The 57671-nt window shown below is 32.7% G+C and carries 65 protein-coding genes (2 of these 65 running past the window's edge); 51 read left to right on the forward strand and 14 right to left on the reverse strand.

All coding sequences use genetic code 11. The annotated features are described in order from the left end of the window. From IF125_RS01635 to IF125_RS01645, 3 genes are all read left to right on the forward strand, one after another. On the forward strand, window positions 1-1545 hold the 3' portion of the coding sequence (locus tag IF125_RS01635) for a CTP synthase (protein ID WP_171623129.1). 108 nt of this gene lie to the left of the window's left edge; the window shows 1545 of its 1653 coding nt (coding positions 109-1653); its start codon lies beyond the left edge, outside the window; the stop codon is at window positions 1543-1545. After that, entirely contained in the window at window positions 1523-3367 is a 1845-nt protein-coding gene (yidC, locus tag IF125_RS01640; protein WP_225539830.1) for a membrane protein insertase YidC, read from the forward strand. The genes IF125_RS01635 and yidC overlap by 23 nt, the downstream gene beginning before the upstream one ends. Before the next feature lie 215 nt (window positions 3368-3582). Further along, window positions 3583-4149 carry an acetate uptake transporter gene (locus IF125_RS01645; protein ID WP_225541304.1) on the forward strand — a complete coding sequence of 189 codons (567 nt, stop codon included), beginning with the start codon at window positions 3583-3585 and terminating at the stop codon, window positions 4147-4149. Window positions 4150-4213: 64 nt separating this feature from the next. Here IF125_RS01645 and IF125_RS01650 read toward each other — a convergent pair whose 3' ends face one another. Beyond that, window positions 4214-4426 carry a GlsB/YeaQ/YmgE family stress response membrane protein gene (locus tag IF125_RS01650; RefSeq protein WP_225541305.1) on the reverse strand — a complete coding sequence of 71 codons (213 nt, stop codon included), beginning with the start codon at window positions 4424-4426 and terminating at the stop codon, window positions 4214-4216. Window positions 4427-4647: 221 nt separating this feature from the next. Here IF125_RS01650 and glmM point away from each other — a divergent pair, with 221 nt between their 5' ends. Together glmM and IF125_RS01660 are read left to right on the forward strand one after the other, a co-directional pair. Next, entirely contained in the window at window positions 4648-6030 is a 1383-nt protein-coding gene (glmM, locus tag IF125_RS01655) for a phosphoglucosamine mutase (RefSeq protein ID WP_225541306.1), read from the forward strand. A 92-nt stretch (window positions 6031-6122) separates the two neighbouring features. Continuing rightward, window positions 6123-7502 (forward strand): tetratricopeptide repeat protein, encoded by a 1380-nt coding sequence (locus tag IF125_RS01660; RefSeq protein WP_225541307.1) that lies wholly within the window; start codon window positions 6123-6125, stop codon window positions 7500-7502. Between the two features lie 61 nt (window positions 7503-7563). On the opposite strand, the gene IF125_RS01665 is transcribed toward IF125_RS01660, so the two are convergent. From IF125_RS01665 to IF125_RS01680, 4 genes are all read right to left on the reverse strand, one after another. Continuing rightward, window positions 7564-8661, reverse strand: coding sequence for an inorganic phosphate transporter (locus tag IF125_RS01665; RefSeq protein WP_171623135.1), 1098 nt, complete (start codon window positions 8659-8661; stop codon window positions 7564-7566). 102 nt (window positions 8662-8763) lie between these two features. Beyond that, window positions 8764-9870, reverse strand: a complete 1107-nt coding sequence (locus tag IF125_RS01670) for an inorganic phosphate transporter (RefSeq protein WP_225539827.1) — start codon at window positions 9868-9870, stop codon at window positions 8764-8766. A gap of 23 nt (window positions 9871-9893) precedes the next feature. Beyond that, the gene (locus tag IF125_RS01675) at window positions 9894-10538 is read right to left on the reverse strand and encodes a DUF47 domain-containing protein (RefSeq protein ID WP_188319621.1); all 645 of its coding nucleotides are present in this window, start codon (window positions 10536-10538) and stop codon (window positions 9894-9896) included. An 83-nt stretch (window positions 10539-10621) separates the two neighbouring features. Continuing rightward, window positions 10622-12880 carry an inorganic phosphate transporter gene (locus IF125_RS01680; protein ID WP_225541308.1) on the reverse strand — a complete coding sequence of 753 codons (2259 nt, stop codon included), beginning with the start codon at window positions 12878-12880 and terminating at the stop codon, window positions 10622-10624. Window positions 12881-13098: 218 nt separating this feature from the next. On the opposite strand from IF125_RS01680, the gene rpsL reads away from it, so the two are divergent. The 37 genes from rpsL (at window position 13099) to IF125_RS01865 (ending at window position 36715) form a co-directional block, all read left to right on the forward strand. After that, window positions 13099-13482, forward strand: a complete 384-nt coding sequence (gene rpsL, locus IF125_RS01685) for a 30S ribosomal protein S12 (protein ID WP_019974211.1) — start codon at window positions 13099-13101, stop codon at window positions 13480-13482. A 12-nt stretch (window positions 13483-13494) separates the two neighbouring features. After that, entirely contained in the window at window positions 13495-13971 is a 477-nt protein-coding gene (gene rpsG, locus IF125_RS01690) for a 30S ribosomal protein S7 (RefSeq protein WP_019974210.1), read from the forward strand. Window positions 13972-13977: 6 nt separating this feature from the next. Beyond that, window positions 13978-16101: an elongation factor G gene (gene fusA, locus IF125_RS01695; protein WP_225541309.1), complete on the forward strand. Its 2124-nt coding sequence runs from the start codon at window positions 13978-13980 to the stop codon at window positions 16099-16101. A gap of 10 nt (window positions 16102-16111) precedes the next feature. Further along, window positions 16112-16417 (forward strand): 30S ribosomal protein S10, encoded by a 306-nt coding sequence (gene rpsJ, locus IF125_RS01700; RefSeq protein ID WP_019974208.1) that lies wholly within the window; start codon window positions 16112-16114, stop codon window positions 16415-16417. A 250-nt stretch (window positions 16418-16667) separates the two neighbouring features. Continuing rightward, window positions 16668-17297, forward strand: coding sequence for a 50S ribosomal protein L3 (gene rplC / locus IF125_RS01705; RefSeq protein ID WP_026357390.1), 630 nt, complete (start codon window positions 16668-16670; stop codon window positions 17295-17297). Further along, on the forward strand, window positions 17288-17917 hold the full coding sequence (rplD, locus tag IF125_RS01710; RefSeq protein ID WP_171623139.1) for a 50S ribosomal protein L4: 630 nt from the start codon (window positions 17288-17290) through the stop codon (window positions 17915-17917). The genes rplC and rplD overlap by 10 nt, the downstream gene beginning before the upstream one ends. Window positions 17918-17927: 10 nt before the next feature. After that, window positions 17928-18212, forward strand: a complete 285-nt coding sequence (gene rplW / locus IF125_RS01715; RefSeq protein WP_038335466.1) for a 50S ribosomal protein L23 — start codon at window positions 17928-17930, stop codon at window positions 18210-18212. Between the two features lie 15 nt (window positions 18213-18227). Continuing rightward, window positions 18228-19052, forward strand: coding sequence for a 50S ribosomal protein L2 (gene rplB / locus IF125_RS01720; RefSeq protein WP_225541310.1), 825 nt, complete (start codon window positions 18228-18230; stop codon window positions 19050-19052). Between the two features lie 3 nt (window positions 19053-19055). Beyond that, window positions 19056-19334, forward strand: a complete 279-nt coding sequence (gene rpsS, locus IF125_RS01725; RefSeq protein ID WP_171623142.1) for a 30S ribosomal protein S19 — start codon at window positions 19056-19058, stop codon at window positions 19332-19334. Window positions 19335-19343: 9 nt separating this feature from the next. Further along, the gene (gene rplV / locus IF125_RS01730) at window positions 19344-19760 is read left to right on the forward strand and encodes a 50S ribosomal protein L22 (protein ID WP_171623143.1); all 417 of its coding nucleotides are present in this window, start codon (window positions 19344-19346) and stop codon (window positions 19758-19760) included. Window positions 19761-19765: 5 nt separating this feature from the next. Further along, window positions 19766-20488, forward strand: a complete 723-nt coding sequence (rpsC, locus tag IF125_RS01735) for a 30S ribosomal protein S3 (protein WP_019974200.1) — start codon at window positions 19766-19768, stop codon at window positions 20486-20488. Window positions 20489-20524: 36 nt separating this feature from the next. Beyond that, complete coding sequence (rplP, locus tag IF125_RS01740; protein WP_171623144.1) at window positions 20525-20944, forward strand: 50S ribosomal protein L16; 420 nt, start codon at window positions 20525-20527, stop codon at window positions 20942-20944. Between the two features lie 22 nt (window positions 20945-20966). Continuing rightward, window positions 20967-21155: a 50S ribosomal protein L29 gene (gene rpmC / locus IF125_RS01745; RefSeq protein WP_038335494.1), complete on the forward strand. Its 189-nt coding sequence runs from the start codon at window positions 20967-20969 to the stop codon at window positions 21153-21155. 16 nt (window positions 21156-21171) lie between these two features. Next, entirely contained in the window at window positions 21172-21426 is a 255-nt protein-coding gene (rpsQ, locus tag IF125_RS01750) for a 30S ribosomal protein S17 (protein WP_171623145.1), read from the forward strand. An 8-nt stretch (window positions 21427-21434) separates the two neighbouring features. Then, window positions 21435-21803 carry a 50S ribosomal protein L14 gene (rplN, locus tag IF125_RS01755; protein ID WP_171623146.1) on the forward strand — a complete coding sequence of 123 codons (369 nt, stop codon included), beginning with the start codon at window positions 21435-21437 and terminating at the stop codon, window positions 21801-21803. 9 nt (window positions 21804-21812) lie between these two features. After that, window positions 21813-22127 (forward strand): 50S ribosomal protein L24, encoded by a 315-nt coding sequence (gene rplX / locus IF125_RS01760; RefSeq protein WP_171623147.1) that lies wholly within the window; start codon window positions 21813-21815, stop codon window positions 22125-22127. Between the two features lie 2 nt (window positions 22128-22129). After that, window positions 22130-22693 (forward strand): 50S ribosomal protein L5, encoded by a 564-nt coding sequence (rplE, locus tag IF125_RS01765; protein ID WP_188319624.1) that lies wholly within the window; start codon window positions 22130-22132, stop codon window positions 22691-22693. Window positions 22694-22699: 6 nt separating this feature from the next. Next, entirely contained in the window at window positions 22700-22969 is a 270-nt protein-coding gene (rpsN, locus tag IF125_RS01770; RefSeq protein ID WP_135835265.1) for a 30S ribosomal protein S14, read from the forward strand. Between the two features lie 264 nt (window positions 22970-23233). After that, a complete protein-coding gene (rpsH, locus tag IF125_RS01775) occupies window positions 23234-23635 on the forward strand; it encodes a 30S ribosomal protein S8 (RefSeq protein ID WP_135835489.1) in 402 nt (133 codons plus the stop codon). Between the two features lie 22 nt (window positions 23636-23657). Continuing rightward, window positions 23658-24203 (forward strand): 50S ribosomal protein L6, encoded by a 546-nt coding sequence (gene rplF / locus IF125_RS01780; protein ID WP_171623149.1) that lies wholly within the window; start codon window positions 23658-23660, stop codon window positions 24201-24203. Window positions 24204-24216: 13 nt separating this feature from the next. Continuing rightward, entirely contained in the window at window positions 24217-24570 is a 354-nt protein-coding gene (gene rplR, locus IF125_RS01785; RefSeq protein ID WP_114999013.1) for a 50S ribosomal protein L18, read from the forward strand. A gap of 16 nt (window positions 24571-24586) precedes the next feature. After that, a complete protein-coding gene (gene rpsE / locus IF125_RS01790) occupies window positions 24587-25108 on the forward strand; it encodes a 30S ribosomal protein S5 (RefSeq protein WP_171623150.1) in 522 nt (173 codons plus the stop codon). A gap of 11 nt (window positions 25109-25119) precedes the next feature. Further along, window positions 25120-25299 carry a 50S ribosomal protein L30 gene (rpmD, locus tag IF125_RS01795; RefSeq protein ID WP_135835261.1) on the forward strand — a complete coding sequence of 60 codons (180 nt, stop codon included), beginning with the start codon at window positions 25120-25122 and terminating at the stop codon, window positions 25297-25299. 29 nt (window positions 25300-25328) lie between these two features. Next, window positions 25329-25784, forward strand: coding sequence for a 50S ribosomal protein L15 (gene rplO / locus IF125_RS01800; RefSeq protein ID WP_171623151.1), 456 nt, complete (start codon window positions 25329-25331; stop codon window positions 25782-25784). Window positions 25785-25799: 15 nt separating this feature from the next. Then, window positions 25800-27170, forward strand: a complete 1371-nt coding sequence (gene secY / locus IF125_RS01805) for a preprotein translocase subunit SecY (RefSeq protein WP_171623152.1) — start codon at window positions 25800-25802, stop codon at window positions 27168-27170. Between the two features lie 22 nt (window positions 27171-27192). Continuing rightward, window positions 27193-27408 carry a translation initiation factor IF-1 gene (gene infA, locus IF125_RS01810; protein ID WP_171623153.1) on the forward strand — a complete coding sequence of 72 codons (216 nt, stop codon included), beginning with the start codon at window positions 27193-27195 and terminating at the stop codon, window positions 27406-27408. Between the two features lie 75 nt (window positions 27409-27483). Continuing rightward, window positions 27484-27600 (forward strand): type B 50S ribosomal protein L36, encoded by a 117-nt coding sequence (gene ykgO / locus IF125_RS01815; protein WP_013598490.1) that lies wholly within the window; start codon window positions 27484-27486, stop codon window positions 27598-27600. 12 nt (window positions 27601-27612) lie between these two features. Beyond that, window positions 27613-27990, forward strand: coding sequence for a 30S ribosomal protein S13 (rpsM, locus tag IF125_RS01820; RefSeq protein WP_038335547.1), 378 nt, complete (start codon window positions 27613-27615; stop codon window positions 27988-27990). An 11-nt stretch (window positions 27991-28001) separates the two neighbouring features. Beyond that, window positions 28002-28391, forward strand: coding sequence for a 30S ribosomal protein S11 (gene rpsK / locus IF125_RS01825; protein ID WP_019974178.1), 390 nt, complete (start codon window positions 28002-28004; stop codon window positions 28389-28391). A 47-nt stretch (window positions 28392-28438) separates the two neighbouring features. Then, entirely contained in the window at window positions 28439-29041 is a 603-nt protein-coding gene (rpsD, locus tag IF125_RS01830; RefSeq protein ID WP_171623154.1) for a 30S ribosomal protein S4, read from the forward strand. A 22-nt stretch (window positions 29042-29063) separates the two neighbouring features. Continuing rightward, window positions 29064-30056 carry a DNA-directed RNA polymerase subunit alpha gene (locus IF125_RS01835; protein ID WP_171623155.1) on the forward strand — a complete coding sequence of 331 codons (993 nt, stop codon included), beginning with the start codon at window positions 29064-29066 and terminating at the stop codon, window positions 30054-30056. A 12-nt stretch (window positions 30057-30068) separates the two neighbouring features. Beyond that, the gene (rplQ, locus tag IF125_RS01840; protein WP_171623156.1) at window positions 30069-30542 is read left to right on the forward strand and encodes a 50S ribosomal protein L17; all 474 of its coding nucleotides are present in this window, start codon (window positions 30069-30071) and stop codon (window positions 30540-30542) included. A 99-nt stretch (window positions 30543-30641) separates the two neighbouring features. Then, the gene (locus tag IF125_RS01845) at window positions 30642-31289 is read left to right on the forward strand and encodes a porin family protein (RefSeq protein WP_225541311.1); all 648 of its coding nucleotides are present in this window, start codon (window positions 30642-30644) and stop codon (window positions 31287-31289) included. Between the two features lie 164 nt (window positions 31290-31453). Further along, a complete protein-coding gene (locus tag IF125_RS01850; protein ID WP_225541312.1) occupies window positions 31454-32521 on the forward strand; it encodes a DUF6263 family protein in 1068 nt (355 codons plus the stop codon). Between the two features lies 1 nt (window position 32522). Beyond that, window positions 32523-32780, forward strand: a complete 258-nt coding sequence (locus IF125_RS01855; protein ID WP_171623158.1) for a hypothetical protein — start codon at window positions 32523-32525, stop codon at window positions 32778-32780. Next, a complete protein-coding gene (locus IF125_RS01860; RefSeq protein WP_225541313.1) occupies window positions 32770-35415 on the forward strand; it encodes a YfhO family protein in 2646 nt (881 codons plus the stop codon). Before IF125_RS01855 ends, IF125_RS01860 begins: the two co-directional genes overlap by 11 nt. Window positions 35416-35422: 7 nt before the next feature. Beyond that, a complete protein-coding gene (locus IF125_RS01865) occupies window positions 35423-36715 on the forward strand; it encodes a glycosyltransferase (RefSeq protein WP_225541314.1) in 1293 nt (430 codons plus the stop codon). Window positions 36716-36784: 69 nt separating this feature from the next. On the opposite strand, the gene IF125_RS01870 is transcribed toward IF125_RS01865, so the two are convergent. Next, a complete protein-coding gene (locus IF125_RS01870) occupies window positions 36785-37201 on the reverse strand; it encodes a hypothetical protein (protein WP_225541315.1) in 417 nt (138 codons plus the stop codon). 234 nt (window positions 37202-37435) lie between these two features. Here IF125_RS01870 and IF125_RS01875 point away from each other — a divergent pair, with 234 nt between their 5' ends. The 5 genes from IF125_RS01875 (at window position 37436) to IF125_RS01895 (ending at window position 44680) form a co-directional block, all read left to right on the forward strand. Further along, a complete protein-coding gene (locus IF125_RS01875) occupies window positions 37436-37675 on the forward strand; it encodes a hypothetical protein (RefSeq protein WP_188319628.1) in 240 nt (79 codons plus the stop codon). Window positions 37676-37745: 70 nt separating this feature from the next. Beyond that, on the forward strand, window positions 37746-38579 hold the full coding sequence (locus tag IF125_RS01880) for a GLPGLI family protein (protein ID WP_225541316.1): 834 nt from the start codon (window positions 37746-37748) through the stop codon (window positions 38577-38579). Window positions 38580-38582: 3 nt separating this feature from the next. Then, window positions 38583-41210: a carboxypeptidase regulatory-like domain-containing protein gene (locus IF125_RS01885; RefSeq protein WP_225541317.1), complete on the forward strand. Its 2628-nt coding sequence runs from the start codon at window positions 38583-38585 to the stop codon at window positions 41208-41210. Window positions 41211-41363: 153 nt separating this feature from the next. Further along, complete coding sequence (locus IF125_RS01890) at window positions 41364-43625, forward strand: NADP-dependent malic enzyme (protein WP_225541318.1); 2262 nt, start codon at window positions 41364-41366, stop codon at window positions 43623-43625. 131 nt (window positions 43626-43756) lie between these two features. After that, window positions 43757-44680 carry a T9SS type A sorting domain-containing protein gene (locus IF125_RS01895; protein WP_225539797.1) on the forward strand — a complete coding sequence of 308 codons (924 nt, stop codon included), beginning with the start codon at window positions 43757-43759 and terminating at the stop codon, window positions 44678-44680. Between the two features lie 72 nt (window positions 44681-44752). Here IF125_RS01895 and IF125_RS01900 read toward each other — a convergent pair whose 3' ends face one another. The 6 genes from IF125_RS01900 to IF125_RS01925 form a co-directional block, all read right to left on the reverse strand. Beyond that, on the reverse strand, window positions 44753-45646 hold the full coding sequence (locus IF125_RS01900) for a DMT family transporter (RefSeq protein ID WP_225541319.1): 894 nt from the start codon (window positions 45644-45646) through the stop codon (window positions 44753-44755). A 132-nt stretch (window positions 45647-45778) separates the two neighbouring features. Then, window positions 45779-47320 carry a serine hydrolase gene (locus IF125_RS01905; RefSeq protein WP_225541320.1) on the reverse strand — a complete coding sequence of 514 codons (1542 nt, stop codon included), beginning with the start codon at window positions 47318-47320 and terminating at the stop codon, window positions 45779-45781. Window positions 47321-47499: 179 nt separating this feature from the next. Next, window positions 47500-47799, reverse strand: coding sequence for a monooxygenase (locus IF125_RS01910; RefSeq protein WP_225541321.1), 300 nt, complete (start codon window positions 47797-47799; stop codon window positions 47500-47502). 67 nt (window positions 47800-47866) lie between these two features. Further along, a complete protein-coding gene (locus IF125_RS01915; RefSeq protein WP_225541322.1) occupies window positions 47867-48211 on the reverse strand; it encodes a DUF4260 domain-containing protein in 345 nt (114 codons plus the stop codon). A 94-nt stretch (window positions 48212-48305) separates the two neighbouring features. Continuing rightward, complete coding sequence (lepA, locus tag IF125_RS01920) at window positions 48306-50102, reverse strand: translation elongation factor 4 (protein ID WP_171623521.1); 1797 nt, start codon at window positions 50100-50102, stop codon at window positions 48306-48308. Between the two features lie 191 nt (window positions 50103-50293). Further along, window positions 50294-51502 carry an acyltransferase family protein gene (locus tag IF125_RS01925; protein ID WP_225541323.1) on the reverse strand — a complete coding sequence of 403 codons (1209 nt, stop codon included), beginning with the start codon at window positions 51500-51502 and terminating at the stop codon, window positions 50294-50296. A gap of 129 nt (window positions 51503-51631) precedes the next feature. Here IF125_RS01925 and aspA point away from each other — a divergent pair, with 129 nt between their 5' ends. The 3 genes from aspA to IF125_RS01940 all read left to right on the forward strand — a co-directional run bounded on the left by aspA (window position 51632) and on the right by IF125_RS01940 (window position 53662). Beyond that, window positions 51632-53020, forward strand: a complete 1389-nt coding sequence (aspA, locus tag IF125_RS01930) for an aspartate ammonia-lyase (protein WP_225541324.1) — start codon at window positions 51632-51634, stop codon at window positions 53018-53020. A 49-nt stretch (window positions 53021-53069) separates the two neighbouring features. Next, the gene (locus IF125_RS01935; RefSeq protein ID WP_225541325.1) at window positions 53070-53375 is read left to right on the forward strand and encodes a hypothetical protein; all 306 of its coding nucleotides are present in this window, start codon (window positions 53070-53072) and stop codon (window positions 53373-53375) included. Between the two features lie 122 nt (window positions 53376-53497). Further along, window positions 53498-53662: a hypothetical protein gene (locus IF125_RS01940; protein ID WP_225541326.1), complete on the forward strand. Its 165-nt coding sequence runs from the start codon at window positions 53498-53500 to the stop codon at window positions 53660-53662. Between the two features lie 66 nt (window positions 53663-53728). On the opposite strand, the gene IF125_RS01945 is transcribed toward IF125_RS01940, so the two are convergent. Continuing rightward, window positions 53729-54871: a DEAD/DEAH box helicase gene (locus tag IF125_RS01945; protein WP_225541327.1), complete on the reverse strand. Its 1143-nt coding sequence runs from the start codon at window positions 54869-54871 to the stop codon at window positions 53729-53731. Window positions 54872-55115: 244 nt separating this feature from the next. Between IF125_RS01945 and IF125_RS01950 the strand changes: the two genes are divergently transcribed. Continuing rightward, a complete protein-coding gene (locus tag IF125_RS01950) occupies window positions 55116-56288 on the forward strand; it encodes a trans-sulfuration enzyme family protein (RefSeq protein ID WP_171623525.1) in 1173 nt (390 codons plus the stop codon). 67 nt (window positions 56289-56355) lie between these two features. On the opposite strand, the gene dnaK is transcribed toward IF125_RS01950, so the two are convergent. Beyond that, on the reverse strand, window positions 56356-57671 hold the 3' portion of the coding sequence (gene dnaK, locus IF125_RS01955) for a molecular chaperone DnaK (protein WP_225541328.1). It continues 586 nt past the right edge of the window; only the last 1316 of its 1902 coding nucleotides appear in the window; the start codon falls outside the window, past its right edge; the stop codon is at window positions 56356-56358.

Raw genomic sequence — 57671 nt, forward strand, 5'->3', positions numbered from 1 at the left:
GGATATAGAGTGACAATTCAAAAATTAGATCCTTATATCAATATAGACCCAGGAACACTTAATCCTTACGAGCATGGAGAATGTTACGTGACGGAAGATGGTGCAGAGACCGATTTAGATTTAGGACATTATGAGCGTTTCTTGAACCGCGCTACATCTCGTGCTAATTCAGTTACTACAGGTCGTATTTATCAAACAGTTATAGAAAAAGAACGTCGTGGAGATTATTTAGGAAAAACAGTTCAAGTTGTTCCTCATATCACAAACGAAATCAAACGTCGTATCAAATTATTAGGTAATACAGGTGATTACGATATCATCATTACTGAAATTGGAGGTACAGTGGGTGATATAGAATCTTTACCATATATCGAAACAATTCGACAATTAATTTGGGAATTAGGTGAACATAACTCTTCAGTAATTCACTTAACATTAGTACCATATTTAGCTGCTGCAGGGGAATTGAAAACAAAACCAACACAACATTCTGTTCGAACTTTAATGGAAAATGGTATTCATGCCAATATTTTAGTGACAAGAACTGAACATCATTTACCAAAAGATGTCAAAGCTAAACTGGCATTATTTTGTAATGTTCGCAAAGAAAACGTAATCGAAAGTATGGATGCAGACACAATTTATGAGGTTCCATTTTTATTACATGAACAAAATTTTGACGAAGTTGTTTTAAAAGGCTTAGATTTGCCAACTGATCAAGAACCAGATTTTACAGTTTGGAACAAATTCTTATCAAACCATAAAAATCCTAAAAACGAAATTGAAATTGCTTTAGTAGGTAAATATGTTTCGTTACATGATTCTTATAAATCAATTACAGAAGCGTTTGTACATGCTGCAGCAACTTGTGAAACAAGTGTAAAAGTTCGTTGGGTGTATTCTGGAGAAATTACAGAAGACAACGTTGGCGAGCAACTGAAAGGTGTTGCAGGAATTTTGATTGCACCAGGTTTTGGAGATCGTGGAATTTTAGGTAAAATAATTGCTGCAAATTATGCACGAAGAAATAATATTCCAACATTAGGAATTTGTTTGGGAATGCAAATTATGGCAATCGAATTTGCACGTAATGTATTAGGTTACGAAAAAGCAGATTCAGCAGAAATGGATTTAACAACGCCTTATCCAGTCATTAGTTTGATGGAAGATCAAAAAGATGTATCGGATAAAGGAGGAACAATGCGTTTAGGAAATTGGAAATGTGAATTAGCTGAGCATTCAAAAATCAAAGCAATTTATAATTCTGAAGAAATCTTAGAGCGTCATCGTCATCGTTATGAATTTAACAACGAATTTTATGATGAATTTGTTGAACATAATTTTATCCCAGTTGGTAAAAACCCAGAAACAGAATTAGTAGAAATTTTAGAACATAATCAACACCCATTTTATATTGGTGTACAATTCCATCCGGAATATAAAAGTACAGTTGCTTCGCCACATCCTTTATTTATAAGTTTTATCGAAGCTTCTTTATTGAATAAACAAAATGATTTATTAAATGCAACAAGAGAAAAAATTTGATTTTAACCAAACGATTGGTTTTATTTTAATTGCTATTCTTTTTGGCGTATTCTATTATCTTAACAGACCTTCGGAAGAACAAGTCGAAGCTCAAAAGAAAGAATTAGTCCAAAAGCAAGAGCAAGCAAAAAAACAGGAACAATTAAACAAAACAGCTACAACACAAGCTTTTCAAACTGTAGATCCTACATTAGCAAAAGATGTTGAAGTGAGTAATGATAAACTTAAAGTTAAGTTTTCGCCAAAAGGAGCTCAGATTGCTGATGTTCAAATTATCGGTTATGATGCTTTTGATGCGAAAAAAGATGGAAACAAAGATCCTTTACATTTAGTAAAAAATGGATCAAGTAAATTCAACTTATCATTCAAAACGAAACAAGGAGCTGTTCTTAATGTTTCGGATTTGGTATTTGTACCACAGGTGCAAAAAAATGCGAACAATACAATTGTGACGTTTACAGCCAATGCGGAAAATAGTCAAATTCAATACATCTATACATTAGGCGATTCTTATGGGATTGATTTTGAAGTAAAAACTCAAGGTTTATCTAATATTACTTCAGAAAATAAAGTCGATTTAGCATGGACGATGGACGGTTTCAGTACAGAGAAAGGGAAAGATCAAGAGAAATATTGGTCACATACTTATTTTCAGTTCAAAGGAAACAAAGACATCGAATACGAATTATTTGGAGCTGATGAATGGCAAGAAGAGGAAGCAATTTCTTGGGTAGCAAATAAACAACAATTCTTTGCGACAGTTTTATCTAATGACGAAGGGTTCAAGAATACAAAAGGTGGATCTATCAATTCGGCTGAAGAAGACTTAACGTATAGTAAACATTACAATTTAAGTTCTCAAATCGATTTAAAAAATAGTGAAATCAATTCAAAATTCACATGGGATTTTATTCCATTGGATTATAAAATGTTGAAAGATTACAACGACAAAGGATTCCAAAACTTAATCGATTTTGGTTGGGGATTATTTGGTTGGTTGAATAAATATTTCTTCTTGAATATTTTCAAATGGTTAGCTTCTGTAGGAATCACTTACGGATGGGTAATCTTCTTGATGACAATCGTTGTGAAATTGGTTTTATCTCCAATTATGTACAAACAATACCGTCAATCAGCATTGATGAAAGTTGTTCGTCCTGAATTGAATGAAATCAACGAAAAATACAAAGATCCGAAAGATGCAATGAAGAAACAACAAGAAACGATGGCTATTTATCGTAATGCAGGAATTAATCCATTAGCAGGATGCTTACCAGCTTTACTACAAATTCCTATTTTCTATGCGTTGTTCCGTTTCTTCCCAAACTTAATCGACTTAAGAGGTGCTCCTTTCTGGTTCGTAGAAGATTTAACAGCTTATGATGATATCATCAGTTTGCCAGAATGGGTTCCGTTCTTAAATGGTCACTTAAGTGTATTTGCTTTATTATATATCGTTGCAATGATGGTTTATTTTAAAGTATCAGGATCTATGGACAACTTCCAAATGCCACAACAAGAAGGAATGCCAAATATGCAATTCATGAAATATATGATGTATGTAATGCCAGTTTTCTTCTTTGTATTCCTTAATAATTACGCCTCTGGACTATCATGGTATTATTTAGTTTCTAATACGATTAACATCTTTATCGTCTTATACATTAAGAGGTTTATGATTCATGAAGCAAAAATTCATCAAATTATTGAAACGAATAAAACCAAACCTAAAAAACAAGGTAAATTTGCTACTCGTATGCAAGAAATGATGAAGCAAGCTCAAGAGATGCAAGAGCAACAACAAAAAAATAAAAAGAAATAATAATTTCTAAAAGATCATTCTAAAAATCCGTTAATAATAATTAACGGATTTTTTATTCATTAAAGACAGTAAGGTTTTTGTATAGTTAATCTATTGTTAATAAAATGGTTAGTGTCTTTTTGAAATGTTTGTAGTGTATAAAATACACTTTTTTTGAATAAAATGTTTTTTATTTATTATTTTCAGATTATTATTGTCTTTAAATAATAAATAAGATGAATAATATTTACTCAATTAAAGACCAAACAGCAAATCCTGGACCGCTTGGTTTGTATGGATTTGCCATGACTACAATTTTACTAAATATTCATAACGCAGGTTTTTTTCCCGTCAATAGTATGATCATGGGAATGGGAGTTTTCTTTGGAGGCGGAGCGCAGTTTGTAGCTGGAGTGATGGAATGGAAAAAAGGAAATAACTTTGGTAGCATTGCTTTTATGTCTTATGGAGCATTTTGGTTATCACTTGTTTTTACTTGGTTAGCACCAATGTTTGGAGTGGAAAAAGCCGACGGAAATTCGATGGGTTGCTATTTAGGAATGTGGGGGTTTTTTACATTAATTAATTTTTTACAAACGTTAAAAGGTAGTTTGGTTGGTAAATTACTATTTGGATCATTAACCTTATTATTCTTTTTATTGGCTGCTGCAAACTTTACGGGTGACGAAGCTATTCTAAATTTTGCTGGTTGGACTGGAATTATTTGTGGATTTATAGCTTTTTACGAAGCATCGGCTATTATGATTAATCAGAAGTACGAAAAAACAATTCTTCCATTGTAAAATAAACATAAAAAAAATCCTTTCGCAAAACTGCGAAAGGATTTTTTTTATAAAGAATAACGAATTATTTATTAAACATTGGTGCTAAAAATTTTTTCCAAATAAATAGTAAAATCAACTCTCCTAAAATAGAGAACATCCAATCAAATGGATTAAAGAAACTTATTTCTCCATCATGAGAAATTCCTAATATAGTTCGCATATAAGCTCCTAAATAAGTACCAACAATACCAATTAAAGCTGTTACCCAAAAACCTCCTGGATCTTTTCCTGGCATGATGGCTTTTGCAATTCCTGCATAAATAAGCCCGAAAACAAGGTAAACTAAGAAGCTCTAAACTCCTGTAATAGTCAACATAATAAATGAAGTTGTCATCATAATTAATTAATAATATTTTTAAAGGTTGTAAAATAATGTTAAGTAAAACTTAACTAAAATCGTTCCAAAAAGATAAGAAAACTTTTTTGTATTTTTGTATTACTTATAAAATAAATTATATGTCTTTAATAAAATCAATTTCGGGTTTTCGTGGAACAATCGGAGGAAAGCCAGGAGATAACTTAACGCCCATTGATGCAGTAAAATTTGCTGCTGCTTACGGAACATGGTTAAAAAATCAATCAACTCAATCAGAGTACAAAGTGATTGTTGGCCGTGATGCTCGTATTTCAGGTCAAATGGTTTCTCAATTAGTTTGTTCTACTTTACAGGGATTGGGTATAAATGTCGTTGATTTAGGATTGTCTACTACCCCGACAGTCGAAGTAATGGTAACACATTTACACGCAGATGGAGGAATAATCTTAACAGCTTCTCATAATCCAAAAGAATGGAATGCTTTGAAATTGTTAAATGCCAAAGGTGAATTTGTTTCTGCTGAAGATGGTGCACAAATTTTAGCTTTTGCTGATAAAGACGATTATACATTTGCAGAAGTCGATAATTTAGGATTTTACGAAACATTTGATGATGCAATTGACTTACATATCGAGAAAATTTTATCTTTACCTTTAGTTGACGCAGAAGCTATCCGTAACAAAAATTTTAAAGTTGCAATTGATGCAGTAAATTCGACTGGAGGAATAGCAATTCCCAAGTTGTTACAACGCTTAGGAGTGATTCATTACGATATGTATTGTGAACCAAACGGACATTTTCCACACAATCCAGAACCGTTAAAAGAACATTTAGGCGATATCTGTCAAAAGGTGGTTGATGAACAAGCAGATTTTGGAATTGTGGTTGATCCAGATGTAGATCGTTTGGCGATTATAGATGAAAAGGGTGAAATGTTTGGTGAAGAATATACATTGGTTGCAGTGGCAGATTATGTATTGTCCAAAACACCTTCAGCAACGGTTTCTAATTTATCTTCTTCTCGTGCTTTACGCGATGTGACGGAGAAATATGGTCAAAAATATTCACCTTCAGCAGTTGGAGAAGTGAATGTTGTGGTAGAGATGAAAAATGTTGAAGCTAAAATTGGCGGAGAAGGTAACGGAGGAATTATTTATCCAGAATTACACTACGGACGCGACTCTTTAGTTGGTATCGCTTTATTCTTGACACATTTAGCTGAACGAAATATTCCAGTTTCTGAATTGAGAGCATCTTATCCTGCTTATTTTATGGCAAAAAAGAAAATCGAATTAACTCCAGAAATTAACGTAGACGAATTGTTAATGAAGATTCAAGAAGTTTACAAAAATGAAGAAATCAACACTGTTGATGGTGTTAAAATAGATTTTCCAACCGAATGGGTTCACTTAAGAAAATCGAACACAGAGCCAATTATTCGTATTTACACAGAAAGTACTTCAGAAGAAAATGCGAATAAATTAGCAGATAAAATGATCGAAAGTATCAAAAATATTATTTAAAACAATCTGTTTTAATTGTTTAATAAATGTGCAAAACTCTAACAATTCGTTGTGAATTTTGCACATTTTATTTTGTAAATTAGTTTGATATTATGGACGAAGATTTTTTTAATAACGAACTGATTGAACGTTTTGAACAAATGCTTGAGAATCGTGAGTATAAATATTACGATTCGGAAGATTTGGTTGAAATAATTGAATTCTACATTGAAGTAAATGATAGCGAATATGCCAAACGTGCATTGGATTTCGCAGAAAAAATGCATCCCGAAAATGTAGAAATCAAGATCAAGAAGATAGAATATCTACTTTTGATTAATGAGTTGAAACGTTCGGCGAAATTAATTCAAGATCTGGAAGAAGTTGCTGCTAATGAATTGGATTATTTATTGGTACAGGCACGTTTTTGGGGAATGAAAAATATGCCTCGAAAAGCCATTGGCTTTTACGAAGATGCATTGTTGATAGATGACGAAGAAACAGATTTTATTTGCAATTGTATCGGGAATGAATACTTGAATTTAGATGAGGTTTATTCAGCTTTAATCGCATTTAGAAAGGCATTAAAATTTAATCCAGAAAATGATTATTCTTTTTATTCGATCATACAATGTTTCGAAGATATTCATAATCCAGATGAATGCATTGATTTCTTGCAGGATTTTATCGATGATAACCCTTATTCAGAAGTTGCTTGGTTGCAACTTGGTATGTTGTATAATCACAAAAAAATGTATAAAGAAGCCATAAATGCTTTAGATTATGTGATTGCAATAAATCCAAGTTCTATAGCTGGTCATGCGAATAAAGCGCTTTCTTATGAGGAATTGAAAAATTTCAATAAAGCTATTGAGATATTAGAAGAAACTTTAGAATTTGATGATTTTCCAGCTGTGACGTATTTTAAAATTGGTGAATTATACGAGAAATTAGAAAAACCTCAAAAAGCCCTAAAAGCCTATCATATTGCGATAAAAGAAGATCCACAATTGGATAAAGCTTGGGCAAAATCTGCCGCTTTGTATGATAAGATGGGAAATTTGGATGGAGCAGAATATTACATTCAACGCGCCATTGAATTAAGTGACGATAATTCTGAATATTACACCAATTCAGTTTATTATTTCTTGAAACAAATGAAGTTTGAGGAAGCAGTAAGATGTTTAGCAAAATTAGTTGAACTAAAACCTCTTGTTTTTAATACATGGTTTGCGTATGTAGAAACTTTAATTGCAATTGGCGAATATGAACAAGCAATTGAGATTTTATTAATAGGTGCTTTGAAGAATTTTAACCGTGCCGAATTTTTCTATCAATTAAGTAATGTTTATTATTTGATTGATGAGGAGCAATTAGGAAATGAAGCATTACGAAATGCTTTGAATATGGATAGTACAATCAAAGAAATAATGTTTGAAAATTATCCTATTCTTCAAGATAAAATAAAAAATATCTCTGAAGATGATGATTAATTAAATCAAAATAGGCTGCCCAAATTGGCAGCCTATTTTATTATGTTTTAAATTATTGTTTTTAGAAAAATAATGAGAATAAGTAGTAAAAACCACTTGCTATAAGTGCAGAAACAGGAATTGTCAAAATCCAAGCCCAAAGTAAACTTATTGTTACACCCCAACGAACAGCAGAAACTCTTTTCACCATTCCAACACCAATGATAGAGCCTGTGATAACGTGTGTTGTTGATACAGGCATTTTGATGTGTTCTGTAAAGAATAATGTAATTGCTGAAGCTGTTTGTGCAGTAAAACCTTCGATAGGGGTTATTTTTGTAATTTTGTTACCCATTGTTTTAAGAATTTTCATTCCTCCTCCTAATGTTCCTAAAGCGATTGCGGAGAAACATAAAATTGGCACCCAATCATGAATATCAGTACTACTTGAAGTGATGAACCAATCTTTCCAATGAAAGATATCATTCAAAACCCAGTCATTCATATCAGTATTTGCAATGGCAGTTTGGTTTGCAAGTAAAGCGAACGTGATTACTCCCATTACTTTTTGCGAATCATTTAATCCATGACCAATACTTAGCATAGCAGAAGAAAGCAATTGCAATTTTTTGAACCATGCATCAGCTTTATGTGGTTTAGCATTTCTACAAAGATTAAGTGTGATAATGTAAATTACGTTTCCGGCAATTAAACCAATAATCGGTGCAACAAAGATGAAAGCAATTATGGTTAAAATAATTGTACTGTTAACAGCTGAAAAATCGAAACCAGTTGCAGCTAAAGCACCTCCAGCTAATCCTCCAATTAACGTATGCGAGGAAGAGGAAGGAATACCTAATTTCCATGTTAAAATATTCCAAGTAATTGCAGCAGATAGTGCGGCCATAACGACAACAGATGGATTAGATCCAAATGCTACAACGACATCTTCTTTAATAATTTTAGCGATTGTATCTGCGACTCCAAATTCTCCGATGATATATTTTGCTATGAAAAAGGCAACAAAGTTGAAAAATGCAGCCCAAATAACTGCTTGAATTGGAGTGAGTACTTTAGTTGTAACGACTGTTGCAATAGAGTTTGCGGCATCATGAAAACCATTCAAGAAATCAAATAAAATGGCTAAGCCGATAATGATAAATAATACAGTTAGTTGCATTGCGCAAATTTAACAATTTCTTAATTTTAAAATGTCGATTTTGTAAAAATATTTTAAATAAAAAAGGAGCTTAATTTTAAGCTCCTTTAGAAATATAATGTGTTATATAAATAATGTGACAACGTAGTAAATTAATGCAGCTAATAGCGCTGAAACTGGAATGGTTAGTACCCATGCCCAAAGTAAACTAATTGTTACTCCCCAACGTACTGCAGAAACACGTTTTGTTAAACCAACACCAATGATAGATCCTGTGATGGTATGTGTTGTAGAAACTGGGATTCCGAAATGTTCAGAAATGTAAAGTGTCATTGCACCAGAAGTTTCAGCAACTACACCTTCTAATGGTGTAACTTTTGTAATCTTAGATCCCATTGTTTTGATGATTTTCCATCCTCCACCCATCGTACCTAAAGCGATTACGATAAAAGATGTAATAGGAACCCATCCCCAATGCGCAACAAAATACTGAAATTTATCTTCAGCTTGCATGTATTCTGGATCAAAATCCACATTCATATGGTAAAAAATCACTGCAGCTCCAATGATACCCATTACTTTTTGCGCATCATTCATACCGTGTCCTAAAGAGAATAGGGCAGAAGAGACTAATTGTAATTTCTTGAACCACCATTCAGCTCTTGCGGGTTTTGCTTTTTTACAAATATGAAGTGTAAGAATGGTTAAAATCGATGCGATAATCATACCGATTAAAGGTGCTAAAACGATAAAGCAAATAATTGGAATTACTTTTTTGTAAACAATCACATCTTCTCCGCCTGCTGAAAAACCTCCTGCGTGCGCAAGTGCAGCACCAATAAATCCTCCAATCAATGTATGAGAAGAAGAAGATGGTATACCGAATTTCCAAGTCAAAAGATTCCATGAAATGGCAGCGATAATTCCAGCAAGAATAACTTCTAAAGTAATAAAGTTCTCATTTACTGATTTAGCAATCGTATTACCGATTTTAAATTCTCCAATCCAATAAACTGAAATAAAGTAGGCAGCAAAGTTAAATACAGCAGCCCATAAAACAGCTTGGAAAGGGGTTAAAACCTTAGTTGCAACAATTGTCGCAATAGAATTTGCAGCGTCATGAAAACCATTAATATAATCAAAAACAAATGCTAAGAAGATAATAGTAATCAATAAGATTCCTGGCGTAGACGTGAGCATGCTCGAAAACGCTGTGAAAAATTCAGTCATATCTTAATGTTTAAGATTTAATTTTACGAATGTTTAACTGCTACTGCTTCTAATACATTTGCAACACTCTTACATTTATCTGTAGCAGATTCTAAAGAAGATAAAACCTCTTTGTATTTGATGATGTTTTTAACATCTGTTTCGTTTTCGAAAATTTCTTGTACTGCTTTATCAAAAATACGATCAGATTTGTTTTCTAACTTATTGATACGTTCACAAATTTCGTAAATACGATTCACGTTTCTCAAATCTTTCAACTGCTCGATTCCTTCACCGATTAATTGACAAGCTTCTAAATTAACAGCCGTAATTTTACGAATAGACTTCGTGATTTTATCAACTTGATAAATATTGATGCGATTTGCTGCGCCATTCAAATTGTCAGCAACATAATCAATCGATTTTACCAATTGGTAAATATCTTCTCTGTCAAAAGGAGTAATAAAATTTTTGCTTAACTCTATATTTGTTTTTTGAGTTAAATATTCAATTTTACTTTCGATTTTAGATATTTGAGCAATGTAATCTTCGCGTTCCTCAATTGGAGCATTTACACATTCATGTAACAACTCAGCTAATTTGATTAAACTTTTTGAAGCCTCCTCAAACAAAGGATAAAATACCTTATCCTTTGGAGTAAATAATTTGAAAAATGAGTTTACCGACATTTAAATAATGTTTTGAGGTGCAAAATTAAAGTAATTAATGTTAAGTTAATGTAAAATTAATATGGTTTAAATCATTTAACTTATTAGTCATTAATTTGTTTGTCAATATCGATATATAAACGAACTATTTTTTCGATTCTGTCAACCGTATATTCTACTTCTGTAAGGATAGTGAAATATAATGTCGAACTTTTTTGACTGACGTTTTCTTGTTGTATGCGTTCAATTTGATTATTCAATGCAATCGAAATTTTATTGTCAATCGATTGGCGCAAATTATCAAATGATTCCAATTCATTCAAATTGTTATTCGCAAAACTCTTAGAAGTATGATTTAATAATTTTTTGTACTCAATATTAATTGATTTTAAATCAATTAATTGTTCTTCGTTTAACTTACGATGATTGTTATAGATATAGGTATGAATGGATGTGTTGATAAAATTGATACTCGTCGTGATATTTTGTAAATAGCCAAAAGATTGCACGAATACTTTACACGAGTTAATATTTTCTCTATCCATATCACGCAAAATACGATAGAAATTAGATTTTAATTCTTCGATAGAACTGATTAATTTCTTGATTTTCTTTTTATTTTCTGCTGCGTGCGTTAGGTTTTCAAATTCGATTCCGCGAATACTTAATTCAAAACTATATGCTGATTTTGATAAAGCTTTGCTGATCTGTTTTTTGTTTTTCGTAAAGATTTTTTGAATAGAATCAATATCTTCTTCTGTAAAACTGATCATAATTTCCTCTTTTTCCTTCTTCTTTTTCTTGTAGCTTTGATTTGATTTGAATAAGATAAATCCTAATAACAAAATCATTCCGATAATACCGTACGCTTGTCCAAAGAACATAATTACGGCAACAATAGCAGCCATTGTGAATGCAGAAATACCAGTTAAAAACCATCCTCCAATAACGTTGAATACTCCTGCTACACGGAAAACAGCACTATCTCTATCCCATGCACGGTCTGCAAATGATGAACCCATTGCAACCATAAAAGTAACGTAAGTTGTAGATAAAGGTAACTTCATCGATGTTCCGATCGAAATTAAGATTGAAGCGACAATTAAATTGATTGAAGCACGAATCATATCAAAAGCTTCTTCATCAGTTGTTTGATCTTTGATAGAAAGATTTTTTTTCGGATTTTCGAAACGTTTGTCTACTTTTAATTGCAATGATTTAGGTAAAATTTTATCAATCAAACCTCCTAATATAATTACAGCTCGAACAATTCCACGTGATAAGAAGTTAGGTCTAAATTTTTCTTCTCCGTCGTTTTGTTTACTTAAATTAAGTTCTGTTTCAATTACATTTCGTGCTTTCTTCGATGTCCAAAGTGTTACAATCATGATAAGACCTGCAATTACTAAATAGTAGGGCGGAGCAACAATATCATTATTTGCTAAATCTCCCATCATAAATCCTGTTGGATCTGTAACGCCAGAGGCTGTGAAAATATCGTAAGACTGAATAGCGGCAATTGGTACACCAATAAAGTTAACCAAATCATTTCCAGCAAAAGCTAAAGCTAATGCGAATGTCCCGATAAGGATAATGATTCGTAAAATATTGACTTTAAAGTAGATTAAAATTTGTGAAACAATTGTCCATAAAACAAAATTAATTCCGATCAATAAAATTTGATTAGCTGAAATCCAACTTTTAATATCTCCACTTAAGAAGGTTAAGTTTTTAGCTCCTTTGATTAATAAGAAAAATGAAATTGCTGTAATTGCAATTCCTCCAAAAATTCCTCCATATTTTTTGATGCGAGCTTCTGAGTTGAATGTAAAGATTAAACGTGTGATGTATTGTATAATCGAACCTAATAAGAAAGATAAAAAGACAGAAAGTATAATGCTAAAAACAATTTCAGATGCTTTTTCTGTATTGATATAATTAAGTATTGTAATGAATGAGTCGTCATTTGTAATAACTTTTATTAAAGCTAAGCAGGTTGCAGCGCCTAATAATTCGAAGATAATAGAAACGGTTGTTGAAGTAGGAAAACCAATGTAGTTAAATAAATCTAAAAGAATAACATCGGCAATCATCACTGCTAAGAAAATAATCATTACATCATAAAATGTAAACATGGAGGGAGTGAAAATCCCACTTCGGGCAATTTCCATCATTCCACTTGAAAAAACTGCACCAATCAGTAAACCGAATGATGCGATTATCATAATTGTTCTAAAACTTGCAGCTTTAGATCCTATCGCTGAATTTAAAAAATTAACAGCATCATTACTAACTCCTACCATAATGTCTAAAATGGCTAATAGAACGACTGTGACAAGGATAATGATAAATATGAGTTCCATGAAAATGTTTTAAAAATACATAAAGTGCAAAATTCTATGTTTTATTTATATTTAATGTTAATTAATTGTTACTAATGTAAATTTAACTCTAAATGTTTTTTTAAAAGTATCAAAATCAATAGAAAAAAACGAAATATATTTTGTTTTTGAAAAATTAATTGTAGATTTGCATGCCCAAAAAATGGGTTTAATCCAAATTTAAAAGGAAATTTATTAGTATGCCAACAATTCAACAATTAGTTAGAAAAGGTAGAAAAAAACTAACCAAGAAGAGTAAATCGGCTGCATTGGAATCATGTCCACAACGCCGCGGTGTTTGTACACGTGTTTACACTACAACTCCTAAGAAACCTAACTCAGCAATGCGTAAAGTTGCTCGTGTTAGATTAACAAACGGGAAAGAAGTTAACGCGTACATCGGTGGTGAAGGTCATAATCTTCAAGAGCACTCGATAGTATTGGTTAGAGGAGGTAGAGTTAAAGATTTACCAGGTGTGCGTTACCACATTGTACGTGGAGCGTTAGATACTGCGGGAGTAAACGGACGTACTCAACGTAGAAGTAAGTATGGAGCGAAACGTCCTAAAGATGCTAAAAAATAAATTTAAGGTAAGATGAGAAAGACAAGAGCTAAAAAAAGACCTTTACTTCCGGATCCTAAATTTAATGATCAGTTAGTAACTCGTTTCGTAAACAACTTAATGTACGACGGAAAAAAATCTGTAGCATTCAAAATCTTTTATGATGCGTTAGAAATCGTAGATTCTCGCAAAGAAGATGCTGAAAAAACTTCATTAGACATTTGGAAAGAAGCATTATCTAATGTAATGCCTCACGTAGAAGTACGTTCTCGCCGTGTTGGTGGAGCTACATTCCAAATTCCAATGGAAATTCGCCCAGATCGTAAAATTTCAACAGCAATGAAATGGTTAATCAAATATTCTCGTAATAGAAACGAGAAATCGATGGCTCAAAAATTAGCTGGAGAAATTATTGCAGCTGCTAAAGAAGAAGGATCTGCCGTTAAAAAACGTCAAGATACTCACAAAATGGCAGAAGCTAACAAAGCATTCTCTCACTTTAGATTCTAATACACGATGGCAAGAGATTTAAAATACACAAGAAATATTGGTATTGCTGCGCACATCGATGCAGGAAAAACTACAACAACAGAACGTATCTTATTCTATTCAGGTAAGAATCACAAATTAGGAGAAACTCACGAAGGATCTGCTACAACTGACTGGATGGAACAAGAGGCAGAAAGAGGTATTACAATTACTTCTGCAGCTGTTACAGTTGATTGGACATTCCCAACAGAACAAGGTAAACCATTACCAGACGCTAAAGGGTACCACTTTAATATTATCGACACTCCTGGTCACGTTGACTTTACAGTAGAGGTAAACCGTTCTTTGCGCGTTTTAGACGGTTTAGTTTTCTTATTTTCAGCAGTAGATGGAGTTGAACCTCAGTCTGAAACAAACTGGCGTTTAGCAGATAACTACAAAGTTCCTCGTTTAGGTTTCGTTAACAAAATGGACCGTCAAGGAGCTGACTTCTTAAATGTTTGTCGTCAAGTACGTGAAATGTTAGGGTCAAATGCTGTTCCTATCGTTTTACCAATCGGTGACGAAGCAGATTTTAAAGGAGTTGTAGATTTAATTAAAAACCGTGCAATTGTATGGCATGATGAGAATCATGGTTCTACATTTGATGTTGTTGAAATCCCAGCTGATATGGTTGACGATGTAAGACAATTCCGTGGTCAATTAATCGAAGAAATTGCTGCATACGATGAGAACTTATTAGAAAAGTATATGGAGGACGAAAACTCTATTACTGAAGAAGAAGTTCACACTGCATTACGTGCTGCAACATTAGATATGTCTATCATCCCAATGACTTGTGGATCTTCGTTCAAAAACAAAGGTGTACAGTTCATGTTAGATGCTGTTTGTCGTTACTTACCATCTCCGATGGACAAAGAAGCGATTCCAGGGACAGATCCAAAAACAGATGAGGAAATCTCTAGAAAACCATCTGTAGATGAGCCGTTCTCAGCATTAGCATTTAAAATTGCTACTGACCCATTCGTAGGTCGTTTAGCTTTCTTCCGTGCTTATTCTGGACACTTAGATGCGGGTTCATACGTGTTAAATACTCGTTCTGGTAATAAAGAACGTATTTCTCGTATCTTCCAAATGCACGCTCAAAAACAAGAGCCAATCGAATACATCGAAGCTGGTGACATTGGAGCTGCAGTAGGATTCAAAGATATCAAAACAGGAGATACTTTATGTGATGAAAAAGCACCTATCGTATTAGAGTCTATGGACTTCCCAGATCCAGTAATTGGTATCGCAGTTGAGCCTAAAACAAAAGCAGACGTTGATAAATTAGGTATGGCTTTAGCTAAATTAGCTGAAGAAGACCCAACATTCCAAGTAAAAACTGATGAGGCTTCAGGTCAAACAGTTATTTCTGGTATGGGTGAGTTACACTTAGACATCATCGTTGACCGTTTAAAACGTGAATTCAAAGTAGAGGTTAACCAAGGTGAGCCTCAAGTAGAGTACAAAGAATCATTCTCAAGACCAGCAGATCACCGTGAAGTTTACAAAAAACAATCTGGTGGACGTGGTAAATTTGCTGATATCGTTTTCACAATGGGACCAGCAGATGAAGGTAAAACAGGTTTAGAATTCGTTTCTGAGATTAAAGGTGGTAACGTTCCAAAAGAATTTATCCCTTCTATTGAAAAAGGTTTCAAAGCTGCAATGAAGAATGGGCCTTTAGCAGGATTCGAAATGGATTCGTTAAAAGTTACTTTAAAAGATGGATCTTTCCACCCTGTGGATTCTGACCAATTATCTTTCGAGTTAGCTGCTCAAATGGGTTACAAAGCTGCTGCTAAAGCTGCAGGTGCTCAAATTTTAGAGCCTATCATGAAGTTAGAGGTTTTAACTCCAGAAGAAAACATGGGTGACATCGTTGGTGACTTGAACAGAAGACGTGGACAAGTTTCTGGTATGGATGATAGAAATAACGCAAAAGTTATTAAAGCTATGGTTCCATTAGCAGAAATGTTCGGATACGTAACATCATTACGTACATTATCTTCTGGTCGTGCTACATCGACTATGGAATTCGATCACTATGCTCCAGCGCCAACAAACGTGGCTGAAGCTGTAATCGCTAAAGCAAAAGGTAACGCTTAATTCAAGAAAAATGAGTCAAAAAATTAGAATAAAATTAAAATCTTACGATTATTCTTTAGTTGATAAATCAGCTGAAAAAATCGTAAAAACTGTTAAAGCGACAGGAGCTGTTGTGAATGGTCCTATTCCATTACCAACTCACAAAAGAATCTTTACAGTTTTAAGATCTCCACACGTAAACAAAAAATCTCGTGAGCAATTTCAATTATCAGCTCACAAAAGATTATTAGACATCTATTCATCTTCATCTAAAACAGTTGATGCTTTGATGAAATTAGAATTACCTAGTGGTGTTGAAGTAGAAATTAAAGTGTAGTTAAACAACGCTTTAAATAAATATAAGCCTCGAGACGTGCACATCTCGAGGCTTTTTTGTAAGATATATTTGGAATCAGTTTTTAACATTGTTTTTCTCGGTTTGTAATCTTTTGAAAAATAATTAATTGAAAGTTTGTGGTTTACAAAATAATTCTTACATTTGCATGCTAATTTTAGAGAAGATCTCTAGTGTTCGAAAGTGCACATTCTCTAAAATAATAAACAAATTATTAACATATTTTAATCAAATGTCAGGTATCATTGGTAAAAAAATCGCGATGACTAGCTTATTTGATGAGAACGGGAAAAATATTCCTGTGACTATCGTAGAAGCTGGGCCATGTGTGGTTACTCAAGTCAGAACCGTAGAGAAAGATGGGTACGTTGCTGCTCAACTTGGTTTCGATGACGCAAAAGAAAAAAACACGACTAATGCTTTAAAAGGTCACTTTAAAAAAGCAGGAACTACTCCAAAACGTAAGTTAGTTGAGTTTTACGGTGAAGAATTCGTAAACTCTTTAACATTAGGAGGAGAAGTTAACGTTGAGTTATTCAACGAAGGAGAATTTGTAAGTGTTACAGGTACTTCAAAAGGAAAAGGTTTCCAAGGTGTAGTTAAACGTCATGGTTTCGGTGGAGTAGGTCAAGCTACACACGGTCAACATAACCGTTTAAGAGCTCCAGGTTCTATCGGTGCTGGTTCAGATCCATCTCGTGTATTCAAAGGAATGCGTATGGCTGGAAGAATGGGTGGTAAACAAGTTACTGTTCAGAACTTAAAAGTACTTAAAGTGGATACTGAGAAAAATCTTTTAATTGTTAAAGGTGCTATCCCAGGTCCTAAAAATTCATACGTAATCGTTAGAAGATGGAAGTAGTAGTATTAAACATCAAAGGTCAAGAAACTGGAAGAACAGTATCTTTAGACGAGGCAGTTTTCGGAATTGAGCCTTCTACACACACAGTGTACTTAGAAGTTAAGCAATATTTAGCAGCTCAACGCCAAGGAACTCACAAAGCAAAAGAAAGAGCTGAGATTGCGGGATCTACTCGTAAAATCAAAAAACAAAAAGGAACTGGTACAGCTCGTGCAGGTTCTATTAAATCTCCAGTGTTTAGAGGAGGAGGAAGAATTTTTGGGCCACGTCCAAGAAACTATTCTTTCAAATTAAATAAAGCACAAAAGAGATTAGCTAAAAAATCTGTGTTATCACAAAAATTAGCTGAGAACGAAATCAAAGTTGTTGAGAACTTCTCATTTGAAGCTCCAAAAACGAAAGAGTTCAAAACAGTTTTAGCTGATTTAGGATTAGAGAACACAAAATCTTTATTCGTATTAGGAGAGTCTAATAACAATGTATATTTATCTTCTCGTAACTTGCAAAAAGTTAAAGTTGTTACAACTGAGGAATTAAATGTATTTGATTTAATCAATGCTTCTCAAATCGTATTTTTAGAAGGTTCTTTAGCAACAGTTCAAGAAAATTTAACAAAATAAGACGAAGAAAATGGGAATCATAATTAAACCAGTAATTTCAGAAAAAGCTACAAATAACAGTGAGTTATTAGGGCAATATTCGTTTTATGTAGACACAAAAGCTAACAAAATTCAAATCAAAGAAGCTGTAGAAAAAACGTACGGTGTATCTGTGGTTTCTGTTAGTACTTTAGTTTCTGCTCCAAAAGTGAAAACTCGTTACACAAAAACAGGTTTTCAAACTGGAAAAACAAATAAGTTGAAAAAAGCGATCGTTAGCTTAGCTGAAGGTCAAGAAATAGAGTTGTTCGGATAATTTAAGAATTAAAAAATGTCAGTAAGAAAATTAAAACCTATCACCCCGGGACAACGTTTTAGAGTGGTTAATGAATTTGCGGCAGTAGACAAAGGTGCTAAGCCAGAAAAGACATTAGTTGAAGGAAAATCTAAATCGGGTGGACGTAACAACACTGGTAAAATGACAATGCGTTATATCGGTGGTGGACACAAACAAAAATATCGTATCATCGACTTCAAACGTGATAAAGAAGGTGCTGCAACTGTAGAATCTGTACAGTACGATCCAAACAGAACTGCATTCATCGCTTTATTATCTTATGAAGATGGTGAAAAACGTTACATTATTGCTCAAAATGGTTTGAAAGCTGGACAAGTAATTGTTTCAGGAGATAACGTAGAACCAGAAGTAGGTAATGCTATGAAGCTTAAAAACATCCCATTAGGTACAGTAATCTCTTGTATTGAGTTACGTCCAGGGCAAGGAGCGGTTATGGCAAGAAGTGCAGGTACTTATGCTCAATTAGTTGCGCGTGATGGTAAATATGCTATCGTTAAGTTACCAAGTGGTGAATCAAGAATGATTTTAGTGGAGTGTAAAGCAACAGTAGGTGTTGTTTCTAACACAGATCATCAGTTAGAAGTTTCTGGTAAAGCAGGACGTTCAAGATGGCAAGGTCGTCGTCCAAGAACTCGTGCAATGGTTATGAACCCAGTTGATCACCCAATGGGTGGTGGTGAAGGTCGTGCGACAGGAGGTATTCCTCGTTCTCGTAACGGTATTCCAGCTAAAGGTTACAAAACTCGTGACAAAAAGAAAGCGTCTAACAAATATATTGTTGAAAGAAGAAAAAAATAATTTATGGCACGTTCATTAAAAAAAGGACCATTCATCCACTATAAATTAGAAAAGAAAGTTTTAGCTAACGTAGAAGCGGGTAGCAAAAACGTGATCAAAACATGGTCAAGAGCATCTATGATTTCTCCTGATTTTGTTGGTCAAACTATCGCAGTACACAACGGGAAACAATTTATCCCAGTTTATGTAACTGAGAATATGGTAGGTCATAAATTAGGTGAGTTCGCTCCTACACGTACTTTTAGAGGTCATGCCGGAGCTAAAAACAAAGGAAAAAAATAGTAGAAGGCCATGGGATCTAGAAAAAGATTAAGTAACGAAAAAATCAAAGAAGCTAACAAGCAGTTGGCTTTTGCGAAATTAAATAATGTTCCTACTTCTCCTCGTAAGATGAGATTAGTAGTAGATATTATCCGTGGAGTTGAAATTCAAAAAGCTTTAGGTATTTTAAAATATACTAAAAACCACGCTTCAATCCGTTTAGAAAAATTGTTATTAAGCGCTATCGCTAACTGGCAAATCAAAAACGAAGGAGCTGATGTAGAAGAAGCTGGATTATATGTAAAAGAAATCTCTGTTGACAGTGCACGTCAATTAAAAAGAATTCGTACTGCTCCTCAAGGTAGAGCACATAGAATCAGAAAACGTTCAAACCATGTGACTTTGGTTTTAGGAACTAAAGAAGATAAACAAAAAGTACAAGATTAATAGATATGGGACAAAAAACTAATCCAATCGGAAATCGTTTAGGAATCATCAGAGGATGGGATTCTAACTGGTACGGTGGAAATGATTACGGTGATAAAATTGCAGAAGATGCAAAAATTCGTACTTATTTAAGAGCGCGTTTATCTAAAGCCGGTGTTTCTCGTATTTATATTGATCGTACTTTAAAATTAGTTACAGTTACAGTAACTACTGCTCGTCCAGGTATCATCATTGGTAAAGGTGGACAAGAAGTTGACAAATTAAAAGAAGAGTTAAAGAAAATCACTGGTAAAGAGGTTCAAATTAACATCTTCGAAATTAAGAGACCAGAATTAGATGCAATCTTAGTAGGTGATAGTATCGCTCGTCAAATTGAAAATCGTATTTCTTACCGTCGTGCAATCAAAATGGCTATTCAATCTGCAATGAGAATGAACGCTGAAGGAATTAAAGTTCAAATCTCTGGTCGTTTAAACGGTGCAGAGATGGCACGTTCTGAAACTTATAAAGACGGACGTATTCCTTTGTCTACATTCCGTGCAGACATTGATTACCACATTTCAGAAGCTCATACAACTTACGGTCGATTAGGGATCAAAGTATGGATCATGAAAGGTGAGGTATATGGTAAGAGAGAATTATCTCCATTAGTTGGTTTACAGAAAAAACAAAAAAAATCTGATAACAACAGAAAAGGAGGTGAGAGATCTAATAATAGAAAGCGATAATTTAGTTTAACAACTAACATAAAGAATTAAGTAGATATGTTATCACCGAGAAGAGTAAAGTTTAGAAAAACCCAAAAAGGTAAGATGAAAGGTGTTTCTCACAGAGGAACTCAATTAGCTTACGGAACTTTCGGGATCAAATCTTTAGACGAAGCGTTTATTACAGCACGTCAAATCGAGGCAGCTCGTATTGCTGCAACTCGTTTCATGAAGAGAGAGGGTCAATTATGGATTAAAATATTTCCAGATAAACCAATTACTAAGAAACCAGCAGAGGTACGTATGGGGAAAGGTAAAGGTGCACCAGAATATTGGGTAGCTCCTGTACAACCAGGTCGTATCTTATTCGAAGTAGGAGGTGTGCCAGTAGAGGTTGCATCTGAAGCATTGCGTTTAGCAGCTCAGAAGTTACCTGTTAAGACTAAGTTTATCGTTGCACGTGATTTCCAAAATTAATAATTTCAAAAATTAAGAAAAAATGAAAGCAGCAGATATTAGAAATCTAAGTGTAGAGGAGTTACAAGCTAAAATAGCTGAAGAACAAGCGAACTACGATCAATTGAAATTGACGAACGCTGTTTCTCCTGTAGCAAATCCAATCGGTATTAGAGACTTACGCAGAACAATTGCTCGTTTGAATACCGTGTTAAACGAAAAACAATCATAACAGTAATCTGTAACTGATGGAAAGAAAATTAAGAAAAGAAAGAGTAGGTTTAGTTACATCTAACAAAATGGAAAAAACCATTGTTGTAGCTGAAACGAAGAAACAAAAGCACCCATTTTATGGGAAATTCGTTTTAAAAACGAAGAAATATACAGCGCACGACGAATCTAACGAATGTAACGAAGGTGACACAGTGCGTATCATGGAAACTCGTCCTTTGTCTAAAAACAAGAGATGGAGATTAGTAGAAATCATTGAAAGAGCTAAATAATATAAGTTATGTTACAACAAGAATCTAGATTAAAAGTTGCAGATAACACAGGAGCTCGTGAAGCATTAGTAATCCGCGTTTTAGGTGGTACTAAAAAAAGATACGCATCAGTAGGTGACAAAATCGTAGTTGCAATCAAGGAAGCTACACCTGCAGGAAACGTTAAAAAAGGTGCTGTATCAAAAGCTGTTGTAGTTAGAACTAAAAAAGAAGTTCGTAGAAAAGACGGTTCATATATCCGTTTCGACGATAATGCATGTGTATTATTGAACACTCAAGGAGAAATGCGTGGAACTCGTGTATTCGGTCCAGTTGCTCGTGAGTTACGTGATAAAGAATATATGAAAATTGTATCATTAGCCCCAGAGGTATTATAATAGAACAACATGGCAAAGTTAAAAATTAAAAAAGGAGACAAAGTAGTCGTATTATCAGGTTCTTCAAAAGGACAAACTGGTACTGTGTTACGCGTATTCCCTGACAAAGCTAAAGCTATCGTTGAAGGGGTTAATATTGCAAAAAAACGTGTAAAGCCAAGCGCACAAAATCCACAAGGTGGAGTTGTTGAAAAAGAAGCTCAAATCTATTTATGTAAATTGGCTTTAGTAGATCCTGAAACTGGAAAAGCAACGAAAGTAGCAATAAAAGAAGAAGGAGGTAAAAAAGTAAGAATTGCTAAAAAATCTGGTAAAGCTATTTAAGAATGAGTACAACAACATACACACCTCGTCCGCAGGTTAAATATAAAGAAGAGATTGTAGCTGCTCTTAAAGAAGAGTTCGGGTACAAATCTATTATGCAAGTTCCTAAATTAGAGAAAATTGTATTATCTCAAGGTTTAGGTGCTGCTACAGCTGACAAAAAAATCGTTGATTACGCTATCGAAGAGTTAGAATTAATCACAGGTCAAAAAGCAGTAGGAACAATTTCTAAGAAAGACGAAGCAGCTTTCAAATTACGTAAAGGAATGCCAATTGGTGCTCGTGTAACTTTACGTGGTGAGAAAATGTACGAATTCTTAGATCGTTTAGTATCTGCAGCTTTACCTCGTGTACGTGATTTTAACGGTATTTCTTCTACAGGTTTCGACGGTAGAGGTAACTATAACTTAGGTATCAAAGAGCAAATTATCTTCCCAGAAATTAATATTGATAAAATCAAGAAAATTCAAGGTTTAGATATTACCTTTGTAACTTCAGCGAATACAGATAAAGAAGCGAAAGCTTTATTAGCTAAATTCGGATTACCATTTACAAAAGAAAAATAAGAAGTCATGGCTAAAGAATCAATGAAAGCGCGTGAGCGCAAAAGACAAGCATTAGTTGCTAAGTATGCTGCGAAACGTCAAGCTTTATTAGAAGCTGGTGACTACGAAGCATTACAAAAATTACCTAAAAACGCTTCTCCTGTACGTTTACACAACCGTTGTAAATTAACAGGTCGTCCAAAAGGATACATGAGAACTTTCGGGATCTCTCGTGTTACATTCCGTGAAATGGCAAACGAAGGGTTAATCCCAGGTGTTAAAAAAGCATCTTGGTAATCTACCAAACGCTTTAGAAATATTAAATCCTTACTCTTTTATTGAGTAAGGATTTTTTTTTAATCAATTCCTTTATAAGAAATATTTTTAATAACACTATAACAAGGTTTCGCTTATGCCTTAATGGATTAAAAATAAATTATTGAGATAAATAGTTTGTAATTAAAAAATATGCAATATATTTGCAACCCAAATGCATAGTGCATTTTGGTGAAACTTTAATTTTAAAAGTAGTGCAACAGCGCTATACTATAGAATTATATTATGTATACAGACCCAATTTCAGATTTTCTAACACGCGTTAGAAATGCAATGATGGCAGGACACAAAGTAGTGGAAATCCCTGCATCTAAAATTAAAAAAGAGATCACTAAGATCTTATTTGAACAAGGTTACATCTTGAACTACAAATTCGAAGGACAAGACAAACCTCAAGGAACAATCAAAATCGCTTTAAAGTACGACAAAGTAACTAAAGAGCCAGCTATCCGTAAAATAAAAAGAGCATCTACTCCAGGTTTACGTCAATACGCAGGATCTAAAGAATTACCTCGTGTTTTAAACGGATTAGGTGTTGCTATTATTTCAACTTCTAAAGGAGTTATGACAGATAAACAAGCTCGTCAAGAGAATGTAGGTGGTGAAGTTTTATGTTTTGTTTATTAATCTTTTAAAAAATTAAGAAATTATGTCAAGAATAGGACACGCACATATCAACATTCCTGCAGCAGCGACTGTTGAATTTAAAGATAACGTAGTTACGGTTAAAGGTAACAACATTACAATGACAAGAGAGTTAAACGAAGGATTTGATGTAACTATCGAAGACGGAGTTTTAACTGTAGTTCGTCCAAATGATTCTAAAGATAACAAAGCTTTACATGGTTTGTACCGTGCATTAATCAATAACATGATTATCGGTGTTACTGAAGGTTTCAAAAAACAATTAGAATTAGTTGGGGTTGGGTATAGAGCTTCTAACCAAGGACAAAAATTAGATTTGTCATTAGGTTTCTCTCACAACATCATTATCGAATTACCAACAGAAGTTAAAGTTGAAACTTTAACAGAGAAAGGTAAAAGCCCTATTATTACATTATCATCACATGATAATCAATTATTAGGAATGGTTGTAGCTAAAATCCGTTCTTACCGTAAGCCAGAGCCTTACAAAGGAAAAGGAATTAAGTTCGTAGGAGAAATTATTAGAAGAAAAGCAGGTAAATCTGCATAAAAATCATTGAAAAATGGCATTATCTAAAGTAGAAAAAAGACAAAAAATAAAAAGACGCGTGCGTCGAAATATTTTTGGAACAGAAACTAAACCTCGTTTGTCAGTTTACCGTTCTAACAAAGAAATTTACGCTCAAATTATTGACGATAACAATGGAGTAACTTTAGCTTCTGCATCATCTCGTGAAAAAGGTGTTGCTGTAGAAGGTACAAAATCTGAAGTTTCTGTATCAGTTGGTAAAGCTTTAGCTGCAAAAGCTATCGCAAAAGGAATTGAAACTGTCGTTTTTGATCGTAACGGTTTCGTGTATCATGGTAGAATCAAAGCTTTAGCAGACGGTGCTAGAGAAGGTGGATTAAAATTCTAAAAAAGAGAAAGAAATTATGTTAGGATTTAAAAACGTAGAAAGAGTAAAACCAACAGGTTTAGATTTAAAAGATCGTTTAGTTGGAGTACAACGTGTTACTAAAGTAACAAAAGGAGGTAGAGCATTTGGTTTCTCAGCAATCGTAGTAGTAGGTGACGGAAACGGAGTAGTAGGTTACGGATTAGGGAAATCTAAAGACGTAGCATCTGCAATCGCTAAAGCTATCGAAGATGCTAAGAAAAACTTAGTACGTATCCCATTATTTAACAATACAATTCCTCACGCTCAAGAAGCTCGTTTCGGTGGTGCACAAGTATTCATCCGTCCAGCAGCAAAAGGTACAGGAGTAATTGCAGGTGGTACAGTACGTGCGGTATTAGAATCAGTTGGTGTACATGATGTATTATCAAAATCAAAAGGTTCTTCTAACCCTCACAATGCAGTAAAAGCTACATTCAGCGCTTTATTAAGCTTACGTTCTGTAGAAACTATTGCACGTCAAAGAGGTATTTCTGTAACTAAAGTGTTCAACGGATAAAAAAAAGTAAAATGAGCAAAGTAAGAGTAAAACAAACACGTAGTGCAATCAACCGTGATAAATCTCAAAAAGCTACATTAGTTGCTTTAGGTTTAAGAAAGTTGAATCAAGTAGTAGAGCACGAATCAACTCCTCAAATCGAAGGAATGATTCGTAAAATCTCACACTTAGTAGTAGTAGAAAGAGCTTAATCGCTTTAACCTTTTAAAAATTATTAAAAATGAATTTAAGTAATTTAAAACCAGCTGCTGGTTCAGTACAAAATAAATTCCGTAAAGGTAGAGGTGAAGGTAGTGGAAACGGTTTGACTGCAGGTCGTGGACACAAAGGTGCTAAATCTCGTTCTGGTTATTCAAGAAAAATCGGTTTCGAGGGTGGGCAAATGCCTTTACAAAGACGTTTACCTAAATTTGGTTTCACAAACATCAACCGTGTTGAGTACACTGGAATCAATTTAGACACAATTCAACAATTAGTTGACAACAATAAAATTACAGATACTTTAAACAAAGAAACATTAGTAGAATTAGGTTTAGCTCACAAAAATGACTTAGTGAAAATTTTAGGTCGTGGAGAGTTGAAAGCTGCTGTTAATGTAACTGCTGATAAATTCTCTCAATCAGCTCAAGAAGCTATTGAGAAAGCAGGAGGTAAAGTAGAATTAGTTAACGCTTAAGAATATATTTTATAGATGAAAGGGTTTATACAGACCATAAAAAATATCTGGAGCATAAAAGAATTGAAGGATAAGTTACTTGTAACTATCCTTCTATTGTTGGTTTATAGATTCGGTTCTCATATTCCACTTCCAGGTGTCGATATTAACGAGGTTAATCGTTTTGTTGCAGACCAAACAAATGCAAATTCAGGAATTTTAGGATTATTAAACTCTTTTACCGGAGGTTCTTTTAGTAGAGCTTCCGTATTTGCGTTAGGGATTATGCCTTATATCTCTGCTTCAATTGTTGTACAATTGATGGGATTAGCAGTACCTTACATCCAAAAACTACAAAAAGAAGGAGAAAGTGGAAGAAATAAAGTAAATCAAATTACAAGGTGGTTAACGATAGGTATATGTTTAGTACAAGCACCAGCATATTTAACGTTAATTACTTCTCAGATTTTACCTTACGATCCAGCTTCGTCATACGCTATTTATGTTATTCCTCCAACAAATTTTTGGTTCTGGTTTCCTTCAACAATCATTTTGATTACGGGGACAGTCTTTGCCATGTGGATGGGAGAAAAAATTACAGACAAAGGTATAGGTAACGGTATTTCAATCTTAATTATGATTGGTATCTTAGCCGATTTACCTAAAGCAGTTTTCAATGCATTTGAAGTTGACGATTCAAATGGTATTTTCTTCTTGATAGAAATGGTAGGGTTAATCCTAGTTATTGCAATGTGTATTATGATTGTTGCAGCTGTGCGTAAAGTACCTGTGCAATATGTAAGAAGAGCGCAAACTTCTAGTAGTTCTTATATGAGATCTGTTACAGATTCTGTACGTTCTTATATTCCTCTAAAAGTAAATGCGGCAGGTGTAATGCCTATTATTTTTGCGCAAGCAATTATGTTTTTACCAGGAACATTAGCAAGTTATTTCTTAGACGAAGGAAGTGCCGTGAAAGCATTTTTTGCAAAAATGGCTGATCCATTTACATGGGAATACAATCTAATCTTCGGATTATTAATTATTATCTTCACATATTTCTATACTGCGATTACAATCCCAGTAAACCAAATGGCTGAAGATCTAAAACGTAACGGAGGAATCATCCCTGGAATCCGTCCTGGAAAAGAAACTGCAAATTATTTAGACGAAATTTTATCAAAAATTACGTTACCTGGAGCAATTTTACTAACTTTGCTTGCTGTTTTGCCAGCGATTGTAAAATTATTAGGTGTAGAACAAAGCTTTGCAATGTTCTTTGGAGGTACATCAATGTTAATTATGGTGGGCGTTATCTTAGATACTGTACAACAAATTAATACATATTTATTAAATCACCGTTACGATGGTTTAATGTCTTCAGGTAGAACTTCAAGAGATATCTAATAAGATTTTATTAAAAAGATTTATGGCTAAACAAAAACATATTGAACAAGACGGTACGATTACAGAAGCATTATCTAATGCAATGTTTCGTGTCGAATTAGAAAATGGGCATGTTGTAACATGTAACATATCTGGTAAAATGCGAATGCACTATATTAAATTATTACCAGGTGATAGAGTTAAAATAGAGATGTCTCCTTACGATTTATCAAAAGGTAGAATATCTTATAGATACTAAAAGAAATAATAACGACTGGTGATAGAGTTAATGTAAATACGTTAACTCTATCGGATTATAAATAAATTTACAAAGATGAAAATTAGAGCATCCATTAAAAAGAGAAGTGCTGACTGTAAAATTGTGCGTCGTAAAGGACGTTTGTATGTGATCAACAAAAAGAATCCTAAGTTTAAACAAAGACAAGGTTAATTATTTAGAATTATGGCAAGAATTTCAGGTGTAGATTTACCTAAAAATAAAAGAGGGGTAATCGGACTTACATACATTTACGGGATCGGAAGAAGCAGTGCTTCTAAAATCTTAGCTGAGAACAATATCTCAGAAGATACTAAAGTTAGCGAATGGACTGATGAAGAAATCAACGCAATCCGTGCATCGATCAATGAAACTTTCAAAGTTGAAGGTGAATTAAGATCAGAAATCCAATTAAACATCAAACGTTTAATGGATATAGGATGTCAGAGAGGTATTCGTCACAGATTAGGTTTACCATTACGTGGTCAAAGAACAAAAAATAACTCACGTACAAGAAAAGGTAAAAAGAAAACAGTTGCTAACAAGAAAAAAGCCACTAAATAATAAATAGGATCATGGCAAAAAATCAGAAAGTAGTAAAGAAAAGAAAAGTAGTTATTGAAGCTACTGGACAAGCTCATATTCAAGCATCGTTTAACAACGTTATCGTTACATTAACGAACAAAAACGGTGAAGTTATCTCTTGGTCTTCAGCAGGTAAAATGGGATTCCGTGGATCTAAAAAGAACACGCCTTACGCTGCTCAAGTAGCTGCTCAAGATGCAACAACAGTTGCATACGAAGCAGGATTAAGAAGAGTTAAAGTATTCGTGAAAGGACCAGGTCAAGGTCGTGAATCTGCTATTAGAACAATTCATAACGGTGGTATCGAGGTTTCTGAAATCGTTGATGTTACTCCATTACCACATAATGGATGTCGTCCACCTAAAAAGAGAAGAGTTTAATCATTTTTCTCAATTTAATTATTTAATATATTTAATAGTAACAAATCATGGCAAGATATACAGGACCAAAAACTAAAATTGCAAGAAAATTTGGAGCACCAATTTTCGGAGACGATAAATCTTTTGAGAAAAAGAAATATCCTCCAGGGCAACACGGACCTAACAAAAGAAGAGCTAAAAAATCAGAATACGCTATTCAGTTAACTGAAAAACAAAAAGCGAAATATACTTACGGTATCTTAGAAAAACAATTTGCTAACTTGTACAAAAAAGCAAATGCTTCTAAAGGAATTACAGGTGAAGTATTATTACAATTATGTGAATCTCGTTTAGACAACGTAGTATACCGTTTAGGTATTGCAAACTCACGTAGTGCTGCACGTCAATTAGTATCGCACAAACACGTAACTGTAAACGGAGAAATCGTGAACATCCCATCTTATCAATTGAAAGCTGGTGACGTTATCGCTGTTAGAGAAAAATCTAAATCTTTAACTGCAATCACAAACTCTTTACACGCACGTAGCGAGTACGATTGGTTAGTTTGGAATGATGAGCAAAAAGCTGGTACTTTTACAAAAGCTCCAGAAAGAGTTCAAATCCCAGAAGATATCAAAGAGCAATTAATCGTCGAGTTATATTCTAAATAAACCTTAAAATCAGACTAATAAAATGACTATTTTAAATTTCATCAAACCTGACAAAGTAATCTTAGTAGAGTCTGACTCGCAATTCGGACAATTTGAGTTCCGTCCATTAGAGCCAGGATACGGGATTACAGTTGGAAATGCTCTACGTAGAGTTTTACTTTCTTCTTTGGAAGGATATGCCATCACTTCGATCAAAATTGAAGGTGTTGAGCACGAATTTTCAACTATTCCAGGAGTAGTGGAAGATGTTACAGAGATCATTTTAAATCTGAAAAAGGTTCGTTTTAAGAAACAAATTGATGAATCAGATGCTGAAACTGTAACTGCTACTATCTCAGGGCAAGATCAATTAACAGCAGGTGATTTAGGGAAATTTATTTCTGGATTCCAAGTTTTAAACCCTGAATTAGTAATCGCTAACTTAGACGCTAAAGTTAATGTAACTATTACATTTACAATCGAAAAAGGTAGAGGATACGTACCAGCTGATGAGAATAAAAAGGCTTCTGCGCCAATCGGGACTATAGCAATTGATTCTATTTACACTCCTATTAAGAATGTAAAATACGCAATTGAAAACTATCGTGTAGAACAAAAAACAGATTACGAAAAATTAGTTTTCGAAATTACTACAGATGGATCTATAACACCTCAAGATGCTTTAACTGAAGCAGCTAAAATCTTAATTCACCACTTTATGTTGTTCTCAGATGAGAGAATTACATTAGAAGCGGAAGAAGTTGCATCTGGTGAAACTTACGATGAAGAAGCGTTACATATGCGCCAATTATTGAAAACAAAATTGGTAGATATGGATTTATCAGTAAGAGCATTAAATTGTTTAAAAGCAGCTGAAGTTGAAACATTAGGCGAATTAGTTTCTTTCGCTAAGTCTGACTTAATGAAATTCAGAAACTTTGGTAAGAAATCTCTTACAGAGTTAGAAGAATTGGTGGACAGCAAAGGTCTTAACTTTGGAATGGACATCGTAAAATATAAGTTAGACGTAGAATAATTTTATTAAAAAATGAGACACGGAAAAAAATTTAACCATTTAGGTAGAACTGCCTCTCATAGAAGAGCTTTATTATCTAATCTAGCTATAGCGTTGATTACTCACAAGAGAATCAACACAACAGTAGCAAAGGCGAAAGCATTACAAACATATGTTGAGCCTTTATTGACAAAGTCTAAAACAGACGATACGAACAACCGTCGCGTTGTATTTTCATACTTACAAGATAAAGAAGCTGTAACTGAATTATTCAGAACTGTAGCTCCTAAAATTGCTAATCGCCCAGGAGGATACACTCGTATCATCAAAACTGGTTTCCGTTTAGGTGATGGTGCTGATACAGCAATGATCGAGTTAGTAGATTTCAATGATATCTACACTAACACGAAAGTTGAAAAGAAAGCAACTACACGTCGTAGTAGAAAAAGTACGAAAACAGAAGAAGCTGCTCCAGCTGCTGAAACTGAAAGTACAGAAGAAGCATAATCTATTCGATTATAATATGAAAAGCCTCCCAAATTGGGAGGCTTTTTTTATATGGAAGATTAAAAAAATAAGTATATTTTTACTTTAAAATATTATTGTATGAAACAAATCTATACTTTATTAACTTTTTTAAGTTTTATTACTATTTCTCAAGCACAGACTACATTAGGAATGCGATTAGGAGCTAATTTGTCGAATGTTAATTTTTCGGACGATAATGATTTAATAGATTCCAAATTCAAATTTGGTCCTACAGTTGGAGTATATTTTAATATACCAGTTAATAAATCAGTTGCTATTCAACCAGAACTTTTATATTCTTCTCAAGGTTTCAAAACCAAAGAGACTATTCATCTTGATGGTTTAACTTATGAATCGGAAGGTAAATTTAAAACAGATTATATAACTTTACCAGTTCTTGCAAAGTATAAAATAGAAAACGGAATGACGTTCGAAGTTGGTCCTCAACTTTCTTATTTTTATTTAGGAAAATATACACGTCAAATAGATATCAGAAATAACCAAGGAATTATAGAAATAATTTCTGATAATATAGATTTGAAAAATGATACAGATGATTTTAAAGATTTAGATTTCTCTATTGTAGGTGGAATTGGTTATGATTTTAAGTTTGGTGCTTCTATTAATGTACGTTATACGTACGGAATTACAAATTTCAACAAAGCTGATGATTTAAAATCACGAAACAACTATTTTAGTTTGTCAGTTGCAGTACCATTTAATTAAATAAAGAAAAGTCATTCAGTTGAATGGCTTTTTTGTTTTTAAATAGAAAATACTGTAAATATTTATGTATGATAGTTTTAGAATCTTAATGTTAAAAAATCAACTAAAATCCTTATTTTTGGATTGATTTTGGCAATAAACCAATTATCACATATAAATTTGATATGAAAAAATTACTATTCATGATGGCTGTCGCAATGGCAGTAGTTTCATGCAAAAAAGAGGATAAAGTCGTAGGTAAAGATAAAGATGGTAAAGAATTAATTGTAAATGAAAAAGGTGATACCGTTACCAAAGCAGAAACAACAGATTCTTTGGTAGTCGAATCACCTGTAGTTGCAGAAGTTGTAGCTATAGCAAAAGGTGCTGATGACAAATATGCATACAAATATAATTTAGAGATCGGAAAAACGTATCCGATGACATTAGGTATTAAAACAACACATTCAGCTACTGACGGGAAGCAATCTCAGAAAATGTCAAGCGAAAGTAAAAAACAGATTGATTATACCGTAAAAGATTTTAAAAATGGTGTATATACATTAGAAGTAAAATCAAAACAGTATAGCGAAAAAATGACTGATCCATCTGGAAAATCAATTTCGTATGATACAAATGCTGCAAAACCTGCAAATAAAGATATTGCCGTTTCTTGGTCAATCTATAAAGCGATGACGGGAAAAACGTATACAATGAAAGTTGATGAGAAAGGAAAAGTTGTAAGTGTTGATGGATTAGAATCTATCAAAACGTCAATTCTTAATTCTGTAAAATCGCAAGTAAATGCAGAAGAATTTAAATTCTTTACGCAAGTCATCAATAATTCATTAAACAAAGAAGCGATTTCATCTCAATTTGAGGAAACGATGAATATTTTTCCGAATAAAACATTGGCTTTAAAAGAATCTTGGAGTGATAGCCAAAAAATTGATCAAGGTCCAATGAAAGGAAATATTTCGATGAAAAGAACTTTAGCAAGTGTAGAACCTACAAATACGACAATTACGGTGAATGGAACACAGAGTTTGAAAGGTAATGAGTCACAAGAAGGTGTTACAATGTCAGCGAATAGTAGTGCGAATGTCGATGGGAAAATTTTGTTGGACACTAAATCTGGTTGGATCAACAAAGTTAATTTAACGAAAAAGGAAACATTAAAACGTACAGTAGAAGCACAAGGTCAAAAACAAACAATGACGGAATCGGTTACTACTGTCACAACAGTCAACTAAAATGAAAACAATTCTTTGGATTTTAATTTTAAGTATTATTTTCTTATTCATTTTTAGATTTTTAAGAAAAGTATTTGCTGTTAAAAAAGTTTTTCAAGAAGCCATTAATCAGCAAAGAAATGCTTATAATCAAAGTCAAAATTCGAATGATTCGTACAACGAATCGAAACAAAATACGTCTTTCGATAAGCCGAAATACAATATAGACGCCGAAACGGTAGATTACGAAATAATCGAGGAAAAAAAGCATGAAAAATAAAAAGAATTTACTCTACATTCTTATCTCATTGCTACTTTTTGTGGTGATTGCATTGGTGTATTGTGCGCCAGTTTTATCGGGAAAATCTGTTATTCAACCCGATATTATCAATTACAAAGGTAGTGCGCAAGAAATGTTGACTTACCAAGAAAAAACGGGTGAGAATGTCTATTGGTCTGACGCTATGTTTGGTGGTATGCCAACCTATCAAACAGGTGCTAAATATAATTTTGATGTAATCAAAACGATTGATGGATTATTTAGATTTTTACCACGTCCAGCAGACTATATTTTCTTAGTATTTACTGGTTTTTTTATTCTGGGTTTAACTGTTTTTAAGAAGTGGAAATACGCTTTAGTTGGTGCAATTTTCTTTGCATTTGGTTCGTATTATTTCGAATTGATTGCAGCCGGACATAATGGGAAATTACATACAATTGGCTATTTTGCACCTTTAGTTGCTGGTATTCTTTTGTTGTATCGTAAAAAATATATCGCAGGTTTTGTTTTAACGACGCTATTTATGGGCCTGCAATTACAAGCGAACCATATTCAAATGACCTACTATTTGTTTTTGGCGATGTTAGTTTTTGCAATTGTTCAGTTTGTAGACAGTTTCAAGAGAAAAGAATTACCCGATTTCTTCAAATCATCTGCATTGGTTGTTGTAGCGGTTATTATTGCTGCGGGATTAAATGCAAATCGATTATTATCGACATACGAATACAGTAAAGAGACGACGCGTGGAAAATCTGAAATGACGTTGTTGAAAAAGAATTCAAACGGATTAGATCATGATTATATCACACAATGGAGTTATGGAAAATTAGAAACATTAAATCTATTTATTCCAAATTTAATGGGTGGTGGTTCACAAACTGATCCAGAGGATTTACAACATTATACATCCGAATTGCAAAATACACAATATAGTTTAGGAGAAGACGAATTTAATCAACAAGTTTTTCAAGCGGTAGCAAGTCAACCAAGAAGTGCTTATTGGGGAGATCAACCAGGAACTTCTGGTCCAGCGTATCAAGGAGCTGTTGTAGTATTTTTATTTATTATCGGAGTTTTTATGGTTCGTGGAAAATACTCGACCTATAAAAAATGGTTAGTAGGTGCAACGATTTTAAGTTTCATTTTGGCTTGGGGTAAAAACTTACCATTCGTTACCAACTTATTCATCGATTATTTCCCAATGTATGATAAATTCAGAGCAGTTTCTTCCATCTTGGTGATTGCCGAATTTACAATGCCTTTTTTAGCAATTTTGACGCTATATTATTTCTTTAATTCAGATGAATCTGACGACTTCAAAAAGAAAGTACTTTATATAGCTGGTGGTTCTACAATCGGAATTTTGATCATTTTCTTCTTATTTGGTGGAATGATTTTTCCATTTACATCAGAGAATGAAAAGTTCATGACTGAGCAATTAATCGGACAAATTCAACAAGCTAATCCAAATGCAGTTGGACTATGGGATGGCTTAATGAAACGTTTAGATGAAGCATTAATTCAGGATAGAATTTCAATGTTTAAAGCAGATACGTTACGAACACTAATTTTTGTGTTGTGTACAATGGGATTATTGTTAGCTTATTTATTCAAGTTGATCAAAAAACCAATTGTTGTGATATTAACGATAGGTGCTTTGGCATTTATTGATGGATTTACAGTGAACAAAAGATATTTGAACGAAGATAATTTTGTGTCAAAATATATTGTTGACAACCCTTTCCCAACGGAAATGTCACCACGTTCACAAACCGAAGCCGAAAATAACAATAATGTTGCACAAATAGCTTACAAGGTTCCGTTGAATAACTTATTGTCGAATATAGCAAAACAAGATCAATCACATTTCCGTGTGTACAATACGGTTTTGAGTACGTTTAACGAAGCTGGAACTTCATATTTTCTTCCTTCAATTGGTGGTTATCATGCCGCTAAATTAGGGAAATACCAAGACGTTGTAGATATCTATTTTTCGCAAGATCCGCAATTAAAAAAATACGGAATCAAAGATGAAACAGGTTTGATTAATGTATTGAATATGATGAATACGAAATATATTATTCATGGAAGTCCTACAGAACCGCAGGTTCAACAAAATCCAACTGCTTTAGGTAGTGCTTGGTTAGCTTCGAACATCAAATGGACAGATAATGCAAATGACGAAATCTTAGCCATAAATTCTACACCAATTAATAATACAGTTATTTTACGTAAAGATTTGGTTGAGAATAAAAACCTAAATGTTTCAGCTGATGCAAACGCGAAAATTGAATTGGTTGATTATTCACCAATGAAAATTACCTACAAATCGTCTTCTAATACAGATCAAATTGCAGTTTTTTCAGAAGTTTATTATCCACATGGATGGACTGCAACAGTTGATGGAAAGGAAGTTCCGATCGAAAAAGCGAATTACGTATTGCGTGCAGTACCAGTTCAGAAAGGAAATCATACGATTGTCATGGAATTTAAGCCACAAGTTATTTCTACAGGAAATATGATTGTGATAATTTCAAATATCTTACTTATAATCATTGTGTTGGGAGGTGTTTATTTGGGATATAAAAAATGTTCACCAAAAGAGAATGTAAACTTAGCCACTCAAAAGGCTTAATTTTAGAATGAAAAAAATATTAATCATCACCTATTACTGGCCTCCTGCGGGAGGTCCTGGTGTTCAAAGATGGTTGAAATTCACAAAATATCTTCCTGAATTTGGATATGAAACCTATGTATATATTCCAGAAAATCCTTCTTATCCAATTCTCGACGAAACTTTAGCGAAAGACATTAATCCGAAAGTTAAAATCGTTAAAAACAAAATTTGGGAACCTTATCAGTTGGCTGAAAAACTGAATCCAAAAAATAAAGCTTATAAAGGTGGACATTTCGAGAAAAATGAAAACCAATCTTTTTTGTCGAAATTGTCAGTTTTTGTGCGAGGAAATTTCTTTATTCCTGATGCGCGTAAGTTTTGGGTGAATCCTTCTGCAGAATATTTAAAAGATTTTTTACAAAAAGAAAATATTGACACCATTGTAACTTCTGGTCCGCCTCATAGTTTACATTTGATCGGTTTGAAATTGAAAAAACAATTACCAAACCTTAACTGGTTGGCAGATTTTAGAGATCCTTGGACACAAATTAGTTATCACAAAGAATTGAAATTAACGTCTTGGGCTGCTAAAAAACACGAAGATTTAGAGCGAGAAGTGATGCAAAAAGCCGACGTTGTTTTAGCAACAAGTTATGCTGATGGTGAAAACTTTAAAAAAATTGGAGCAAAGCGAGTAGAAGTGATTACAAATGGTTTCGAAGAAGTAAAACAGCAAATAGAGAAAGAGCATAATTATTTTCATTTGACGTATTCTGGAGGTTTGGAAATGCTTCGAAATCCTGTTGCTTTGTGGAAAGCTTTAGCTGAAATTAGTAACGAAAATCAATCTTTCAGAGAAGATTTTAAACTTAATTTTTATGGTTCTTTAGCTGATGATGTCAAACAATCAATTGTTAAACAAGGTTTACAAACTAATTTAATTGTTCACGGATATGTTTCGCATCAAGAATCGTTGAACGCGATCAATTCAGCAAATATTTTAATTTTGACAAACTTTGAGAATGTTGCTTCGAAAGGAATAATTCCTGGTAAATTATTCGAATATATGGCTACTGGAAATCCAATTTTAGCGATTGGACCTGCTGATGCAGATGTCGAAAAAATACTTCATAAAACTAAAGCCGGAAATTATTTTAGTCACGAACAAGTGGCGGAAATGAAAAATTATATTCTCTCGATTTATAATCAATGGTTAAAAAATCCAAACCAAAAATTTGAAACGAACGAAAATGAAGTTCAACAATTCAATCGTAAAAACTTGACTTCTAAACTAGTTGAAGTGGTCAATAGTTTGTAAAGTTGTTAAATTTTAAAAAATAGAAAACCATCTTTTGTATATCATGAAAGATGGTTTTATAATTTATTATCAATTCGAATTAATTTTATATTCTTTTACAATTCTATTATTATTCATTCCTGTTTCAATTTTAATAATAAATTCTGGATATTTAGTTTCATTAATTTCTACTATTTTCGGAAAAATTAGTTCATCTATTTTATATAATTTACTTGTTGTATAATAATCGCCGTCTGGAGATACAGATATTATTAGCGCTTGCAAAACTTCGTCAGTTTCGTTAAAAGAATCAGTAGAAGTTCCTTTAGAATCGTTTATCGAAAAAATATTCAAAAAAAGACTTCTGTTATAAATTTGGTAATTTAGGTAATCTGTTCGGTATATAGTTGCCAATATATAGTTGGAATAAGAATCAGAAATCTCTTTTATTTGTGCAGAACAAATAGAAGAGATTATGATTGTGTATAGAATTAATAACTTCTTCATAAAATCCTCATTGTTTTAATTAATATAAAGATAATCAAAATATTAGGTGCTATCCCTTATAATCCGCTATAATTGGAATGAATTTAATATAAATTATTCGTTTTTAATCACTTAAATTACTCAATGATTTGTTTTCTATTATTATTATTATTATTATTGATGTAATTAACGTTAAGACAACAATTATAGGTTGCTAACTATAATTGAAAATTAAAAACTAAAAATTACATTAAAATGAAGAAAATGTTATTAGCAAGTGCTTTTGCACTTATCGGAACGTTTGCAATGGCAAATGAAGTAGAGTTTGTAGATGAAGAATATAATAGGCAATGTACAGGAGTTAAAAATGATTGTGGAATTGCGCTTATTTACTGTTGGGAAGGAGAGATTGACCCTGATAAATTAAGTAATTTTAGAGATAAAGCTTGTGAAGATATAGAAAATGAGCAAGATGCACCAGAAATTGAAGATTAATTAAATATTAATAATTATAGTATATGACTTAGGAATTTTCTTAAATCATATCTATATAATTTATTCGTAAATGAAGTATTTAAATAAAATAGTATTAGTTATAAGTTTTATACTTATTAGTATAAATGGTTATTCTCAATATGAGTTTACATACTTATATGAATTTAAAAAAGATAGTGTCAGTAAAAAAAAGTATACTGATATTATGAATGTTATCATTGAAGGTGAACAACGGATTTACAGAGGGGAAAATCATATTATTTATGATTCTATAGCTTATACAAAGCGAAAAGTTGATGCAAGTAATATTAGTTCTGTCATGGAACAGACTATGGGTTTTAAAAAAAATGTGGAAAATTATACTTTAGAAATTGATTTAGAAAAAGAAATACAAAAGCACTATATCTTTAATTTAGAGTTACCTTTTTACAATGAAGAAAAAATAGAACTACCAATATGGAACATTTCTAATGAAACATCTGAAATTGATGGAAAAAAAGTGACAAAAGCAACAACATTTTTTTTAGGTAGAAATTGGATAGCATATTATTCAGAAGAATTACCTATTCAGGTTGCACCATACTTATTTTATGGTTTACCTGGAGTTATCATAAAATTAGAAGATGAGAATAGTAATTATAAATTCGAATTAACGGGTTATAAATCAAAAAAAGATTTCATTAATTTAAAAGAAACAACAATATCACAAAGAAGAAGAAATGATTTTGTTAAAATGAATAAAGATGAAGTTTATAACTTTGGTAAATCTTTTCAAGAAAATAAGACTAATATTCTTATGCAGGCAGGTTTGCAACTGACAGAACAAGAGATAAAAGAAAGACAAGAAAGATATAAAAAAAGAAAGTATATTTATTTAAACCCATCCATACCATTTGTTTTATAATTTTTGAAAACCCAATTAACACTACTATTTGCTTTACTTTCTCACTTTATTTTTGCACAACTTACCATTTCTGGCGTTGTAAAAAATGAAGAGGGGAAACCTGTTTCTGGTGCTAATGTTACTATTTCGCCAAGTACTTCGGACGAAACATTAACATATTTTATCACAAAAGCTGATGGTAAATATTCCATCAAAATAGATAATCCATCGCACGAAATGTATGAAATAAAAGTTCGTGCGATGAATTATGCGTTTACTTCAGATTTGGTTAACGAATCTTCTACAAATTTTGATTTCACTTTACAAGAAAAAGCAATCGAGCTAAAAGAAGTTAAACTAAAACAATCACCAATTCGCAAAAAAGGCGACACAATTGCCTATGATGTCAGTAATTTTAAAGATATAAAAGATCGCTCTATTGCAGATGTTATCAAAAAAATGCCTGGAATAGAAATCGAAAATTCTGGTAGAATCTTGTATCAAGGAGAACCAATTAATAAATATTATATCGAAGGAATGGATTTGTTGGGTGGAAAATATGCCTTAGCAAACGAAAATCTTTCTGCAGAAGCGGTTGATAAAGTTCAAATTTTGGAGAATCATCAGCCCATCAAGATTTTAGACAGTTTGGTTTATAGCTCTAAAGCTGCATTAAATATCAAACTAAAAAGCAAAATTACCTATTCTGGTAAAGCAGAAGTTGGTCTTGGCGCTTCGCCTATGTTGTATCAAGCGAATATTACGCCTATGTTGTTCACAAAAAAGCAACAAATGATTGGTTCTTATCAAGGAAATAATCGTGGAAATGATGTTTCTCGACAATTAAGAACATTAAGTTTAGAAGATTTTTTAAATGAATTTGAAAAGTTTTCTAATGAAAGTTGGTTATCTATTGCAGGTGTACAAACACCAAGTTTTGAAGGAGAACGTTGGTTAGATAATGCAATAAATATTGGGACTTGGAATCATCTTTTCAAGATAAAAAAAGAGTTAGATTTACGTATTAATTTGTCTTATCACAACGATTTTCAAAAGCGATTCGGAGAAACAAACACACAATATTTTTTACCAACAGGAGATATATTTCTCAACGAAATCAAACAAAATTATTTGCAAATAGAAAGTCTTAATCTTAAAGCTACATTATCTCAAAATAGTTCGAAAAATTATCTTGAAAATGTCTTAGAGTTTAAAGGTGATTGGAATAGCTCGAGAGGAAATCTCAATCAAAATAATAATTTTATACAACAAAAATTAACTCAACCTAATCGAGAATTTTCAAATCAATTTAGAACCATTCGTAAGATTGGTAAACAATTGATTACTTTAAAGTCCACGTTAGCTTATAAAAATTACAATGAAAATTTAAGCGTTTCTCCGGGAGTTTTTACGGATTTGATAAACAACGGGACTGATTATCAAAATGCATTTCAACAAATTAATTTTGAGAAATTTTCGACAAATAATTTCGCAGAATTTTCAAAAGGAATTAAAGGATTTACGTTGCAATCAAAAATTGGAATTAAATACATCAATCATTCAATGAAAAGTGATTTGTTAGCTGATGAACAACTTACAAATTCCACTTTTACTAACAATACACATTGGTCAACCTTTAATCCTTATGTAGAAAATAGATTTTCGTACAAAAAAAATCGACTTAGTTTGTCTTTTGGATTTCCATTTCAGTGGTATAATTTAGAGAATAATTCTTTTGGAACTAAAAATTCGTACAATCGTTTTTACATCGAACCAAAATTTAACATAGGTTTAGAATTTTCAAAATTCTGGAAAGTTTCAACTTCGCATAATTTTAGCAATGATTTGGGTAGTTTAACACGATTACACGAAGGTTTTATATTGTATCGTTACAATTCTATTCAACAAAATGATGGAAATTTCAATGAAGTAAAAAAATGGAATTCGTCTTTACGTTTTGAATATAAAAATCCAATTAAATCAAGGTTTTTTAACTTTGGATATTCGTATAGTTGGAACGAAAACAACTTGTTGTATAATTACAAATACAATTCAGACGCAAGTGCCATTTTAGATGTTATCAATCAAAAAAATCATCAACAAACACATTCTGTTAATGCTAAAATAAGTCAATATTTCTCTAAAATCAAAACGACTTTTAATTTAGCTGGAGGTTATAATTTTACGACTTATGATCAATTGTTGAATAATGATTTAGTAGAAATTGACAACACTATTTTAACTTCAAATTTTGACGCTTCTTTCAGATTATTAAGTTGGATGACGTTTGAGTATAAATATGGTGTAACAAATTATAAAAATAAGTTTTCAGAAGAATCAAAATTTCGATCAATAACTAATCAAATTCACCAAATAGGATTACATTTTTTTCCAGCAGATCAACATTATGTAAAGTTTAATTTTGATTTGTATGTCAATGATGATACAAGATTAAATCCTAATTCAACTTTCGGAGATTTGATGTACCGTTATTCATTAAAAAAGAAAAAAATAGATTTTGAATTGTCTGCTTATAATCTTTTTAATGAGAAATATTTTTCACAAAATAGCTTTTCATCTAATTTCGAACAACGATTTCTATATAAATTGAGACCAACTCAAGTAATGTTTACAACACGATTTAATTTTTAACACTAAAATTTATCAACTCAATAATTTATCATCATTAACTTGTTTAAGTTGATAATATTTAAATAGAAAAATCATCAAACTATATGATTTGTCATACTTTTATTAGTTTATTTTTACCTAAATTTATTTTGAAAAAATATATACCACAAAGAAATGAATGACAATCGTAAGAAGGATGCATTGAATTACCATTCGATGGGTCAACCCGGAAAGATTGCGGTAGTGCCAACAAAACCTACGAACACACAGCGCGATTTATCGCTTGCTTATTCGCCAGGTGTTGCAGAACCATGTTTAGAGATTGAAAAAGATCCAGAAAATGCGTATAAATATACGGCAAAAGGAAATTTGGTTGCTGTCATTAGTAACGGAACAGCCGTTTTAGGTTTAGGAGATATAGGTGCAGTCGCTTCGAAACCTGTGATGGAAGGAAAAGGTCTTTTGTTTAAGATTTTTGCGGATATTGATGTTTTTGATATCGAATTAGATACGAAGAATGTCGATGAATTTATCAATACTGTAAAAGCTTTAGAGCCAACTTTTGGAGGAATTAATCTTGAAGATATTAAAGCGCCAGAATGTTTCGAAATCGAAAAGCGATTAAAAGCTGAAATGAATATTCCTGTAATGCACGATGATCAACATGGAACAGCCATTATTTCTGGTGCAGCATTAATCAATGCTTGTGAATTACAAGGAAAGGATATTTCTAAAGTTAAAATTGTTGTAAACGGAGCAGGAGCAGCCGCAATTTCTTGTACAGCAATGTACATTTCTGTTGGTGCACAAAAGGAGAATATTGTGATGTTAGATAGTAAAGGAGTAATCCGTTCTGACCGTGATAATCTTGACGCTTCGAAAGCTGAATGGGCAACAGATCGTGATATTTCTACGTTGGCAGATGCGGTAAAAGATGCTGATATTTTCATCGGTTTATCTGCTGCAGATGTTTTATCTGCTGAAATATTGAATACAATGGCCGAAAATCCAATTGTGTTGGCAATGGCAAATCCAAATCCAGAAATTGCGTACGATTTGGCAATTTCTACTCGACAAGATATTATTATGGGAACAGGTCGTTCAGATTATCCTAATCAGGTGAATAACGTTTTAGGTTTTCCATACATTTTTAGAGGAGCGTTAGATGTTCGTTCGACAACGATTAACGAGGAAATGAAAATTGCGGCTGTTCGTGCGATTGCAGAATTGGCAAAAGAACCAGTTCCTGAAGTTGTGACGCAAGCGTATAATAATCATTCAATCAAATTTGGAAAAGATTACATTATCCCAAAACCAAACGATCCGCGTTTGTTGCCAGAAGTTTCGGCTGCAGTTGCAAAAGCTGCCATAGAAACTGGTGTTGCAAAGAATGAGATAACTGATTTCGAAGCCTATAAATTGTCGTTGATGAAGCGAATCGGAAAAGAAAGTACGATTATGCGCAATTTGACACAAACAGCAAAATCAAATCCAAAACGAGTTGTCTTTGCAGAAGGGGATCGTTTCGAGATTCTACGAGCGGCACAAATTGTAAAGGAAGAAAAAATTGCAATTCCAATTATTTTAGGAAAGAAAAATAAAATTCAACAAATGATCAAAGATTATATGTTGGATTTAGAAGATGTGGAAATTGTTGATACAAACGCAGAAGAAGATTCGGATCGTTACAATCAATTTGTAGATTTTATTTACAATAAACGCCAACGAAAAGGTGTCTCTAAATCGGATGCGAAGAAGTTATTGAGAGATCGTAATTATTTTGGATCATGTATGGTTGAGTTTGGGTATGCAGAAGCGATGATTTCTGGAATGACAAAGAACTATTCGCAAGCCATTCGCCCAGCTTTAGAATTGATTGGTGCCGAACAAGGACAGAAAGTAGCGAGTATGTATATGATGTTAACCGAAAAAGGTCCAATTTTCTTGGGTGATACAACGGTTAATTTAGATCCAACTTCTGAAGATCTAGTCAATATTACGTTGCAGTTTAATGAAACAATTAAGAAATTTAAAATTGAACCGAAAATTGCATTATTGTCGTATTCTAACTTTGGATCGAACAAAGGAGAAACAGCTTCTAAAGTTCAAAATGCAGTGAATTATTTACATCAAAATCATCCAGATATTTTAGTCGATGGCGATATTCAGGCAAATTTTGCCGTGAACAAAGAGAAGTTACAAAGTAATTTTCCGTTTTCTAAATTAGCAGGAACGTATGCCAATACATTGGTTTTTCCAAATCTTGAATCTGCGAATATTTCGTATAAATTATTACAAGAACTTGGAAAAATAGAAGCAGTTGGTCCTATTTTAATCGGAATGAAAAAACCAATTCATCTATTACAATTAGATAGTACAGTTCGCGAAATTGTGAATATGGTTACCTTTGCTGTAATTGATGCGCAACAACATTAATAAAAATAGTATTTCAAATCGAAACTCCTCTCCATTTTGAGAGGAGTTTTTTTTATAAGATAATTAATTCGCAGTTTTATTAAATTTTAATTCATAAAATGATTATCTTGTTAACTTTTAATTAATATAATATGAAGAAATTTTACATTTTATTACTTACAGCCAGTACAATTTCATTTGCACAAACCAATACTTCATTTGAAGCGAAAGAAGGATATGAATTAGGAAATATACATACTCAGAATAATTGGGAAGTTGCAGATGCAAATGGAGAAATACTCAATAATCAACTTGTTTCTGATGAACAAGCGAGTGACGGAATTTATTCTTTTAAAAATGGAGATCAACCAGATTTTGGTCCTAAATGGCTACCTGTAATGGGTGTGACAAAAACGTTTGAAAAACCTATTGATTATAAAGGTTTTACAATATCTTTTGATGCGTTTGTAACAAAACGAAACGGTGCCGATTTCGAATTTAATTTGTATACCATTAATCCAGATACAGATGAATTTTACCCTGTTGCAGGTTTAGGTATGGAAAACAGAGGATATTTGTACATTACAAAGGATATCAATTATGGTTTTGATTACGCTGATGCGGCAGAAGGTTGGTCGATTAATAAATGGAATAATTTTAAAATTGAAGTCACGGAAAATGAAATCAAGTATTACTTGAACGATCAATTAGTTTACACAGGAGATAATTTTACGAAATTAGATGTTCATGGATTTACAATGTTGCATAATAATTACGGAGGTGATGCTTATTACGATAATTTCAAGTTTAGTACAGATGACTTAGCCGTTCATCAAATTGAAGGGAAAGAATTTAAAATTTATCCTAATCCAGTTAAAGATTATTTAACATTTGATGCGAATTTTCATGAGCAGATTTCAAGTGTTGAGGTATCAAATACAATTGGTCAAGTTGTTTTAAAATCAAATCAATCATTAAAAGGATTGAATACATCGTCCTTGAAATCAGGTGTTTATTTTGTGAAAATTAATCTGAAAGATGGAAAAACGATAACAAGAAAAATAATTAAAAAATAAATTTATTTCATAACAAAAAAACTGTCTTGTTGAAGACAGTTTTTTTTGTTGTATAATTTTTCAGGTTTATTTCTATAAAGAAGTTTTTAGCCTTTTTTGTTGATATGCATCTCCGAGAACATTAAGTGTTACGCCTAAAATAATCATAAAAATTCCTAAACCTAAACTCCACGAAAAGTTTTCGCCAAATAACAAGACACTCACTCCAACTGCAACTACAGGCTCCGATGCGCCCAGAATAGATGTTGCTGTAGAACCAATCTCTTTGATTGCAAAAATTAAAGCAATACTCGAAATAACAGTTGTAACAAAAGCAAACGTAAAAAAGTTAAACGTTAATTCTAACGAAGGAAGAACAAATGATTCTTTTTGTATAATCATTTTTATAGCGTAATATATCGTTGTAAATAGGAATGAATAAAAGCTAAGTGTAAAACCTTTTATCTCTTTTGCTTTCGATTTGTTGACCGTGACAATGTAAAGTCCATAACCTAAAGCACTGATAAAAACAATGCCTAAACCAATTGGATTTAGTTCGAATTTACCATCTTTAAAACTCAATAAAATGACGCCAGCCAAAACAAATGCAATGGCTACGATAGCAGAAATAGTGAGTTTCTCTTTGAAGAATACAGCCATAATAATGGCGACGATTAGTGGATATACAAATAGTAAAGTAGAGGCAATACCAGCAGATAAATAATCGTAACCTAAAAATAAAGCATCAGCAGAAATTCCGTATAATAACCCAAGAGTGATCAATATAGGAATTTGTTTCAATTTTATTTTGAATGATTTTTTTTTGATTAATAAATAAACTCCAACAATCAACGCTGAGAAAAAGAATCGATAGAATAGAGTGGTGTCTATTGGGAAATTTGCTTGTTTTATAGGTAGGATAAATAGCGGAATTAATCCGTAAGATATGGAAGAAATTAATCCATATGCGTAACCTTTTAATTTCATAAATGTTTAGTTAACATCATTTAGAGTGATTTTTTATTTCGACAGAAATATAAAATTGCATCGAGAACTAAGACGAAAAATCATCTAAGCTCTCGATACAATTTTTCGAAGAATTACTCGAATTGGTAATTTTTATTTTCGTGTAAAATCTAAATCATGGAAATCGTAACTAAAATCTGTCATTGGTGAAATAGCTTTCATCGTAAATCCTGTCATTTTTCCATCTTTCATTTCAGCAAAAACAAAAGCATCTGCATGGAAATATCTGTTGTACCATTTTACCGCATATGTATTGTCTTTATAAAATGATATTTCTCCGGTTAATTGAGGTGAACGCTTCGATTCGAAAATTAATTTTCCTTTTTTCTCATAGATTTCAACATCACCAAACCAATTATCTTTATAGGTTCCGGTGAATGCATTTTTATTAACCTTTAAGGCTTTGTTTTTCTGATTTGCTTCAACTGTTTTCCAAACTTCATCTGTGATTCCGTCCGCTTCGGCCACACGAGATTTCATCAAATTATCGTAGAAAGCAACCCAATCTTTTTCGGGATTGCCTAAATAAAAATCTTTAATTGTATTAGAAACCGAGTTAAATGCGACACCTGCTTGTTGATTAGTAAGAACGACAATTCCTAAATTGATTTGAGGATACCAAATTGTTTGCGTTACAATTCCTTCTAAACCACCAGTGTGCGAAACTTCTAATTTTCCGTTATAATCTTGCAATTGCCAACCTAATCCATATGCTTTAAACAATGAATTGTATGGAGGAGTAGTTCCAACTTTTTGCAAGGTAACAGGCGAAATCATTTCTTTCATTTGTTTTTCAGAAATAATTTGTTTTCCGTTTACTTTCCCTTTATTCAAATTAAATTGTAACCATTTTGCAACATCATCAACGTTAGAATATAATCCTGCTGCTGCGTCAAAAATCGTATTGGTATAACGATCGATTACTTGCAATTTACCATCAATTGGCACATGTGGATCAATCACATTTTTTTGATCTTTTAACAGATGAAAATTAGCCGCTGTATTTGTCATGCCAATCGGTTCGATTAATCGTTGAGTGACAAAATCCGTCCAAGATTGTCCAGAAATTCTTTCTACTACAACTCCAGCAATGATGTACAAAAGATTATCGTAATCATATTTCGAACGAAAATCTGAAACAGGTTTTAAATATTGAATATTGTTGATAATATCGGTTGGTGTGAAATTATGTCCATCAGGCCATACCATCAAATCGCCAGCACCTAAGCCTAAACCACTTCGGTGTGTTAACAAATCACGAATAGTAAATTCTTTTGTTACATATTCATTATACATTTTAAATTCGGGAATATGTTTGATGACTTTATCATCCCAATTCATTTTTCCTTCATCAACTAAAATCGCTAAAGCCGCTGCTGTAAAAGCTTTCGAATTAGAGGCGATTCCAAAATTTGTATTCGATTGTAATTTTTCTCCTGTTTTGATTGATTTTACACCATAACCTTTACTATGAATAATTGTTCCATCTTTAATTACGGCAACAGAAATTCCTGGAACATTGAATGTCTTCATGGCATTTTCTGTGACTTGATCTATAGTTTGATTCGAAATATTTTGACCAAACGCAGAAATTGAAGCTAAGGTAATAGTTGTTGATAAAAATAAATTTTTCATGTGTATGATTTGAATGGTAACGAAGTTAGGAAATTTATTTGTTTTACTGTTATTCCGAGCTTGTCAAAGAATCTTACATTTCGAAATACTTTATGTTAAAATTTTCGATTTTGGAATGGAGAAATTAGAAGAGAAATAATTAAAACAAAAAAAGCCACTTTATTAAGTAGCTTTGGTAATTATATTCCTTTATTTAAAGTTGAGAGAGGTTCGTTAATTTCAAAATATTCTGAAACAATGTTTGTGGCACCCATTTGTTCAACTCGCTTAGAATGCATTTCAGCATAATTTTTTGCATTTTCTAAGGTGTCAAAAATATAAATTCCACCACTTCGAGCAGTCTCTTTATTCTCGATCCAAATCTTAGAAATAAACCCTTTTTCTAAATTAATGCTTTCAGCCAATGGTTGTGCATTGTTAGTTAAATTTTCTCCCATATATTCAACAGGAAAATCAAAATTTATTTGAAGTAAAATCATATTTAAAATTTATTACAAATTTCAAAAAACTTCATGATTTAGATTGTAATAATTGTTACAAATATTATCAAATATCTCCCAAATGCGTAGATTTAAAACCTTTATATGTTTTTAAGCCGTAGCCTAAAATTCGATCAAAAGCAATATGGGCTGTACATATTAAACCAACTTTCAATGAAAAGTTACTATTAACCATTAGTCCAATTAGGATTAATCCAATTGAGAAAATGTAAGAGTGTACTAAATTATAAGAAATTGCTCCAATTTTGTTGTTGATTAAATACCCTAGCATCATTATGTCAGGGCTAAAGAATAAAACTGCAAATAAAATCCATGAAAATTGAAATTGAGCATATGTGAAAATTGCAAGGATAAGTATAATTACTTGTTCAGCTTTAAGTATTGTTTTCATTTAATTTTTTAGTTTATTTGTAGAATTTTGTAACAAATTGTTACAAAAAAAGCCACTCATTGAGTGGCTTATAAAAATATATATAAAATTAATCTTAATCGTTCAATTTTAAAACAGCTAAGAAGGCAGATTGAGGAACCTCTACACGTCCAATTTGACGCATTTTCTTCTTACCAGCTTTTTGTTTTTCTAATAACTTACGTTTACGAGAAATATCTCCTCCGTAACATTTTGCTGTAACGTCTTTACGTAAAGCTTTAATGGTTTCACGTGCAATAATTTTAGCACCAATTGCTGCTTGAATTGGAATATCAAACTGTTGACGAGGAATTAATTCGCGTAATTTCTCACACATTTTTTTACCAATGTTGTAAGCATTATCAACGTGAATTAAGGCAGATAAAGCATCTACAACTTCACCGTTAATCATGATATCCACTTTAACTAATTTTGAAGCTCTCATTCCAGAAGGAGCATAATCGAAAGAAGCATATCCTTTAGAAATTGATTTTAATCGATCATAGAAATCAAATACAACTTCAGCCAAAGGCATATTGAAAATCATTTCAACTCGATGTTGAGTCAAATAATTTTGAGATTGTAATTCGCCTCGTTTCTCAATACACAAACTCATGACAGGACCAACAAATTCAGATTTAGTAATAATCGCTGCACGAATGTAAGGTTCCTCCACACGATTTAATCCAGAAGGATCAGGTAATTCAGAAGGATTATGAACGGCAATCATTTTATCGGGATCTTTTTCTAAATAAGCTTCGTACGAAACGTTAGGAACAGTTGTAATAACTGTCATGTTAAATTCACGTTCTAAACGTTCTTGAATGATTTCTAAGTGTAGCATTCCTAAGAAACCACAACGGAAACCAAACCCTAAAGCAGCAGAAGATTCTGCTTCAAAGGTTAAGGAAGCATCATTTAAACGCAACTTCTCGATAGAAGCACGTAAATCTTCATAATCTTCAGTATCTACTGGATAAATTCCTGCGAAAACCATCGGTTTTACTTCCTCGAAACCATCAATAGCTTCAGCGGCAGGTCTATCAACTAAAGTAATTGTATCACCAACTTTTACTTCGGCAGCTTCTTTAATCCCAGAAATAATGTAACCAACATCTCCGGTTTTAATTACTTTTTTCTCTACTTGATTTAACTTTAAAGTTCCAATTTCATCTGCACCATATTTTTTATTGGTTGCCATGAATTTGACTTGATCCCCTTTTTTAATCTCTCCATTTACAACTTTATAAAAAGCTTCAATTCCACGGAAAGGATTGTAAACAGAGTCAAAGATTAAAGCTTGCAACGGAGCTTCAGGATCTCCTACAGGAGCAGGAACTTTTTCTATAATTGTATGCAACAACTCTAAAACTCCTTCACCTGTTTTTCCAGAACAACGCAATACATCTTCAGGTTCACAACCTAATAAGTCTACAATATCATCTGTTACCTCTTCTGGATTAGCAGAAGGTAAATCGATTTTGTTTAAAACTGGAATAATCTCTAAATCATTTTCTAATGCTAAATATAAGTTAGAAATGGTTTGAGCTTGGATGCTTTGAGCAGCATCTACAATTAACAAAGCACCTTCACAAGCGGCAATCGAACGAGAAACCTCATACGAGAAATCCACGTGTCCAGGCGTGTCAATTAAATTTAAAATATATTTTTCACCATCTTTTTCATATTCCATTTGGATAGCGTGTGATTTGATTGTGATTCCACGTTCGCGTTCCAAATCCATATCGTCTAATGTTTGGTTTTGTAACTCACGATCAGAAATCGTTCCTGTTACTTGTAATAGGCGATCGGCCAAGGTACTTTTACCATGGTCAATATGGGCGATAATACAGAAATTACGGATATTTTTCATACTCTTCTTGTCGAATAGGCAAAAATAATCTTTTCCACTCAGACTACAAGTTTTTTGAAAAATATTTATAAAAAGTATTTTATTAAGACTTAAGCAATTATTTGATAAAAAAGAGAGTTGATTAATTGAAATATTTACTAAAAATAGTATTTAATGAATAATTTTTTACTGAAATAGTGCGTAAATAGTAACTACACCTTAACATAAATTTTCTTTTGATCTAACCAATAAGCCAAAGCCCAAAAGAATGCTAAGAAGATAAGCGAATAAACAAACGATCCGATTTCTGGAATTCCAGGAAGTTTCGCACAAATGTTTTCATAAAACCAAGTCAAAGGAGAAATGTATTTGATTTCGCCTTGATCGGTAAATCCATTTTCGATTCGGATTAATCCTAATAAACGTGGAAATAAACCACTAAATGCAAAAATGAATAATGGATTTTTTCCGAATACATCAAAGAATTTCATCACACCATTTTTGACGTTCAAAATTTCGATGAACCAAATCATTGTTGCAATTGTTAATAATGACAATCCTGTTGTATGAATAACGTATGAGCTACTCCAAATCTTTTTGTTGTACGGAAAATCTAATTGCCAAAAATAACCTAATAGCAAAGCAATTACCCCTAAAACAAATAAACCTGCTACTAATCTAAAATTGGGTTGATTGGTTTCGGGTAAAGATTTATTTAACCATTTCATATTACCTTGTTTATTGATGAAAATGCCAGTTAAATAGCCCAATAAAACTTGAGGAATCGCATTGATGGTACTGTAAATACCTTCTGGATCAAAAGGAATCGATTCACCTTTGTAAATATGTGCTAAACCTAAAATATGGGTATCGATTTTTGTTCCGATAAACCCTTCGATAGAATAAGGGTCAATACCGCCTAAAAATTTTGTCAATAACCAATAGCCAACTAAGATGATACCTGAAATCCAAAGAACCATTTTTTCTTTAAAGTAAAAAGCAATAACAGAAGCAAAAAAATAGGCAATAGCGATTCGTTGTAAAACACCCATTATTCGAACGCCACTTTCTTCAGAATCTTTCCAGGCCTTAAAAATAAGTTCGTTATTCTCCCATTTAAAAAACGGAAACCAATTGATAAAAAGTCCAATTAGAAAGATAAGGATACTTCGTTTTATGACTTTTTTCCAGAATTCGCTTTGCGGTTGTTGTTTGAATCGTGGAATTACAAAAGCCATTGCATTGCCTACGGCAAATAAAAAGAAAGGAAAGACCAAATCGGTTGGTGTACATCCGTGCCATTGTGCATGTTCTAAGGGATCAAACATAAAGGACCACGTGCCAGGATTATTCACTAAAATCATTAAAGCGACCGTAGCGCCACGAAAAACGTCCAATGAATAATATCGAGTTGTTTTCATTTCTTTTGTATTAATATTTTTAAAGATATATATTTTTTGAAGTATTTAGTAATTCGAGTTTAGAATTTATCCTACAATAATCCTTACCTTTAATTTAAATTTAAAAAAAACAATCTAATAAGAATAAGTATGAGAACTGAGTCAGATTTATTAGGAGAGTTACAACTTCCTGAAACGGCTTATTATGGAGTACAAACACAACGTGCGATTAATAATTTTAAAATTTCGAACAACTATTTAGCACATTACCCTGAATTTATTAAAGCGTTAGGTGTAGTGAAATTAGGTGCAGCGCAAGCTAATCATGAGTTGGGAGTTTTATCAAAAGATATATATGATGCGATTTCTTTTGCATCGAACGAGCTGATTGCAGGAAAATATACGGATCAATTTCCGATTGACATGATTCAAGGTGGTGCTGGAACTTCTACGAATATGAATGCAAACGAAGTGATTGCAAATATTGCGTTAGAACATTTAGGAAAACAAAAAGGAGAATATCAATTTTGTTCACCAAATGATCATGTAAATTTATCACAATCAACAAACGACGCTTATCCTACTGCGTTGAAATTAGCTTTGTTTAACATGAATAAACCATTGGTTGAAGCATTAACAAAACTGGCAGAGTCATTTAATAAAAAAGCCAAAGAATTTGAACAAGTCATTAAGATGGGACGCACACAATTGCAAGATGCAGTTCCGATGACATTAGGTCAAGAATTTGAAGGTTTTGCAACTACATTAAACAAGGAAGTTCAGAATTTAGATCGTATCACTACTGATTTATTGGTCATTAATATGGGAGCAACAGCAATTGGAACTGGTTTGAACGCCGTTCCAGGTTATGCACAATTGTGTACAACAAAGATTGCAGAAATCATGAAGGAAGAGGTGACATTGGCAGATAATTTAGTGGAAGCAACTTCTGATACGAGTGCCTTTGTAGATTATTCTTCTGCTTTAAAACGTCTTTGTGTAAAATTATCTAAAATTTGTAATGATTTACGATTACTAACTTCAGGGCCAAGAGCAGGTTTATTCGAAATTAATCTACCTCCAAAACAGCCAGGATCTTCGATTATGCCAGGAAAAGTAAATCCGGTTATTCCAGAAGTGGTGAATCAGGTTTGTTTTAAAGTGATTGGAAATGATTTGACAATTACAATGGCAGCAGAAGCTGGTCAATTGCAATTAAATGTAATGGAGCCAATTATAGGTTTTTCGATTATGGAGTCAATTCAATATCTTACAAATGCAATGGATACATTACGTATGGAATGTGTGGATGGAATTACTGCAAATGCGGAACATCTGAAAAATGAAGTGCAAAATAGTATTGGAATTGTTACAGCACTAAATCCGTATATTGGATATAAAGCAAGTACAAAAATAGCGAAAGAAGCTTTAGAAACTGGTGGAAGTGTCTATCAATTGGTTTTAGATCATGGTTTGTTGTCTAAAGAACAATTAGATGAGATTCTTGATCCTAAAAATATGCTTGGACCACATACTTAGAAGTTGTGAGCCAAAAGTTATGAGTATTGAGTTTTGAAAAAAGATAATAATGAAACCTTCGAATCTTCTAAAAATAGAAACATTAAACGATGAATGGTTAGATAAGGATATGATTATTTTACATGCTTGTTTTCAGATTCTATCCGATTGTATTGAAAAAGAAAATTTGTTTACAGGGCATGTAGATTGGACATTTGATGATGAACATAAAAATGCAAAAAACGAAATTGAAGATTTATATAATTGGTGGAATAAACGTAAGCTTGATAACAATAATTTAGAAGATCTTCAATACGAGGAAGATAATAAAATGTTGAAGAAGTTAATAGAGTTTAGACAATATCTTTGGACTTAATTTGATTATATATGTTACCTATTGACGGGGAGTTCGGAATTTTATATATTTTTTATTTAATATTATTTTGCTTTTGTATATTTCAAATAATTATTGGAAATAAATTTAGTAGAATAAAAACGATGCTGATTTTATCAATTAGCATTTTATTGAATGTTCTATTGTATTCTAATTCAAATAATTTTGAAGGAGGAGGTTCTTTAGTTGTTTTATTTTATTCAGGAATAATTTATCTCTTTACTTTATTAGCAATTGTCTTGAATCAATTTTTAGGAAAAAGAAAATAATATTTTAATAAATAAAAATTATGAGTAATGAGTTCTGAAAACTTATTACTCATAATTTAATCTTATTTAGTATCCATGTAAATCCACCTCATCAGTTGGAAGTAAATCTACTTTTTTACCCATTTTTTTCTGAATAATTTTGAAATGATGCAAATCTTCTTCAGTTATCAAACTAATTGCTTTTCCATTTGCATTTGCACGACCAGTACGTCCAATTCGGTGTACATAATCTAAAGGCGATCGAGGTAATTCGTAATTAATAACTGTTGGCAAACCTTCGATATGAATTCCACGTCCAATCAAATCTGTTGCAACCAAAATACGAACATCACCTAATTTAAAATCTTCTAAATTATCCATTCTCGCTCCTTGTGATTTCTTACTGTGAACAGCCATTGCAGAAATCTTATTCTTTTTTAGTTTCTCAACCAAATTATCTGCAGTTCGTGTCGAAGAAACAAAAATCAATACTTGTTCTAAGTTTTCAGATTTAATTAAATATCTTAAAAATGGACCTTTTGTTTCGGCATCAACTTTATAAGCTATTTGCTCTATTTGCTCCAAATCAATTTCTTGTTTTTTGATTTCAACAACAAGAGGATCGATGTTTAAAGTTGATTTGATTTCATCAATTTTATCATTTAAAGTTGCTGAAAAAAGAACCGATTGTTTCTTTTTCGGAACACTTTTTAAGATTCTATTCATTTCATCTCCAAATCCCATCTGAAACATTTTGTCCGCTTCATCAATTACCAAATATTGCAATTGGTCTAACGATAACGCATTATGATCCATTAAATCCAATAAACGACCAGGAGTTGCTATCAAAATTTCTGTTCCATACAAATTCTTCATTTGTGGATTAATCGAAGTTCCACCATATACAGCCTGTGTTTGTACTTCGCGGCGTAAAGCAGTTTGTAGTCCAGCAAATGTTTGTTCAATTTGAACAGCTAATTCGCGTGTAGGAACTAAAATTAGAGCTTTTACAAAACGTGATTTTTCGTACGATTGATGTTGAATTTTTTGTAACAAAGGTGCAACAAAACACAATGTTTTTCCAGATCCTGTTTTTGCAATTCCCATTACATCTTTTCCTTTTAAAATAGACGGAATAGTCTCAGTTTGAATTTCAAAAGGTTTTAAAAATCCAAGTTTTGTAATGGCTTTTGAGAGATATGGTGATAATCCTAAATTTTCGAATGACATAAATTGATATAAGGTTACAAAGGTAAAGATTAAATCTGAATGATATTTTAAGAATATATTGCTGTTTCATCATTTTTGATCAAGATGAAATTGAAGGATTTAAAATCAATTCTGAAATATTTCTATAAATGATTTTAGAATCGAATCTATTTATTGAAAATTAAATTAAAAACAGAAATAATTTCGGTTTAAAACTTGATAAAATTATTTTAGCTTAATAAAACTATCTTTAAATTTGAATCTTATGAAAAAAGATCAGTCTAAGATAATTCGTGAGCAAGCGCCAAGATCTGCTACTCGCGAGCATTCAGTTCCATTATATTTAACCTCAAGTTTTATTTTTGATAGTGCAGAACAAGGTCGTGCTATTTTTGCAGAAGAGGAGGAAGGTATGGTTTATTCGCGTTATGCAAACCCAAATACAACAGAGTTTATTAATCGCGTTTGTGTGTTAGAAAAAGCAGATGCAGGTTTAGCGTTCGCATCAGGGATGGCAGCTGTTTTTGCTTCGTTTGCTTCTTATATTAAAAGTGGTGATCATATTGTGTCAAGTCGTGCTGTTTTTGGTTCGACACATCAATTAATTACACAACTATTTCCTCGTTGGGGCGTAACCTATACCTATGTTGAAACGCCAAATATCGAAGATTGGGAAAAAGCAATTCAACCGAATACTAAAATTGTCTTTTTAGAATCACCTTCTAATCCTGGTTTGGAATTATTCGATTTAGAAGCTTTAGCAAAAATAAAAGAGAAACATCCACATGTTATTTTTGCCATTGACAACTGTTTTGCAACACCGTATTTACAACAACCTTTAGAGTTTGGATTCGATTTATCTATTCATTCAGCAACAAAATATATGGATGGACAAGGTCGAGTTTTAGGTGGTGTTGTGATAGGAAAGCAAGATTTGATTAATGAAATGATGTTTTTTATTCGTCATACTGGTCCTGCAATGTCTGCTTTTAATGCGTGGACAATTTCTAAAAGTTTAGAAACGTTACCTCTTCGTATGGATCGTCATTGTGAAAATGCTTTGGCTTTGGCAGAGGCGTTAGAAAGTAACCCTGAAATTGAAGCTGTAAAATACCCTTTTTTACCCTCTCATCCGCAATATGAATTAGCGAAAAAACAAATGAAAGGAGGTGGTGGAATTGTAACCTTTGAAGTAAAAGGAGGAAAAGAACGTGCGTTCAAATTTATAGATGCATTGAAAATGATTTTGTATACTTCAAATTTAGGAGATTCGAGATCGATAGCGACACACCCGGCTACAACAACTCATGCGAAATTATCAGATGCCGAACGTGCAGAGTTAGGGATTATGCCAGGCTCGATACGATTATCTGTTGGATTAGAAGATAAAATAGATATTATCGAAGATATACTACAAGCATTAGAAAAAACGAAATAAGATTTGTTGATAGACAAAAAAAGCCTCGCATTGCGAGGCTTTTCTATTATGATAGATGAAAATTCTATTATTTCACTTCTTCGAAGTCTACGTCTTCAACACCGTCATTTTTTGCTTGACCTTGATCAGCACCAGGCTGAGCTTGTGCACCACCTTGTTGACCTTCGTTCATTGCAGCATAAATTTCTTGTGAAGCAGCATTCCAAGCTGTGTTTAATTTTTCCATAGAAGCATCAATTGCAGCAACGTCTTGAGCAGCATGAGCAGATTTAACTTCTGTTAAAGCTTCTTCAATTGGTTGTTTTTTGTCAGCAGGAATTTTATCTCCGTACTCAGTCAATTGTTTTTCTGTTTGGAAAATTAACGCATCAGCAGCATTTACTTTTTCAATTTTTTGCTTTGCTTCTTCGTCTTTAGCAGCATTCTCTTGTGCTTCTTTTTTCATTCTTTCGATATCAGCATCAGATAATCCAGATGAAGCTTCAATTTTGATTGATTGCTCTTTTCCAGTTCCTTTATCTTTTGCAGAAACACTTAAGATACCATTCGCATCAATATCAAATGTTACTTCAATTTGAGGAACACCACGTTGTGCTGGTGGGATATCTACTAAGTCAAAACGTCCGATTTCTTTGTTATCGTTGAATAATGGACGCTCTCCTTGACCAATTCTTAAAGTTACTGCTGGTTGATTGTCAACTGCAGTTGAGAAAACTTCAGATTTTTTAGTTGGGATAGTTGTATTCGATTCAATTAATTTAGTGAAAACACCTCCTAAAGTTTCGATACCTAAAGATAATGGTGTAACGTCTAATAATAATACGTCTTTTACATCACCTGTTAATACACCTCCTTGGATAGCTGCACCAATTGCAACAACCTCGTCTGGATTAACTCCTTTAGATGGTTTTTTACCAAAGAATTTTTCTACTTCTTCTTGGATTCTTGGGATACGAGTAGATCCACCAACTAAAATAACTTCGTCGATATCTGAGATTGATAAACCTGCATCAGATAACGCTTTTTTACAAGGCTCCATAGAACGACGAACTAAATCTTCTGTTAACTGATCAAATTTAGAACGAGTTAAAGTTTCTACTAAGTGTTTTGGTCCTGTTTCGTTTGCTGTAACGTAAGGTAAGTTAATTTCTGTTTGAGCAGAAGAAGATAATTCGATTTTTGCTTTTTCAGCAGCTTCACGTAAACGTTGTAAAGCCATTGCATCTTTTTTCAAATCTACACCTTCTTTCGCTTGGAATTCAGAAGCTAACCAATTGATGATAGCATCATCAAAATCATCACCTCCTAAGTGCGTATCACCATTTGTAGATAATACTTCGAATACACCATCTCCTAATTCTAAAAGAGATACGTCAAAAGTAC

Source organism: Empedobacter stercoris (assembly GCF_020281205.1).
In the GTDB taxonomy this organism is placed as follows: Bacteria; Bacteroidota; Bacteroidia; order Flavobacteriales; family Weeksellaceae; genus Empedobacter; species Empedobacter stercoris.

Bases quoted from the DNA above. Each gene is read 5' to 3' on its own strand.
- IF125_RS01680 (WP_225541308.1), bottom strand. From the start codon at position 12,880: ATGGAACTCATATTTATCATTATCCTTGTCACAGTCGTTCTATTAGCC.
- fusA (WP_225541309.1), top strand. From the start codon at position 13,978: ATGGCAAGAGATTTAAAATACACAAGAAATATTGGTATTGCTGCGCAC.
- rpsN (WP_135835265.1), top strand. From the start codon at position 22,700: ATGGCTAAAGAATCAATGAAAGCGCGTGAGCGCAAAAGACAAGCATTA.
- rplC (WP_026357390.1), top strand. From the start codon at position 16,668: ATGTCAGGTATCATTGGTAAAAAAATCGCGATGACTAGCTTATTTGAT.
- lepA (WP_171623521.1), bottom strand. From the start codon at position 50,102: ATGAAAAATATCCGTAATTTCTGTATTATCGCCCATATTGACCATGGT.
- IF125_RS01865 (WP_225541314.1), top strand. From the start codon at position 35,423: ATGAAAAAAATATTAATCATCACCTATTACTGGCCTCCTGCGGGAGGT.
- IF125_RS01900 (WP_225541319.1), bottom strand. From the start codon at position 45,646: ATGAAATTAAAAGGTTACGCATATGGATTAATTTCTTCCATATCTTAC.
- IF125_RS01925 (WP_225541323.1), bottom strand. From the start codon at position 51,502: ATGAAAACAACTCGATATTATTCATTGGACGTTTTTCGTGGCGCTACG.
- IF125_RS01915 (WP_225541322.1), bottom strand. From the start codon at position 48,211: ATGAAAACAATACTTAAAGCTGAACAAGTAATTATACTTATCCTTGCA.
- rplV (WP_171623143.1), top strand. From the start codon at position 19,344: ATGGGATCTAGAAAAAGATTAAGTAACGAAAAAATCAAAGAAGCTAAC.
- rpsM (WP_038335547.1), top strand. From the start codon at position 27,613: ATGGCAAGAATTTCAGGTGTAGATTTACCTAAAAATAAAAGAGGGGTA.
- IF125_RS01905 (WP_225541320.1), bottom strand. From the start codon at position 47,320: ATGAAAAATTTATTTTTATCAACAACTATTACCTTAGCTTCAATTTCT.
- IF125_RS01835 (WP_171623155.1), top strand. From the start codon at position 29,064: ATGACTATTTTAAATTTCATCAAACCTGACAAAGTAATCTTAGTAGAG.
- IF125_RS01890 (WP_225541318.1), top strand. From the start codon at position 41,364: ATGAATGACAATCGTAAGAAGGATGCATTGAATTACCATTCGATGGGT.
- aspA (WP_225541324.1), top strand. From the start codon at position 51,632: ATGAGAACTGAGTCAGATTTATTAGGAGAGTTACAACTTCCTGAAACG.
- rpmD (WP_135835261.1), top strand. From the start codon at position 25,120: ATGAGCAAAGTAAGAGTAAAACAAACACGTAGTGCAATCAACCGTGAT.
- IF125_RS01675 (WP_188319621.1), bottom strand. From the start codon at position 10,538: ATGTCGGTAAACTCATTTTTCAAATTATTTACTCCAAAGGATAAGGTA.
- IF125_RS01895 (WP_225539797.1), top strand. From the start codon at position 43,757: ATGAAGAAATTTTACATTTTATTACTTACAGCCAGTACAATTTCATTT.
- IF125_RS01870 (WP_225541315.1), bottom strand. From the start codon at position 37,201: ATGAAGAAGTTATTAATTCTATACACAATCATAATCTCTTCTATTTGT.
- IF125_RS01860 (WP_225541313.1), top strand. From the start codon at position 32,770: ATGAAAAATAAAAAGAATTTACTCTACATTCTTATCTCATTGCTACTT.
- rpsE (WP_171623150.1), top strand. From the start codon at position 24,587: ATGTTAGGATTTAAAAACGTAGAAAGAGTAAAACCAACAGGTTTAGAT.
- rpsH (WP_135835489.1), top strand. From the start codon at position 23,234: ATGTATACAGACCCAATTTCAGATTTTCTAACACGCGTTAGAAATGCA.
- IF125_RS01880 (WP_225541316.1), top strand. From the start codon at position 37,746: ATGAAGTATTTAAATAAAATAGTATTAGTTATAAGTTTTATACTTATT.
- rplF (WP_171623149.1), top strand. From the start codon at position 23,658: ATGTCAAGAATAGGACACGCACATATCAACATTCCTGCAGCAGCGACT.
- IF125_RS01665 (WP_171623135.1), bottom strand. From the start codon at position 8,661: ATGCAACTAACTGTATTATTTATCATTATCGGCTTAGCCATTTTATTT.
- IF125_RS01670 (WP_225539827.1), bottom strand. From the start codon at position 9,870: ATGACTGAATTTTTCACAGCGTTTTCGAGCATGCTCACGTCTACGCCA.
- glmM (WP_225541306.1), top strand. From the start codon at position 4,648: ATGTCTTTAATAAAATCAATTTCGGGTTTTCGTGGAACAATCGGAGGA.
- rpsK (WP_019974178.1), top strand. From the start codon at position 28,002: ATGGCAAAAAATCAGAAAGTAGTAAAGAAAAGAAAAGTAGTTATTGAA.
- IF125_RS01940 (WP_225541326.1), top strand. From the start codon at position 53,498: ATGCTGATTTTATCAATTAGCATTTTATTGAATGTTCTATTGTATTCT.
- rpsG (WP_019974210.1), top strand. From the start codon at position 13,495: ATGAGAAAGACAAGAGCTAAAAAAAGACCTTTACTTCCGGATCCTAAA.
- IF125_RS01660 (WP_225541307.1), top strand. From the start codon at position 6,123: ATGGACGAAGATTTTTTTAATAACGAACTGATTGAACGTTTTGAACAA.
- rplN (WP_171623146.1), top strand. From the start codon at position 21,435: ATGTTACAACAAGAATCTAGATTAAAAGTTGCAGATAACACAGGAGCT.
- rpsL (WP_019974211.1), top strand. From the start codon at position 13,099: ATGCCAACAATTCAACAATTAGTTAGAAAAGGTAGAAAAAAACTAACC.
- IF125_RS01845 (WP_225541311.1), top strand. From the start codon at position 30,642: ATGAAACAAATCTATACTTTATTAACTTTTTTAAGTTTTATTACTATT.
- rplX (WP_171623147.1), top strand. From the start codon at position 21,813: ATGGCAAAGTTAAAAATTAAAAAAGGAGACAAAGTAGTCGTATTATCA.
- rplD (WP_171623139.1), top strand. From the start codon at position 17,288: ATGGAAGTAGTAGTATTAAACATCAAAGGTCAAGAAACTGGAAGAACA.
- rpsJ (WP_019974208.1), top strand. From the start codon at position 16,112: ATGAGTCAAAAAATTAGAATAAAATTAAAATCTTACGATTATTCTTTA.
- yidC (WP_225539830.1), top strand. From the start codon at position 1,523: ATGCAACAAGAGAAAAAATTTGATTTTAACCAAACGATTGGTTTTATT.
- infA (WP_171623153.1), top strand. From the start codon at position 27,193: ATGGCTAAACAAAAACATATTGAACAAGACGGTACGATTACAGAAGCA.
- rplO (WP_171623151.1), top strand. From the start codon at position 25,329: ATGAATTTAAGTAATTTAAAACCAGCTGCTGGTTCAGTACAAAATAAA.
- rpsQ (WP_171623145.1), top strand. From the start codon at position 21,172: ATGGAAAGAAAATTAAGAAAAGAAAGAGTAGGTTTAGTTACATCTAAC.
- rplB (WP_225541310.1), top strand. From the start codon at position 18,228: ATGTCAGTAAGAAAATTAAAACCTATCACCCCGGGACAACGTTTTAGA.
- ykgO (WP_013598490.1), top strand. From the start codon at position 27,484: ATGAAAATTAGAGCATCCATTAAAAAGAGAAGTGCTGACTGTAAAATT.
- rpmC (WP_038335494.1), top strand. From the start codon at position 20,967: ATGAAAGCAGCAGATATTAGAAATCTAAGTGTAGAGGAGTTACAAGCT.
- rplW (WP_038335466.1), top strand. From the start codon at position 17,928: ATGGGAATCATAATTAAACCAGTAATTTCAGAAAAAGCTACAAATAAC.
- rplR (WP_114999013.1), top strand. From the start codon at position 24,217: ATGGCATTATCTAAAGTAGAAAAAAGACAAAAAATAAAAAGACGCGTG.
- rpsD (WP_171623154.1), top strand. From the start codon at position 28,439: ATGGCAAGATATACAGGACCAAAAACTAAAATTGCAAGAAAATTTGGA.
- rplQ (WP_171623156.1), top strand. From the start codon at position 30,069: ATGAGACACGGAAAAAAATTTAACCATTTAGGTAGAACTGCCTCTCAT.
- IF125_RS01850 (WP_225541312.1), top strand. From the start codon at position 31,454: ATGAAAAAATTACTATTCATGATGGCTGTCGCAATGGCAGTAGTTTCA.
- IF125_RS01875 (WP_188319628.1), top strand. From the start codon at position 37,436: ATGAAGAAAATGTTATTAGCAAGTGCTTTTGCACTTATCGGAACGTTT.
- IF125_RS01950 (WP_171623525.1), top strand. From the start codon at position 55,116: ATGAAAAAAGATCAGTCTAAGATAATTCGTGAGCAAGCGCCAAGATCT.
- IF125_RS01945 (WP_225541327.1), bottom strand. From the start codon at position 54,871: ATGTCATTCGAAAATTTAGGATTATCACCATATCTCTCAAAAGCCATT.
- IF125_RS01645 (WP_225541304.1), top strand. From the start codon at position 3,583: ATGAATAATATTTACTCAATTAAAGACCAAACAGCAAATCCTGGACCG.
- rpsS (WP_171623142.1), top strand. From the start codon at position 19,056: ATGGCACGTTCATTAAAAAAAGGACCATTCATCCACTATAAATTAGAA.
- secY (WP_171623152.1), top strand. From the start codon at position 25,800: ATGAAAGGGTTTATACAGACCATAAAAAATATCTGGAGCATAAAAGAA.
- IF125_RS01935 (WP_225541325.1), top strand. From the start codon at position 53,070: ATGAAACCTTCGAATCTTCTAAAAATAGAAACATTAAACGATGAATGG.
- rpsC (WP_019974200.1), top strand. From the start codon at position 19,766: ATGGGACAAAAAACTAATCCAATCGGAAATCGTTTAGGAATCATCAGA.
- IF125_RS01910 (WP_225541321.1), bottom strand. From the start codon at position 47,799: ATGATTTTACTTCAAATAAATTTTGATTTTCCTGTTGAATATATGGGA.
- IF125_RS01855 (WP_171623158.1), top strand. From the start codon at position 32,523: ATGAAAACAATTCTTTGGATTTTAATTTTAAGTATTATTTTCTTATTC.
- rplP (WP_171623144.1), top strand. From the start codon at position 20,525: ATGTTATCACCGAGAAGAGTAAAGTTTAGAAAAACCCAAAAAGGTAAG.
- IF125_RS01650 (WP_225541305.1), bottom strand. From the start codon at position 4,426: ATGCCAGGAAAAGATCCAGGAGGTTTTTGGGTAACAGCTTTAATTGGT.
- rplE (WP_188319624.1), top strand. From the start codon at position 22,130: ATGAGTACAACAACATACACACCTCGTCCGCAGGTTAAATATAAAGAA.